Genomic DNA, 45,515 nt, shown 5'->3' on the forward strand with positions numbered 1-45,515 from the left:
GGTCACCGAGGCGACCTGGCAGACCTTCTGAGCGGCCCTACTTGAACGCGGGGATCCCGGTCAGCGCCTTGCCGATGACCAGCGCGTGGATCTCGGAGGTGCCCTCGTAGGTGAGCACCGACTCCAGGTTCACCGAGTGCCTGATCACCGGGTACTCGAGGGTGATGCCGCTGGCGCCGAGCAGCGTGCGGCACTTCCTGGCGATCTCCAGGGCCTCGCGCACGTTGTTCAGCTTGCCGGCGCTCACCTGCTCGGGGGTGAGCGTGCCGGCCTCCTTCAGCCGCCCGAGGTGCACGGCCAGCAACAGGCCCTTGCCCAGCTCCAGCGCCATGTCCGCGAGCTTCTCCTGGGTGAGCTGGTACGACGACAGCGGCCGGGCGAACACCTCCCGGTCGGAGGCGTAGGCGATGGCCGTCTCCAGGCAGTCCAGCGCCGCCCCCATCGCTCCGAACACGATCCCGAACCTGGCCTCGTTCAGGCAGCCGAGCGGCCCGGACAGGCCCCTGGCGCGGGGCAGCATCGCGTCGGCGGGCAGGCGCACGCCGTCGAGCACCAGCTCGCTGGTCACGCTCGCGCGCAGGGAGATCTTGTGCTTGACGTCGTTGACGGTGAAGCCGGGGGTGCCGGCCGGCACCAGGAAGCCCCTGATGCCCTCGTCCGTGCGGGCCCAGACCACGGCGACGTCCGACACCGAGCCGTTGGTGATCCACAGCTTGGTGCCGTTCAGCACCCAGTCGCCGCCCTCGCGCTTGGCGGTGGTGCGCATGCCGCCGGGGTCGGAGCCGAAGTCGGGCTCGGTCAGGCCGAAGCAGCCGATGCGCTCCCCGGCCGCCATCGCGGGCAGCCACTCCTGCTTCTGCTCCTCGCTGCCGTACTTCCAGATCGCGTACATGGCGAGGGAGCCCTGCACCGAGACGAGGCTGCGCAGGCCGGAGTCGGCGGCCTCCAGCTCCAGGCAGGCCAGGCCGTACGCGACGGCGCCCATGCCGGCGCAGCCGTACCCGTCGAGGTGCATGCCGAGGACGCCGACCGAGCCGAGCGTGCGGGCCAGCTCGCGCGCGGGCAGCTCGCCGGCCTCGAACCAGCCGGCGACGTGCGGCCGGATCTCCCGGTCGCACACGCGCCTGACCGTGCTCCTGATCTCGCGTTCCTCGTCGGTCAGCAGCGTGTCCAGGGCGAACAGGGCGGTGGGTGCGATCATCGGCGATCTCCATATTTTGGATCCAATATTGAAAATCCAATATGGCACAGTTAGGGTGCGTTGACCATGGACGTTCTGAATCTCATCGGTGGCCGCTGGGTCGAGGGGGAGGGCGAGGAGTTCGCCGACACCAACCCCGCGCGGCCCTCCGAGGTCGTGGCGCGCGGCCGGTTCGCCTCCGCGCGCGAGGTGGCGCGGGCGATCACCGCCGCCCGCGACGCCGCGCCCGGCTGGGCCGCGACCCCGCACCACGCCCGCGCCGAGATCCTCCTGCGCGCCGCCGCCCTCGTGGACGCCGCCGCCGAGGAGTGGGGCGCCGAGCTGGCCCGCGAGGAGGGCAAGACGCTGCCCGAGGCCGTCGCCGAGGTCCGGGGCTCCGCCCGCGTCCTGCGGTACTACGCGAGCGAGGCGGACCGCGACAGCGGCGAGGTCTTCGCCTCCCCGCGCCCCGGCGAGAGCGTGCTCGTCGTCCGCAAGCCGATCGGCGTCGCCGGGCTCATCACACCCTTCAACTTCCCGATCGCCATCCCCGCCTGGAAGATCGGCCCCGCCCTCACCTACGGCAACACCGTCGTCTGGAAGCCGTCCTCGCTGGTGCCGCTGCTGGCCTACCGGCTGGCGTGGGCGCTGGCCGAGGCCGGCCTGCCGGACGGCGTGCTCAACCTCGTGTACGGCGAGGCCGAGGCCGGCTCGGCCATCGTCGACCACCCCGGCGTGGACGCGGTGTCGTTCACCGGCTCCACCGCCGTCGGCCGGGCCGTCATCGCCCGCTGCGGCGAGCTGGGCAAGCCCGTGCAGACCGAGATGGGCGGCAAGAACGCCTCCGTCGTCCTCGCCGACGCCGACCTCGACCACGCCGCCGAGCAGGTCTGCCTCGGAGCCTTCCGGTCCACCGGGCAGAAGTGCACCGCCACCTCGCGGCTCGTCGTCGCCACCCAGGTCGCCGACGAGCTGCTGGAACGGGTGGCCGACCGCGCCGCCCGGCTCGTCGTCGGCGACCCGCTGGCGCCCGAGGTGGAGATGGGCCCCCTCGTCAGCTCCGCCGCGCGCGACCGCGTCACCGCCGGGGTGCGGCAGGCCGTCGGCGCGGGCGCCAAGCCGCTGGCCGGGGCCGAGCCGCTGGAGCGCGAGGGCTGGTTCGTGCCGCCGACCGTGCTGGACCTGCCGGGCACCGGCGTGGACTTCTGGCGCACCGAGCTGTTCGGGCCCGTCGTGGGCGCCGTGCGGGCGTCGAGCACCGAGGAGGCGCTGGGGCTGGCCGACCTCAGCGAGCACGGCCTGTCCGCCGCCATCTTCACCCGCGACCTCGGCACGGCGCTGGCGGCGATCGACCGGCTGGAGGTCGGCGTGCTGCACGTCAACTCCGAGTCGGCGGGCACGTTCCCGTACGTGCCGTTCGGCGGCGCCAAGCAGAGCGGCTTCGGGCCCAAGGAGCAGGGGCGGGCCGCCAGGGAGTTCTACACCCGCACCGTCACCGTCTACCTGGGGGCGCCGGCGTGAGCGGAGCGCTGTCCGGGCTGCTGGTCGCCGACTTCAGCCGCGTCCTGGCCGGGCCCTACTGCACGATGCTGCTCGCCGACCTCGGCGCCGACGTCGTCAAGGTCGAGCGGCCCGGCACCGGGGACGACACCCGCGCCTGGGGGCCTCCTTACGCGCCCTCCGGCGAGGCGACGTACTTCCTCGGCGTGAACCGCAACAAACGCTCCATCGCGCTCGACCTGCGCGCCGACGCCGAGGTGGCGCGCGCCCTCGCGGCACGGGCGGACGTGCTCGTCGAGAACTTCAAGCCCGGCACGATGGACCGGCTCGGGCTCGGCTACGAGGCGCTGCGCGCGCTCAACCCCGGCCTGGTGTACTGCTCGATCACCGGCTTCGGGTCGGGGGCCGGGGCCGAGCTGCCCGGGTACGACCTGATCGCGCAGGCGGTCGGCGGGCTCATGAGCGTCACCGGCGAGCCCGGCGGGCCCGGCACGAAGGCGGGGGTGGCGCTGGTGGACGTGATCACCGGCCTGCACGCCGCCCTCGGCATCCTGGCCGCCCTGCGCCACCGCGACCACACAGGCCAGGGCGGCCGCTTGGGCGGCGCCGCCTCCGAGCAGGCGCCGGGAGGCGCCGGTCAGCACGTGGAGGTCTCGCTCCTGTCGTCGCTGCTGTCGGCGCTGACCAACCACGCCTCCGCCTACGCCGCCGCCGGCGTCGTCCCGCAGGCCATGGGCAACCGGCATCCGAGCATCGTCCCGTACGAGGTGTTCCAGGCCGCCGACCGCCCGATCGTGATCGCGGCCGGCAACGACCGCCAGTACCGCGCGCTCTGCCTCGCCCTCGGCCGCCAGGACCTCGCCGACGACCCCCGCCACGCCACCAACGCCGCCCGCGTCGCCGCCCGGGACACCCTGGTCCCCGAGCTGAACGCGGCCCTGGCCGGGCGCACGGCCGACGAGTGGTTCGAGCGGCTGACGGCCGCCGGGGTGCCGTGCGGGCCGATCAACGACCTGGCCGCCGCCTTCGCCCTGGCCGGCGAGCTGGGGCTGGAGCCGTCCGTCGAGCTGGGCGGCGCCGGCCAGGTCGCCAACCCCATCCGCCTCAGCGCCACTCCGCCCTCCTACCACCGCCCCCCGCCCGCGCTCGGGCAGGACGACGCCTGGGTTCGTGAGATATTGAGGCAGTGAGTCCGGACGAGGCACGACGCAGGCCGCCCACCGCCCAGCAGTTCGTGCTGGGAGAGCTGCGCCGCGCCATCACCACCGGCCGCCTGCGCCCCGGCACCCCCATCCGGCAAGACGCGCTCGCCGAGGAGCTGCAGGTCAGCCGGGTCCCGCTGCGCGAGGCGCTCAAGACGCTCGAAGGCGAGGGGCTGGTCACCTACAAGCCGCACAAGGGCTACTGCGTGGTCATGCTCTCCCTCGACGACCTGCGCGAGGTCTACCGCATCCGCGAGCTGCTGGAGGAGGAGGCCGTGCGCGCGGCGGTGGCCCGTCTCACCGACGACGACCTCGGCCGCATCGAGGCGGCGCAGGAGGAGGTCGAGCGGGCCGCGGCGGCGGGCGATGTCGCCGCCATGGCGACGGCCAACCGCGCCTTCCACATGACGTTGTTCGACTGCGCGGGCCGGCCGCGCCTGGCCCGCCTGATCCGCACGCTGTGGGACACGACCGACGCCTACCGGTCCATGTACTACGGCGACGCGGGCAACCGGGAGCGGGTGATCGAGGAGCACCGCGCCGCCCTCGACGCGCTGCGCCGCCGCTCCGCCGACGACGCCGTCACCACGCTCAACGTCCACCGCGACCACGCCGTCGCCGAGCTGGAGCCGCTCCTGGATGCCTAAGATCGTCGATCACCAGGCGCGGCGGCTGCTGATCGCCGAGGCCGTGCACCGGATCATCGACGCCAAGGGCCTCGACAGCGTCAGCCTGCGCGAGGTCGCCGCCGAGGCCGGCATCTCCATGGGCGCGGTCCAGCACTACTTCGCCACCAAGGAGGAGATGCTGCGGGTCGCGCTGGAGCAGCTCAACGCGCGCATCGCGCTCCGCGTGACCGCCGCCGACCAGCACGATCCGCTGCGCCTGCTGCGGGCGGCGATCCTGGAGGTCCTGCCGCTCGACGAGACCCGCCGCTTCGAGGCCCGCGTCGGGCTCGCCTTCCTGGCCAGGTCCGTGGTCTCCGACGAGCTGGGCGCGATGGTGCGGGCCGGGCTGCCGCTGGTGCTCGGCTTCTACGCCGGCCAGATCCGGGCCGCGCAGGCCGCCGGGCAGCTCGCCGCCGGGCTCGACCCCGACCAGGAGGCGCGGGCGCTGTTCGCCCTCGCCCAGGGGCTGGGACAGCCCGCGCTGATCGGGCTCTACTCGCCGCACGACGTGATCGCGCTCGTCGACCGGCACCTCGCCCGCCTGGCGAACCCTTCGATCACCTCAGCGTGAGGACCGCAAGGTGCTCGCCGCGGTGGCCGAGCAGGTCCGCCGGCACGCCGTGGCGGCCCGGGCGCCACGCCAGCGCCTGCAGCCCGTGCTCCGGCACCATGACATCCCGCTCCCCGAGCCGCACCACGCCCACCTCGGCCGACAGCCGCACGATCCCGTACCCGACCCACCGGTAGGGGCGGCGCAGCCACGGCACGGGGCTGGCGTTGTAGCGGGTGCTGTCTCCGGCGTCGGCGTGCCCGTCGAGCGCGGCGGCGGCCGGGCGCGGGCGCAGCACGTTCTCGTCGCACGGGTCGGCCGCGACGGTGCCGCCCGTGCGCAGGTTCCAGCGGCCGCCGCGCCTGGGCGACAGCAGCCACACGTCCAGCCAGAACGCGCCCACCCCGTCGAGCCGGGCGAAGGCCGTGGCCGCCAGGCCGTCGCCCACGAACAGGGACAGCGGCGTGAACCGGTGCCGGCCCCCGAGCGTCTCCGGCAGCTCCTTGGGCAGGCCGTTCGCGATCAGCCGGCGGCTCTCGGTGGCGGGTGTGTACCCCAGGTACTCGGCGCGATCCACGGGTCTCATCGGACCTCCTGGCTCGCGGGTCAGTCGGCGCAGGCCCTGCTGCACCCGCCGAACCGCGTGGTGTCGGGTGGGGCGAAGGACGTGGCCCCGGTGCCGTCCAGGGCCGCCTTCATGGAGTCCTTCCAGATGGGGCCGGGGATGGTGGTGCCCTCGACCTCCGCGTAACGCTTGCCCCCGATGGTGACGCCGGTCAGCGGGCGCCGGTAGCCGTCGGGGTGGCCGAGGGCGACGGCCGCCGCCAGGGCGGGCGTGTATCCGGCGTAAGTGGCGCTGACGTTGGAGTCCATCGTGCCGTCCATGCCCGCCGCGTCGCGGCCGAGGCCCTTCAGCGGGCCCTTGGCCAGCGCCCGCTCCAGCACGCCCGTCACCGCGTCGGCGACCGGCGCCTCCACCGCCTGCTCGCAGCGCGGCGGGAACGAGCGCCGGTAACCGCTCCGGTCGCTGACCTCCGTCACCACCCGGGGCGCGCAGTGCAGGCCGCGGGCGGCGAGCGTGGCGTACGTGGTGGCCACCGCGACCGGGTCCACCTCGTTGACGCCGAGCGCGAACGTCTCGAACTCCTGGAGGCGCAGGCCGTCGGCCCGTTCGAGCCCGAGCCGCTGCGCCATCCGCACGCTCTCGCACAGCCCGACCCGCTCGGTCAGCTGCACGAAGAACGTGTTCTGCCTGGCCAGGGTGCCCGACTCCAGCGTGGTGAAGCCACCTCCGCCGCGCTCGAAGTTGAGCACGCTGTGGGTCGGGTCGCCGACGTTCTGGCCCTTGCAGTTCTTGAACGCCGCGTACGTCGGCGCCCGGTAGCTCGCGGCGAACGGGAAACCGTCGCCGATGCGCAGGCCGCCCTCCAGAGCGGCCGCCAGCGTGTACACCATGGCGGTGCTGCCCTGCTGGAAGCCCTTGTAACCGCGCAGCTCGTCGTGACTGGCGGCCAGCGCCCTGATCTCGCCGCTGCCCGGCACGACCATCGCCTCCAGGGCGAGATGTTCGTCCGCGCGGCCGACGTAGCGGTCGACGGCCTGCTGGGCGGCCTCCTGGGCGCGCGGGTCGATCGCCGTCCTGACCGTCAGGCCCGGCTTGCCCGTCAGCAGCTCCGGGGCGTTCGCCTCCAGCTCGGTGCGCACCCGCTCGCACACGTACGCGTACCGGCCGCTCCCGCACTCGCCCGTGAACTCCGCCAGCACCGTGCCCCGGGCGTCCACCAGCACGGTCGGGCCGGGCGTGGTGGCGGCCCGCACCAGGCGCTCGCGCGCCGGCTCGGCGTCACCGTCGCGGCCGAGCACCAGGACCCCGGCCGCGATCAGCACACCCGCCGTCACGACAGCGGGAATGACGACCCGTAAGGAGATCACGCACGGATCCTACGCGGGCCCGGGTCCCTGCCGCGATGCCGCCGGGGACGAGCTTCCGGTTACGGCCGGGCCGGTGCCACGCTCGTCCACAGGCGGGCTTCCGGTTACGGCCGGGCCGGTGCGACGCTCGTCCAGAGGCGGGCTGCCGCTCGCGGCCGGGCCCGCGTGACGTCCGTCCGGGACGGCTGGTTCAGTAGGACATGACCGTGACCCCCGGCCGTCGCAGGAGACCGCATGACCTGGTTCCACGCTCTGGACCCCCGCCCTCACGCCGCCCTGCGGCTGTTCTGCTTCCCGCACGCCGGCGGCGCCGCCGCGGCCTACCGGGACTGGCACCGGGCGGTGCCGCCGAGCGTGGAGGTGCGGGCCGTGCAGTACCCCGGCCGCGCCGACCGGATGGGGGAGGCGCCCGTCAGCGACGCCCACCTGCTCGCCGACCAGATCGCCGAGGCCATGGGGCCGCTGCTCGACCGCCCCGCCGTGCTGTTCGGGCACAGCATGGGCTCGGTGCTCGCGTACGAGACGGCGCTGCGGATCCGGCCCGCCCACCTGATCGTCTCCGGGCGCCGGCCCGCTCACGTGCCCCGCCCCGGCACCGTGCACCGCGCCACCGACGAGGACCTGGTGGCCGAGCTGCGGCGGCTCGGCGGCACCGCGCCCGAGCTGCTGGACGAGCCCGACGTGCGCGCGTACATCCTGCCGATCATGCGCGCCGACTACCGGCTCGCCGAGACCTACCGCAGCCGTCCGGCCGAGCCGCTGGACTGCCCGATCACGGCGATCATCGGCGACGCCGACCCCGAGGTGGACGCGGCCCTCGCCGAGGGGTGGGGCGAGCTGACCCGCGCCGGGTTCAAGCTGCACGTGCTGCCCGGCGGCCACTTCTACCTGGTGCCGCGCCGGGACGAGGTGATCGGCCTGATCCTCGACGCCATCGGCTCCGCACGGGGCTGAGTGATCGGCGCCGTGGCCTCCTCAGGGGGCTGAGTGATCGGCGCCGTGGCCTCCTCAGGGGGCTGAGTGGTCGGCGCCGTGGCCTCCTGGGAGGGCTGAGCGCTGGTCGGGGGCGGCGGGCCGGCGGTGGAGGAGGCCGAACTTGCCCCACATCGCCTCCGCCGCCTCGATCGAGGCCCCCGTACGCGCCGGGTCCACGGCGGCGAGCTGCGTGACCAGCGCCTGGGCCACGGCGATGCCGGCCGTCAGCGAGGGGAAGAACGCCTCGCCCTCCGCCGGCACCATCACGACCTGCTCGGCGGCGCCGGCCAGGGCCGGGCTGGCGGCGTCGGTGACGGCGAACACGCGCACGCCGCGCGATCGGGCCTCGTTGGCGGCCAGCACCGTGCTCTCGTACAGACGCCAGAAGCTGATCGCGATCAGCACGTCGCCTTCGCCGATCGCGGCCATCACGTTCGCCAGCTCCGCGTCACCGCCGGTCACGGCGTGCACCGGGTAGCCGGCCAGGCGGGCGTTGTGGGCCAGCGCGATCCCGACGGCCGCGTAGCTGCCGTCGGCGACGATGACGGTGCGGCGGGCCCCCGCCACGGCCTCGGCGATCGTGAGCAGCGCGCCCTCGTCGAGGCGCCGGTTGAGCAGGGCGAGGCTGTCGAGGTCGCGGCGCAGCGAGCGGGCGCTGGGCGAGCCGGTGCCCCGGTGCTCGGCGGCGACCTGCCCGGCGCTGAGCGAGGACAGGTAGCGGGCGCGCAACTCCTGTTGCAGGGCGGGCCAGCCGGCGAAGCCGAGCGCCTGCGCCGTACGGGTGACGGTGGCGACGTTGACGCCGGCGAGCTGCGCCAGCTCCCCGGCGGAGCCGAACGCGGCCCGGCGCGGCTGCGACAGCAGCACCTCCAGCACGGCGGCCGCCTTGCCGCGCAGCCCGCGCACCGGCAGCCGCTCGCGCAGCCAGTCCTGGTAGCTGTCGGTGGCGGTCTCCGTCACGTGCGCCCTTTCCTCGCGGGGTGGTCGGGTCAGCATGCTACGCGGTCGTGACCACCGAAACCTGCAAAGACCATTGCAATTTTGCTTATTTGCACTATATGTTGCTGCGCAATCGACCTGCAGGGCCATGACCTGGGGAAAGGTGTTGCTCGATGACCTTGTTGGCCCGTCTGGACCGGCTCCCGCTGAGCCGTCCGCACTACGTCCTGCTCCTGATCGGCGGCCTCGGCTACACCTTCGACGGCATGGACTCGGCCGTCGTCGCGTTCCTGTTGCCCAGCGCGAAGGCGGCCTGGGGCCTGTCCGACGTCCAACTCGGCATCATCGGGTCGGCCACGCCGTTCGGGTTCCTGTTCGGCGCGACCGTCGCGGGCCTGCTCGGCGACCGCATCGGCCGCAAGAAGGTGATGATGTACGCGCTCGCCTTCTACGCCGTCTTCTCCGTGGTCGCCGCGTTCGCCCCCAACTACGAGGTGTTCCTCGGCTCGCGCGTGCTGGCCGGTGCCGGGGCCGGGGCGGAAAGCGCGATCATCGCGCCGTTCCTGTCCGAGTTCGTGCCCGCCAAGCGGCGTGGCTGGTTCATCGGGGCGCTGGCCGGGTTCTTCTCGTTCGGGTTCGTGATGGCGGCGCTCATCGGGCGGTTCGTCGTGCCGACGTTCGACGAAGGCTGGCGGATCGCGCAGGTGATCACCGCGCTGCCCATCGTGATGCTGCTGTGGTGGCGCCGCTCGCTGCCCGAGTCGCCGCGCTTCCTGCTCCAGCAGGGCCGGGCGGCCGAGGCCGAGCGGGTGGTCGCCGACCTGGAGCGGCGCGTGGAGAAGGCCACCGGCGAGCCGCTGCCGCCGGTGCCCGAGACCGCCGTCGCCCCCACGGCCGACCCGCCGAAGGTGAACCTGTTCAGCGCCCTGCGCTTCCTGTGGAGCCCGGCCATGGCCAGGCGCACGGCCGTCATCTGGCTGATCTGGTTCGTGATCACGTTCTCGTACTACGGGTTCTTCTCCTGGATCCCCACGCTGCTCATCGGCCGCGGCATCACGGTCACCAAGAGCTTCGAGTTCTCGATCATCATCTACCTCGCGCAGATCCCCGGATACTTCTCCGCCGCCTGGCTGTCGGAGCGCATGGACCGCAAGAACACGATCGCGCTCTACCTCGCGGGCTCGGCGGTCAGCGCGTTCTGGCTGTCGCAGATGGACTCGCCCGTCATGATCACTGTCGCGGGCGCGGTGCTGTCCTTCTTCCTGAACGGCACGTACGCCGGCGTCTACTCCTACACCCCCGAGGTGTTCCCCACCTGGATCCGCGCCACCGGCACCGGCCTGTCCAGCGCGTTCGGCCGGGTCGGCAGCATCCTCGCACCGACGATCATCGGCGCGTCCGCCGCGAGCCTCGGCTTCGCCGGCGTGTTCGGGCTGACCACGGCGGTGCTGGTGGCCGGGGTGGTGTGCGTGATCGTGTTCGGGCTGGCCACGGCAGGGCGATCACTGGAAGAGCTGACCGAGACGACCGAGGAGGCAAGACGATGATCGAGCTTGAGGAAAGAGTGCGCAGGGAGGTGGGCGTGCGCCTGTTCACCGTGCTCGCCTGGATCCCCGAGCGGCGGGCGCTGCGCCGCGTGCACAGCAGCCACCCCGAGCAGTACCCGGTGGGCGGCGAGAAGACCGTCGAGGTCGCCGCCGGCTGGCTGGCCACCTGCATCGAAGGCCGGCGGCCGTACTTCGGCAAGGACCGCGCCGCCGTACGCGAGATCTTCGCCGACCACGAGCTGATCGAGAGCCTCGGCTGCTCCTCCATCATCAACGTGCCCGTCCTCGGCGACGACGGCGACGTGCTCGGCGTCCTCAACATCCTCGACGCCGAAGGCACCTACGACGACGCCTCGCTCGCCGCCGCCCAGGCCATCGCCCAGGACGCCGCCCCCTACCTCAAGGCCGGTGCCGCATGAGCCTGCTCCTGAAGAACGCGCTGCTGCTCGACGTCGCGACCGGCGACTACGCCGAGGCCGACCTGCGCTGCGCCGACGGCCGCATCGCCGAGACCGGCCGCGGGCTCACCGCCCCCGACGACACCCGGGTGATCGACCTGGCCGGCGCCCGCGTCGTACCCGGCCTGATCGACGCGCACGTCCACGTCACCGCCTCCACCGCGAACCTCGGCACCCTCGGCTCCATGTCCCCCTCCTACGTGGCCGCCCACAGCGCCCGCATCATGGGCGACATGCTCAGCCGCGGCTTCACCACCGTCCGCGACGCCTCCGGCGCCGACTTCGGGCTCGCCGACGCCCAGGCGGAAGGGCTCGTCCGCGGGCCCCGCCTGCTGTTCTGCGGCAAGGGGCTCAGCCAGACCGGCGGGCACGCCGACTTCCGCGGCCGCGGCGAGCACCTCAAGGACGACCACCCCTGCTGCGCCGGCGTCGGCCGCGTCGCCGACGGCGTCGACGCGGTCCGCGCCGCCGCCCGCGACGAGCTGCGCAAAGGCGCCCACCACATCAAGATGATGGCCTCCGGCGGCGTCGCCTCCCCGACCGACCGCATCGACTCCACCCAGTACTCCATGGACGAGCTGCGCGCCGCCGTCGAGGAGGCCGAGGCCGCCAACCGGTACGTCGCCGCCCACGCCTACACCGCCCGCGCCGTCAACCGCGCTCTGGAGGCCGGCGTGCGCTCCATCGAGCACGGCAACCTCATCGACGACACCAGCGTGGAGCTCTTCCTCAAGCACGACGCCTTCCTCGTGCCGACCCTCGTCACGTACTGGGCGCTCAAGGAGGAAGGCCGCGAGTTCGGCCTGCCCGAGCGGAGCTGGCGCAAGGTCGACGAAGTCCTCGACGCCGGCCTCGCCGCCCTCGAACGGGCCGCGCGCGGCGGGGTGCGGCTCGCGTACGGGACCGACCTGCTCGGCGGCATGCACCGGCACCAGAACCAGGAGTTCCGGCTCCGGGCCGAGGTGCAGCGGCCCCTCGACGTCCTGCGCGCCGCCACGACGGGGGCGGCGGAGCTGGTCGGGCTCGCGGGCGAGATCGGCACGCTGGCCGTCGGGGCACACGCCGACCTGGTGGTGCTCGACGGCGACCCGCTGGAGGACATCGGCGTCCTGGCCGACCCGAAGCACGTCCGGCACGTCGTCCAGGCAGGCGCGCTCGTGTGACCCGCACGGCCGGGCGGTGGCGCTGGGCGCGCCGGTGCGCGCCTGCGTACCGTTGTCCTCGTGACGACGCTCGCGCGCACCGCCCTGGTCGTCGCCGCGGTGCTGCTCCTGCTGCTCGGGCTGCTGTGGGTGTTCCAGCGGCGGCTCATCTACCTGCCCGACACCGCCCCCGTGCCGCCCGCCGCGACGGTGATCCCGGGCGCGCGCGACATCACCCTCACGACCCGCGACGGCCTGAAACTCGCGGCCTGGTACGTCCCCGCCGCCCCGCCCGGCGACTTGCCCGGCGATCCGCCCGGTGAGGTGCCGGACGGACGGGCGGTGACCGTGCTGGTCACCGGGGGCAACGCCGGAAACAGGCTGCACCGCGCCCCGCTGGCCAGGGCTCTGGCCGCGCGCGGGCTGCCGGTCCTGCTCATGGACTACCGCGGCTACGGCGGCAACCCGGGCACCCCCACCGAGCACGGCCTCTTCCTCGACGCCCTGGCCGCCCGCGACGCGATCCGCACCCCGAAGGTGATCTACTTCGGCGAGAGCCTGGGCGCGGCAGTGGCGACCAGGCTCGCCCTGGAACGCCCGCCCGACGGTCTGGTGCTGCGCTCCCCGTTCACCGACCTGGCCGCCGCCGGCCAGGTCAACTACCCGTTCCTGCCGGTACGCGCCCTCCTGCGCGACCGCTTCCCCGTCGCCGACGCCATCGCCGCCGTCCGGGCCCCGGTCGTGGTCGTGTACGGCACCGGCGACACGACCGTCCCTCCCGACCTGAGCCGCACGGTCGCCAAGGCCGCCGGTGCGACGGCGGTGGAGGTGCCCGGGGCGGGCCACAACGACCTGACCCTGCTCAACGGTCCCGAGCTGGTCGGCGCGGTCGCCGACCTCGCCGACCGCGTCCGGCGGCAGGGCTGACGGCCGTCCGCGTCCGGGGCCTGGGCCGACCGCCGTCCGGCTGAACGGCGCCTACAGCCAGCTCGCCCGCACGCTCGTCGCCGACTCGGCTCCGGCCGGGCCGCCCGGGTCGGCGGTGCGGACGGTGTCGAGCAGGCGGGCGACCGTCTCGACGATCTCCGGGGTACGCTCCCGCAGGCCGGTCACGTCGGCCGGGCTGACCTCGTCCCGCCCGACGCCGGCCTCGTCCAGGACGCCTTCCAGGTCGGCCAGCCGCTCGCCGAGCCACTTCAGCGGCTCCTGCGACAGCCGCTCGTCGAACACCCGCCGCCCCGGCTCCCACCCCTTCACTCCGGGGTGGTGGTGGGTGCGGTCGAAGCTGCCGGGCGTGCCGGTGACCGATTCCAGCAGGTCGACCCGCCAGATCGGCCGGTCCACCGTGATGGGCCGGGAGGAGTAGATGGAGCCCTTCAGCTCGCCGCTCTCCAGCCGGCGCAGCTCCAGCCGCACGCCGCGCTCGGCGCCCTCCTGGCCTTCGAGCGGGTTGGGGTCGACGAAGTAGATGTCGCTCACGGCCACGCCGATCCGATCGAAGCCGAAGAGGTAGAGCACGGTGACCACGTCCTTCGCGCAGGTGTCGGGCACGCTTGACCTTCAACGTAACACCGCGCTCCACGGCACGATCAAGGCCGCGATCGCGGGCGGCGCCTCAGGTTCGGGTCAGGGCTCGACGAGGCCGGCGCGGATGGCGTAGCGGGTCAGCTCCAGCCGGTCGCGCATGCCGAGCTTCTGCAGGATGTTGGCGCGGTGCCGGTCCACGGTCTTCACGCTGATGACGAGGGTTTCCGCGATCTCCTTCGCCGAGTTGCCCTCCGCGATCAGCTTGACGATCTCCTCCTCCCGGGGCGTCAGGATGCTCTCGGGCATCCGCTCGCCCTCCCGGTCGCGCTGCAGGTAGTCGCGGATGAGCGCGGTGACCGCGCCCGGGTAGAGGAACGGCTCGCCGCGCATCGTGGCCCGGCACGCCTCCAGCAGGTCCTGGTCGGCGACGGACTTGAGCACGTAGCCGGACGCCCCGACCTTGAGCGATTCGAAGAAGTACTGCTCGTTGTCGTACATGGACAGGATGAGGATGCGGATGCCGGGCGCCCGCCGGGAGATCTCCCTGGCGGCCTGGAGGCCGGTCATGCGGGGCATCGCGATGTCGAGGATGGCGAGGTCCACGTCGTCCTCGGAGGCGGCGGCCACGGCCTGCGCGCCGTCGGCGGCCTCGGCGACCACCTCCAGGTCGGGCTCGGCGTCGAGGATCAGCCGCAGGCCCCTGCGGACCAGGGCGTGGTCGTCGGCGAGCAGGATCCGGGTCTTGGTCACGGGGTCGTGCTCCGATCGCGAGGCAGGGCGTGGCTGGTCACGGGGTCGTGCTCCGAGCGGTGAAGGACGGCGTGGCTGGTCACGGGGTCGTGCTCCGATCGCAGGGGATGGCGAGGCTGACGCGGGTGCCGGCGCCGGGCGGGGAGTCGATGGTGAGGCGGGCGCCGATGAGCAGGGCGCGCTCGCGCATGCCGCGGATGCCCGCGCCCTCCTGGACGGCGCCGCCCCGGCCGTCGTCGGTGATGCGCAGCACGAGGTGGCCGTCCTCGCGGGCGAGTGACAGCTCCGCGTGCTCGGCGTGGGCGTGCCGGGCGATGTTGGTGAGGCTTTCCTGCGCGATCCGGTAGAGGACGAGCTCGACGTCGGCGCCGAGGGCGGGCAGGTCGGGCCGTACCGAGCGGGTGACGGGGATGCCGCTCATGCGGGACAGGTCCGTGCACAGGGCGCTGAGCGCGCTGTGCAGGCCGAGGTCCTCCAGCACGCCGGGGCGCAGGCGGCGGGCGACCTGGCGGACCTCGTCGAGGCTGGCCCGCACGGTCTCCTGCACGCCGTGCAGGTCCTCCTTCAGGTCGGCGGGGGCGCGGTCCACCACCCGCTTCAGGCCGAGCAGCACCACGGTGAGGCTCTGGCCGATCTCGTCGTGCAGCTCGCGGGCGATGCGCTGCCGCTCGCCCTCCTGCGCGGCCAGCGCGTGGGCGCTGCTGGCGCTGCGCTCGGCCTCCAGCCGGTCCAGCATCGCGTTGAACGTGTCGATGACGTGGGTGAGGTCGCGGTTGCCGCCGCCGGGCAGCCGGTCGCCGGTGCGCAGCAGGTCGACGCGCTGCATGAGCGTGGTGAGCGCGTCCAGCGGGGCGAGGCTGCGGCGCAGCAGCAGCGCGTTGGCGACGAGCATCACCGCCAGCCCGATCACCAGGACCGGCACCTCGGCCCACGCGACGGGGGCGGAGACGGTGGCGGGGGAGACGGCGAGCACGAGCGTCCCGGCGGCGAACACCAGGCCGTTGATCACGACCAGCCGGCGGAACAGGCCCTGAGCCGCCGGCCGGGACGCGCCGCGCGGCGCGCCCGCGCGACGCGTCCCGGCCGGCGGCGCATCCCCGGTGCCGCCCCTTGCGCGATCGTTCATCGCCTCTAGCCTCTTCGTCCTGCGGTGTGGTTGTCCATGCGGTCTGACCCCCATTGAGAAACCCGTCCCTACATGTTCTATCCCTGCCCAGATGGGTGCTCGACCCGATAGCCCCCGCCCGGCACCCGCCTGGAGGATGGACGGGAGCCGGAGGGAGACAGCGACGTGGAAGCCAGCGACATCGCCGTGAACCTGCCGACCGTGACCGCGCACGACCCCGTCACCAAGGCCGTGCGGATCATGGCGATGGGCCGGATGCCCGGCCTGATCGTCGTGGACGGCACGGGCAGGCCGTCGAGCGTGCTCCCGGGGACGCAGGTGCTGCGGCTCGCGGTGCCGGGGGCGTACCAGGAGGATCCGGCGCTCTGCCGGACGATCGACGAGGCGCACGCCGACCTGTTCTGGGGCGAGCTGGGCGAGCTGACGGTGAGCGACTGCCTGCCGCGCCAGCCGGCCACGCCGGCCACCGTGCCGCTGGATGCGACCCTGCTCGAAGTGGCCGCCCTCATGGCCAGGCTGCGCAGCCCGATCGTCGCGGTCGTCGGCCGCGACGGCGTGCTCGCCGGCGCGATCACCCTGGAGCGGCTGCTGACCTGCCTGGCCCTATCCGGCGGAAGCGCCCCAGCACAGGACGGCTGACACCCGCGCCGGCCGGCCCAGTTGCCGGTCGGCGCGACCCGACACCTTTCCCGGCTCACCGGGCGGGCGCCGAAGGCCCGCCCGGGCCGAAGCATGCCCACACCACGGAAGCTTGCCCACACCACGGAGGTCACCATGATCCGCTGTTGTCCCCGCACGCACTCAACCGGCGCCGCGGACCGGTCCGGGCCGCCGGGGCAGGCCGGATGAGCGCCTTCGCCGCACTGGCGATCTTCCTGGTGGCCTTCTACTTCATCGCGACGGAGAAGGCGAACAAGGTCAAGGTGGTGCTGATCGCCGCCGGGCTGATGGCCGTGCTCGGCCTGATCCCCGGCGCCGAGGTGTTCTTCTCCGTGCACGAGGGCATCGACTGGAACGTCATCTTCCTGCTGCTCGGCATGATGATCATCGTCGGTGTCATCAAGCAGACGGGCGTCTTCGACTACCTCGCCATCTGGGCCGCCAAGAAGTCGCGGGGCCGCCCGTACCGGCTGATGGTGATGCTGATGGCGATCACCGCGGTGGCCTCGCCGTTCCTCGACAACGTCACCACGATCATGCTGGTCGCGCCGGTCACGATCGTGGTGTGCAACCGGCTGCGGATCGCCGCGCATCCGTACCTGATCGCGGAGGTCCTCGCCTCGAACATCGGCGGCGCGGCCACCCTCATCGGCGACCCGCCCAACATCATCATCGGCAGCCGCGCGGGCCTGACCTTCAACGACTTCCTGGTGCACATGGCGCCGATCGTGGTGGTCATCTTCGCCGTGTTCGTGCTGTCGGCCCGGTGGTTGTTCGCCGGCTCGTTCCAGTACAACGCCGACCGGGTGGCCGAGGTCATGGCGCTGCAGGAGCGGCGGGCGATCACCGACCCGCGGCTGCTCACGCGCTGCCTGGTGGTGCTGGCCGCGGTCGTGGCCGGGTTCGGGCTGCACGCGGTGGTGCACGTCGACCCGTCGATCGTGGCGCTGGTCGGCGCGGGCGTGATGCTGCTGGTCTCCCGCGCGAACGTCTCCGAGGTGCTGCGCGAGGTCGAGTGGCCCACGCTCGTGTTCTTCATGGGATTGTTCGTCATGGTCGCGGGCCTGGTGCACACCGGCGTGATCGCCGCGATCGGCACGTGGGCGCTGGACACGCTGGGCGACGACTACTTCGTGGCCGCGACGGCGCTGCTGTTCGGCTCGGGCGTGCTGGGCGCGTTCTTCGACAACATCCCGTACGTCGCCACGACCGCCCCCATCGTGGAGGGCGTGGTCGCCGCGGCCCCCGACCCGCAGACCGGCCAGGCGCTGTGGTGGGCCTTCGCCCTGGGCGCCGACTTCGGCGGGAACGGCACCGCGGTCGCGGCCAGCGCGAACGTGGTGGCCATCGGCATCGCCGCGCGCAACGGCCACAAGATCACCTTCTGGCAGTTCACCCGGTACGGCATCGTCGTCACCGCCTTCAGCACGGTGCTGGCCTGGCTGTACGTCTGGATGCGCTACTTCACCTGACACCTGAGGTCGTCCCTGATCCCGGCCCAGGGGGAAATCAGGGACGGTCACGGATGAGCCGGGCATCGTTCAGGCGGCATCGTGGCAGGTATGAACCCCGCGAACCGCTTGGCCCAGCTCTCCTTCACCGCCGGCCCGGCCGCTCTGCTGGCCGGCTGGTTCCTCCTGCGCCCCCTCGGCGGCGGCCTGGAACCGGGCCTCTGGTGGACGGCGGCGCAGGTGGCCTGGCTGGCGGCGTTCGCGATGTTCGGCGTGATGACGCTGGCCGTGCGCGGCCTGGCGGGGCCGGTCACGGGCGGGTGGCGGGTGGCCGTGGACACGGTGACGGGCCTGGCGCTGCTCGGCGTGGCGGCCAACCTCGCCCAGCTCGGCATCGGCCTGTACGCCGGCCTCACCGCCGTGGACGGCGAGGCCATGAGCGGCCTGCTGGAGCACGTCAGGGGCTTCCCCGGGGTCGAGCCGGTCGTGTACGGCGCCGGGGCGCAGCTCTTCTACGCCGCGGTGCTCGCGCAGGCGGTCGTCCTGGCCCTGCTGCGCCGGGTCACGCCCGTCAGCGCCGCCGTCACCGTCGCGGGCGTGGTGCTGCTGGCGGTGGCCACGTGGGAGGAGGGCGAGGGCTCGGCCCTGGTCGCCCTGGGCATGGCGATGTTGTGGCTGGGCACGCTGCTGCTGGGCCGGGGCACCTCCGGCGGCCCCGGCCCCCGGGATCAGGGCTCGGCGATGAGCGCGCGCACGTCCAGGGAGCTCTTGACGTAACCGTGCTGCCGCATGAGGTCGGCCACCCGCTGCAGCCGCCCCGCGTCCACGGCGGTGGGTACGGCGCCCAGCGACACGTTGGGGGCCGCCGCCGCGGTGATTTCCGTGTACGTCGGCAGCACCGCCTCCACCTCCTTGCGGTCGGCCGCGGCCCGCAGGCCCTTGGCGAGCCCGCGCCGGAAGGCCGCCAGCGTCGCCGGATGCTCCGAGCGCCACTTGTCCGTCGTCATCCAGCCGCTGGTCGGCAGGTCGGCGAACCGGCCCGGCACGGTGTCGGGCACCGCGCGCAGCAGCGCCTGCGCCGCGCCGGCGCTGAGGTACGGCTCCGCCAGCCACGCGGCGTCCGCCTTCCCCGCGGCGAGCATGGCGGGCATGTCGGGGAACGGCTTCTCGACGAACGTGACGTCGTCCCGGTCCAGGCCGGCGTCCTTCAGCATGGCGATGACGCTGAGCATGCCGGCGCCCATGAGGTTGTTGACCGCGACGGTCCTGCCCTTGAGCCGCCGCACGGAGTCGATCTTCGAGTCCTTCGCGGCCACGAGGGCGTAACTGGCCGGACCGGCCTGCGCCGACGCGCCGATGATCTTGAGCCGCTTGCCGTGCTCGGCGGCCAGGATGGTGGTGACGTAGTCGGTCTGCCCCAGGTCCAGCACCCCCGCCTCGATCTGCGGGAGCATCGCGCCGGCGCCCGTGGCGGTCACCGGCTGCACCTCCAGGCCCTCCTGCTCGAAGAAGCCCTTCTCGATCGCCACGAACAGCGGCGCGGCGTCGGCCGTGGGCATGACGCCCACCTTGATCGTGCCGCGCTCCGGCCGCGGCGGGGGCGGCTCGTCCGGCGCGGCGGTGCAGCCCACGGTCACGAAGGCCAGCGCGGCGGCGACGGCGAGGCGGATCGAAGCGTTCATGGCGGCTGCTCCTCACGACGATCGGCAGGGGAGCGTACCGGAAGAAGATCACCTCGCGGAAGGGCAGCTCCGCTCGAACGGCCGGTCCGGCAGATAGCGGCGCCACTCCGCGGCCGTCAGGTCGCGGCCCGCCCGCGCGCACGCCGCCTGCGCCAGCCCCTCCACCGTCGTCGGCAGCCTGGTCAGCCGGCCGCCCCGGCCGATCGCCAGCAGCTCGGCCGGGCCCGACGTGAACGCCAGGGAGCGGGCGCTGTCGGCCAGCTCGATCGGCGGGCCGACGCGCCGCCCCCGCTCGACGTCCCACAGGCTGAGCGTCTTGTCCTGCGCGGCGAACGCGAACAGCCGCCCGTCCAGCGAGAACGCCCCGTCCCACGCCGCATTGTCCGTGCGCAGCCAGTCGCCGAGCCGCGCGCCCGTCGCCGGGTCCCAGACGCCGACCTTGCCGGAGAAGTTCACCGCGACCCGCTTCAGGTCCGCGCTGAACCAGACGTCCTGCGCCTGCTCCGGCAGCGACAGCGGGGGGCCGAACGGCCGGCCGCTCTCCAGGTCCACGACCTGCAGCCGCTCCGCGTCCAGCCCGGCCAGCCGCCCGTCCGCGCCGGTGGCCCAGCCGAGCAGGCGCGGCCTCGGCACGTCCTTGAGCCGCCGGCCGCCGGGCAGCGACCAGAGCGTGAACGTCTTCTCGCCCGCCGTCCACAGGCCCCGGGAGGTGGGCAGGGCGACGTTCGGCTCGCTGGTGTTGCCGAAGCCGGGCGTGAGCCGGGCCAGCTCCCGCCACGTGGCCGTGTCGCGGACCGTGACCTCCTCGCCGTTGCGCACGGCCAGCAGGCCGTTGCCGGGGCTGAACGCGAACCCGGCGTCGTACGCCTCGACCGCGCCCGCCGGCCGGCTCTTGCCGTCCACGGTGATGTCGGTGGCGTCCAGCCGGTGCGTGGCCAGGGAGCGGCCGTCGCCGCTCAGCCGCACCGCGTCCATGGGCTCGTCGGACGGCGGGCTCGGCCGCAGCGTCACCACCGTGTCCTCGCTCAGGTAGCGCAGCCCGCCGGGGCCGAACACGGCCTGGCTCGCCCGGCCCTCCAGCTCCCGCCTGATCAGCAGCGGCTCCTCGGCGTCCGGCCGCCACACGGTGACGCTCTCGCCGAAGCCCGCGATCAGGCTGCCGTCCTGGCTGAACACGGGCACCGCCCGGAACTCCCAGCCGTCGAACGACTGCAGCGCCTCGCGGGTACGCGTGTCGTACAACGTCAGGCCCGTGTCGTCGCTGACGGCCAGGCGGCGGCCGTCGGGGCTGAAGACGGGGACGCTGCCGCAGGCGGCGCAGACGCCGGCGAAGCCCGGCCGCATCTTCCCCGACGGCAGCGCGAACAGCTCCCGCCCGGCCACCGCGTAGCCGCCGCCCGGGTGCACGGCCGCCCCCGCCATCGTGGGCAGCGCGGTCGACCTCCCGCTGCGCCAGTCGAGGACGGAGGTGCCCTGCCCGATCGTCACCAGCAACCGCCCGCCGCTGAACCCGGCCCGCACGTCCACCTCCTCGGGCGCGTCCAGGCGCTTGCCGAGCTGCCGCCCCGTGCTCAGCTCCCTGACCGTGATGCCCGTGTCGTCCACGATCGCCAGCAGCCGGCCGTCCTCGCTGACCGAGACCTGGCGGGGCCGCCTGCCGGGCAGGCCGGTGAAGCCGCCCGCGCGCCGGCCGGTCGCCACGTCCCACACCTTGACCTCCCGCGAGCTCACGCTGACCAGCGAGCGGCCGTCGGGGGTGAGCGAGCGCACCACGTCGGGGCCGGTGTCCGGGTCGCGGAAGGCCGCCACGGCCGGGTCGGCCAGCGCGGCCACCAGACTCGACCTTGCCTCGTCCGTCGGCGACAACCGGCCGGCCGCCGCGCTCAGCAGCAGGCCGAGCACCGGGTCCTGGTCACGGGCCGCGTCCGCGGCGGCCGCCAGCCTGGCCGACTCGGCCGCGTCGCGCTGCCGCGTCAGCGTGGCGCCCTGCTCGGCCAGCGTGACGCTCTGCCACACCGCCGTCCCGCCCGCCGCCACGGCCACCACCAGCAGCACCGCCAGCCCCATGGCGGCCAGCCGGGTACGCCTGGAACGCCGCCGCGTCAGCTCCGCGCCCGCCGCCAGGAAGTCCCGCTCCGCCGGGGTCAGCGTGATGTTGCGCCGACCCGCGGCGGCCCAGCTCAGGGCGTCGTCCAGGGTGCTGCCCGAGAACAGGTCGCCGTCCCTGCGCCCGTGCTCCTGCCAGCGGCCCGCCGCCGCGCTGATCCGGCGGTGCACGGCCAGACCGTCCCGGTCCGCCTCCACCCAGGCCCGCAGCCGGGGCCAGGCCAGCGGCAGGGCGGGGCGCAGCAGCCGTACGGGATCGGTCGCCGACACCAGGTACGGGAAGGCCGCCAGCACCCGCTCCACCCCGTCCGGCAGCTCGGACCTGCGTGGCTCGCGCAGCGCCAGCTCGCCCGCGTCGGTCACCGTGACCAGGCGCAGGAACAGCTCGGGCACCAGCTCCCTGTCCTCGGGCGCGAGCGCCGCGTAGGCGTCCTCGGCGAGCACGCCGAGCGCGGGGTCGTGAGCCGGGACGGCCACCCGCCGCCCGTCATCGACCCCCAGGGAGAGCAGCCGCGAGGTGGCCAAGCTGCCGTCGGCACCGATGAGGTGCGGTGTGTCGAGGCTGCCGTCGCCGCTGACCAGGCCCAGCAGCAGCTCGCGGGCCGACGGGCGGCGGGCCGGGTCCTTGGCGAGCGCCGCCCGCACCGGCCCGCGCAGCGAGCCCGGCAGCACCGACAGGTCGGGCTCGGCGGACAGCACGCGGTGCATGACCGCGCCCAGCGCCTCCCCGGCGAACGGGTCGCGTCCCGTGGCGGCGAACCAGACCACCGCCCCCCACGCGAACACGTCGGCCGGCGGCCCCGCCCGCTCCCCGGAGAACACCTCCGGCGCCATGTAACCGGGCGTGCCCGTGACCACGCCCGTCGAGGTGAGCGACATCTCCAGCGTGCGGGCGATGCCGAAGTCGATCACGCGGGGCCCGTCCGGGCCGAGCAACACGTTGTCGGGCTTGAGGTCGCGGTGCACCACGCCGGCGTCGTGGATGGCGGTCAGCGCCGTCGCGATCGCGGTGGCCAGGCGGTGCAGCTCGTCCCCGGCGAAGACCCGCCCGGCGGCCCGCAGGCTGGGGCCCTCGACGTACTCGCTGACGATGTACGGCCGGGGCCCCTCCAGGTCGGCGTCCAGCACCCGGGCCGTGCAGAACGAGGCCACCCGCTGCGCCGAGACCGCCTCCTTCGCCATCCGCTCGCGCAGCCCCGGATGCCCGGCCGGGTCCCCGCTCAGCACCTTGATCGCGACGCGGGCCCCGGCCGGGTCGTACGCCTCGTAGACGACCCCCTGGCCGCCCGCGCCGAGCCGGCCGGCCAGCCAGTAGCCGCCGAGCCGCTGCGGGTCCCCGTCGATCAGTGCACTGCCCATGCGGGGTTGGACGACGGCGGCGGCCCGGTTGTTGCGGCTCTGCGCGCGGCGGCCGTTCACCCACACGTCGCGCCGCTCGAAACCGGTCACCTCTCAAGGCTTGTGAGCCCCGTTCGCTCGCCGAAAAAAATCCAGCGGATCGTGTCGAAATCCGCCCGGCTCGTTCGCCGCCTGGTCAGAGGGCCGGACCCGCCGGCCCCCGCGACCCAAGGTGGATCACCATGACCCAGCTCGCCCGCTCCTCCTCCCGCCCGCGCCTCCTGCTCGCCTGCGGCGTCCTGGCCGGCCCCATGTACGTGACCGTCGCCCTGGCGCAGGCGTTCACCAGGGAGGGCTTCGACCTGGCCCGCCACCCCTGGAGCTACCTGGCGGGCGGCGACCTCGGCTGGATCCAGACGCTCAACTTCGTCCTCACCGCCCTGGCCACCCTCGCCGCCGCCGCCGGCCTGCGCCGCGCGCTGGCCCCGGGGCACGGCGCCCGCTGGGCTCCCGTCCTCGTCGGGGTGTTCGGCGCGAGCATGATCGGCGCCGCGCTCTTCCCCGCCGACCCCGCCAGGGGCTTCCCCGCCGGAACGCCGGAGGGGCCCGGCACGGTCACCCTCTCCGGGATCCTGCACATGGCCGTCGGCGGCGTGGGCTTCCTGTGCGTGAGCGCGGCCTGCTACGTCATCGCCTCCCGGTACGCCCGCGACGGCCGCCAGGGCTGGGCCTGGTACTCGCGGATCACCGGCACCCTGTTCCTCGGCTCGTTCGCCGGCATCGCCGGCGGCGGCGGGATCGCGTGGGCCAACCTCCTGTTCGTCGCCGGCATCGTGGCCCTCTGGTGCTGGATGTCGCTAGTGTCGCTGGACCTGTCCCGCTCCCTCCCGGCCACCACCATCACCGAAGGGCACTGAGACCATGCGTTACCTCGTCACCCTCAAAGTCACCGCCCAGCCCGGCGGCCCGCCCCCGGCCGACCTCATGGACGCCATCATGAAGCTCGGCCAGGAGGCCACCGAGTCCGGCTCCCTGCTCGACACCGGCGGCCTTGCGCCCAGCTCCGAGGGCGCGCGGGTCGAGGTCAGCGGCGGCCGGCTGATCGTCAGCGACGGCCCGTTCGCCGAGGCCAAGGAAATGATCAGCTACGCCCTGTACGAGGTGCGGAGCAAGGAGGAGGCCGTCGAGTGGGCCTCCCGGTTCGTCCGGCTGCACCGCGACCTGTGGCCGGGCTGGGAGGGGGAGGCCGACGTGCTGCGGCTGTTCGGGCCGGCGGACTTCGCGCCGCCCGCCTGATATTCAAGGACGCATGACGGTAGCCGACACCCACCGGGCGGTCGAAGCGGTCTGGCGCATCGAGTCCGCCCGGGTCATCGCCGCGCTGGCCCGCATGGCCGGCGACATCGGGCTGGCCGAGGAGCTGGCCCAGGACGCCCTGGTGGCGGCGCTGGAGGAATGGCCGCGCACCGGCGTACCGGACAATCCGGGCGCCTGGCTGACGCAGACCGCCAAGCACCGCGCGATCGACCAGTTCCGCCGCCGCGACACCTACCAGCGCAAGCTTGAACAGATCGGCCGTGACATGGAGCTGCGCCAGGAGTGGGCGGAAGCCGACCTCGACGACCACATCGGCGACGACCTGCTCCGCCTGATCTTCACCGCCTGCCACCCCCAGCTCCCGGTCGAGGGGCGGCTCGCGCTCACCCTCCGGCTGCTCGGCGGCCTGACCACCGCCGAGATCGCGCGCGCCTTCCTCGCCCCCGAGCCCACTGTCGGCCAGCGCATCTCCCGCGCCAAGCGCACGCTCGCCGACAAGAGGATCCCCATCGAGCTGCCCCCGCCCGCCGAGCTGCCCGCCCGGCTGGCCTCCGTCCTCGAAGTCATCTACCTGATCTTCAACGAGGGGTACGCGGCCGGCGCCGGCCCCGACTGGACCCGCCCCGACCTCTGCCAGGAGGCGATGCGCCTCGGCCGCGTGCTGGCCGGCCTCATGCCCGCCGAGCCCGAGGTGCACGGCCTGCTGGCCCTCATGGAGCTCCAGGCGTCCCGCCTCCCCGCCAGAACGGCCCCCGACGGCACCCCGATCCTCCTCCCCGACCAGGACCGCAGCCGCTGGGACCACCTCCTCGTCCGCCGCGGTCTCGACGGCCTGCGCCGCGCCGAGGAGCTGGGCACGCTCGGCCCGTACGGACTCCAGGCCGCCATCGCCGCCTGCCACGCCCGCGCCCGCACCCCGCAGGCCACCGACTGGCCCAGGATCGCCGCCCTCTACCGGCTCCTGGCCCACCTCACCCCCTCACCCGTCGTGGAGCTGAACCGGGCCGTCGCGGTCGGCATGGCCGACGGCCCCGCCGCGGGGCTGGCACTCGCCGACACCCTCCTGACCGAGCGCACGCTGCGCCACTACGCCCACCTGCCCGCCGTCCGCGGCGACCTGCTGGCCAAGCTCGGCCGGCCGGAAGAGGCCGCCGCCGAGTTCCGCCGCGCGGCCGAGCTGACCCGCAACGACCGCGAGCGCGAGCTGTTCCTGGGCCGCGCCGCCACCCTCGACCCGGCAGCCACGTAGCGGCGGTCAGGACGGCTGGGGAGCCGGTTCCTGATCGGGGAGCCGGGCCTCTGCGGCGGAGGTCGACGGGCGCATGGTGCGGACCAGGACGGCCAGGCCGGTGAAGATGGCCGCCGCCACGGCGCCGTTGACGTGCAGGCCGGTCGTGAACGCCGCCCGGGCGGCGTCCAGCAGGACCGCGGCCTGATCGGCGGGAAGCCGCGCGGCGGCGGCGATCGCGCCCGCCAGGGAGTCGGTGGCGGGCAGGGTGCCGTTCATGTGGCTGCGGTAGACGACGGCGGCCACCACGCCGAGCAGGGCGAAGCCGAGCGAACCGCCGAAGTAGTTGCCGGTCTCCGACAGGGCCGCGGCCGAGCCGGCGCGCTCCGGCGGTACGGAGCCGACGATCAGGCCGGTGCCCAGCGCGAACAGGGGGCCGGTGCCCAGGGCCAGGACGGTGATGCCGGTCATGACCAGGGGAAGGGCGGTGGGCCCGTCCGTGCCGACGAAGATCAGCAGGAGGCTGCCCAGGGCCGACACCACGAGGCCGCCGGCGATCGCGGAGGTGTGGCTCGTCCGGCGGGCCAGCGCGGGTGCGAGCATGGTGCCGGCGGCCGTGCCCAGGCCCATGGGGGCGAACAGGATCGCCGACAGGACCGGCGAGAAGCCCAGCACGCTCTGCAGGTACTGGGTCACCAGCAGGCCGGTGCCGGCCATCGCGATGCCGGCGAAGACCAGCGCGACGATCACCCCCGTGAACGGGCGGTTGCGGAACAGCCGCAGGTCCAGCAGCGGCGACTCCAGCCGCAACTGCCGGCGGACGAACACGAAACCGAGGGCGGCACCGGCGGCCAGCGCCACCGCCGGCCCGGCCGGGACGTCCTCCACGGTGAGCTGCTTGATCCCGTACACCATCAGGAGCACCGCCGCCAGCGACAGCCCGACGCTGGCCGGGTCCAGCCGACCGGCCTGCCCGCCCCGGAACTCCGGCAGCAGGACCGGGCCCGCGAGCAGCAGCACCGCCATCGCGGGCACGGCCACCAGGAACACCGACCCCCACCAGAAGTACTGCAGCAGGAACCCGGCCAGCACCGGGCCGAGCGCGCCGCCGGTGAACTGGCACGTCGCCCAGATGGCGATGGCCCGGCCGCGCCGCCGCCCGTCCGGGAACATGTTGGTGATCAGGGCGAGAGTGGACGGCATCAGCGTCGCCCCCGCCACACCCAGCAGCGCCCGCGCGACGATCAACATCGCCGGGCTGGTCGAGCACGCCGCCACGACCGACAGGACCGCGAACGCCGCCGCCCCGATCATCAGCAGCCGCCGGCGGCCGATCCGGTCGCCGAGCGTGCCCATCGTGATGACGAGGCCGGCCACCATGAACCCGTAGGCGTCACTGATCCACAACTGCTCTACACTGCCGGCGCCCAGGTCGGCGCTCAGCTGCGGCAGCGCGAGGAACAGCGCCGTCATGTCCATCGCGACGAGCAAGGTCGGCAGCAGGAGCACGACCAGCCCCCACCACGCCCGGTTGGTTCCCATGTCCAAGAACTCCCTGGTCTCTTGACGTTTCGCGCCTTGGTCGGAGCGGGCGGGAGCTTTTCGACATGGGGCCGGTCACGGTCGCGGGCAGGGCTCGCCGGGTGTGGCCGTCGTTCGCCACTGTTGATCACTCCTATCGGATACATAGGATGTCTGCCGTGAATCGCATCGATGCCCACCACCACGTCTGGGACCTGTCCGCCCGCCCCCACGCCTGGCTCGACGGCGACAGGATGGCGCCGGTCCGCCGCACGTACACGCTCGACGACCTCGCCGGGCCCGCCTCTGCCGCCGGGGTGACCGGCACCGTGCTGGTGCAGGTGCTGGCCGACCTGGAGGAGACCCGCGAGTTCCTGACCCTGGCCGCCGGGTCCGACCTGGTCGCCGGAGTGGTCGGATGGATCGACCTGACCGCGCCCGACGCCGCCGACACGCTCGCCGCGCTGCCGGCCGGGCTGGTGGGCGTGCGGCACGGCGTGCAGTCCGAGGCGGACCCCGCCTGGCTCAACCGGCCCGACGTGCGCCGCGGGCTGGCCGCCGTGTCCGCCGCCGGGCTCGCCTACGACCTGCTGACGCTGCCGCACCAGCTGCCCGCCGCCGCCGACACGGTGGCCGCGCTGCCCGAGCTGACGTTCGTGCTCGACCACCTGTCCAAGCCGCCGATCGCCTCCGGGGAGCTGGAGCCGTGGCGCAGCCGGATCAGGGAGCTGGCCGCGTACCCGAACGTCTACTGCAAGCTGTCGGGCATGGTCACCGAGGCCGACTGGGAGTCGTGGCGGGTGGCCGACCTGCGGCCGTACGCAGAGGTGGTGCTGGAGGAGTTCGGCCCTTCGCGGGTGATGTTCGGCTCCGACTGGCCGGTCTGCCTGCTCGCGGCCGGGTACGGCCAGGTCGTTTCGGCCGCGGACGAGCTGTGCGCCGGGCTGTCGGAGAGTGAGCGGGAGGAGGTGTTCGCCGGGACGGCGCGGCGGGCGTACAAGCTCTAGGAGGAACGCGAGCCGACCGAGCGGCTTGGCGTCAGCCGTGCCGCGCTGCGCGACCCTCTGCGCCTGTTCGAGGCGCTCGGCGTGCTCCGACGGCTTCTTCCTGCTCGCCGCCGCGGGCATCGAGCGTCCGCTACGACCGGGGGAGTAGCGGGCTCTGTCGGCCGCACCCACCGGGAGTAGGGCTCAGGGGCGTCCGCAGTCCCCGGGGTGCAGGTGGAGGCGCGCCCCGGGCCCGATGCCCGTGCCCCCTCGCGCAGGGCACTGTGGACGGGAGAGGACGGACCCCCACTCCACGAGGGAGCGCAGTCATGAGATTTCCGGATCTGCAGGGCAAGGTGGCGCTGGTGACCGGCGGTTCGGGTGGCATCGGCAGGGAGACCGCCCGGGTGCTGGCCGAGCAGGGCATGAAGGTCGTCGTCAACGGCCGCGACCCCGCCGCCCTCGCCTCCGCCGTGGAGCACGCCGCCCAGCACGCCGCACAGGACGCCGCACAGCACGCCGTTCATGACGCCACCCAGCATGCCGAGCAGGGCGCCGGAGGATCAGGTGAGGTGATCGGGATCGGGGCCGACACCACCGACTTCGCCGCCATCGAGGCCATGCGCGTGGAGACCGAGCGCCGTCTCGGCCCCGTGGACGTGCTGGCGATCTTCGCGGGCGGCGGCACGGGCGGCCGGCCGCGGCCGATCGACGAGCTTCCCGAGGAGGACTGGCAGGCCACCGTGCAGGCCAACCTCACCTCCACCTACCTGGTCATCAAGAGCTTCCTGCCGGGCATGCGGGAGCGCGGCCGTGGCTCGATCATCACGATGTCGTCGCTGGCGGCCCGCACCCCCACCTCGGCTTCCATCGCGTACACGGCGGCGAAGGCGGGCGTGATCGCGCTGACGAGGCAGCTCGCGCACGAGGTGGCCCCGGCGGGCATCCGGGTCAACGCCGTCGCGCCTTCGACGATCATGACGGATCGCTTGGAGGAGCGCATGCCGGCGCCGTTCAAGGAGCGCATGCTGGCCGAGCACCCGCTGGGCCGCCTGGGCACGCCGCTGGACGTGGCGAACGTGACGGCGTTCCTCGCCTCCGACAGCGCGTCCTCGTGGCTCACGGGTCTCACGATCGACGTGGCGGGCGGCAAGTGGATGCCGTAGCCCGATGACGGCGCGCACAACCGGCGAGAGAAGATGAGCCGGACCCGCGTTACAGCGCCCCAAGTCAATATGATATGAGGGCCTTTGTAGATCGTGCAATTTATGTCCGGATTCTGTGACACAGAGGGTTATGGGAGCGGTCTCAGTGGCCCTCTGGTAAGCCGCGTTTCCGCAGGTGGAGCCCGATGTTGGCGAGGTCTCAAGTGACTCGTTGATCTATTGTCGGTGACCTTACCGTTATATACCCCTGTTTCTGACTGTTATATTTTTGCTTATATTCTGCGCCCTGATCGCCGTCCCGACATCGCGTTGTCATTTCACGATGCGAGATGGGTTTTCGTTGCGGGGGGCGCCTCTCCGTACAGGAAGGTTGCGCCTCCGGTCAGCGCGAACGGAGAGTGATGGGCAAGTACCTGCTCCGCAGGTTGGCAATAAATGTGATCCTGGTCGCCATAGCGGCCAGTCTGGCGTACATGCTCGCGGCCACCACGATGAACCCGCGGGCGGCGTACGAGGGGCGTCAGCCCCCGGTGGCCGAGGAGGTCATCGACGCCACACTCAATGCCTACAACCTGAACGACAAGACCCCGGTGCTCCAGCGCTACGCGACCTGGGCCTCGGGAGTCGTCACCGGAGACTTCGGCAAGACGTGGAACGGCGGCTCGGTCAACCAGGAGATGGGCCGCCGCGTCATGGTCAGCCTGCGGCTCCTGCTCATCGGCACGCTGCTGGGCTTCGCCCTGGGCGTGGCGCTGGGCGCCGTCTCGGCGGTGCGGCAGTACAAGCTCAGTGACCGGGTGATCGGTGTCAGCTCCTTTGTGATCATGGCGATCCCTGTGTTCGTGCTGGCCACATTGCTCGCGATCGGTACCTACAACGTGAACAGAGGGCTCGGGTTCACGCTGATCGAGTACACCGGCGAGTACAACCCGCGGTTGTCAGGGTGGGACCAGTTCCTCAACCGGCTGAACCATCTCATCCTGCCGACGATCTCGCTCAGCCTCGGCTCGATCGCCTTCTACAGCCGGATCCAGCGCAACATGATGCTCGACGTCCTCAACCAGGACTTCGTCCGCACGGCGATGGCCAAGGGCCTGCGGCGCAGAACGGCGCTGATCAAGCACGCGCTGCGCACTGCGCTGATCCCGTCGGCGACGTACTTCGCCTTCGCGTTCGGGACGATGTTCACGGGCGCGACCTTCACGGAGAAGATCTTCTCCTGGCACGGCATGGGTGCCTGGCTGGTCGACTCGATCAACCAGAACGACGTGAACTCCGTGGCCGCGGTGACCTTCTTCGCCGCCGTCTGCATTCTGGCCGCATCCTTTCTGTCGGACCTGCTGGTGGCGGCCCTCGACCCCCGGGTGCGGGTGAGCTGAGATGCGATCGAAAGTCGTCTTCAAGCGCCTCGTGCGCAACCGGCAGGCTCGTTACGGCTTCGTCGCGTTGCTCCTGCTGGTGGCGCTGGCGTACGTGGGGCCGGTCTTCGGCTCGTACGACTGGACGGACAAGGACTTCATGGCCTTCTTGTCGGCGCCCGACGCCGACCACTGGTGGGGCACGACCGCTATCGGCCAGGACATGTTCGCGGTGACACTGCGCGGCATGCAGAAGTCGATCATCATCGGCCTGCTGGTGGCGCTGATCTCCACCGGCCTGGCCGCGATTGTCGGCGCTTTCGCCGGATACTTCGGCGGCTGGGTGGACCGCGCGCTCATGTGGGGCGTGGACCTGCTGCTCGTCCTGCCCAGTTTCCTGATCATCGCGATCATCTCGCCGAGGCTCCGGGACGGCGCGTCGTGGTTGTGGTTCGTCGCGTTGCTGGCGGCCTTCTCCTGGATGATCACTTCGCGAGTCGTCCGCAGCATGACGCTGTCGCTGCGTGAGCGCGAGTATGTCCTGGCCGCCGTCTACATGGGCATCCCGCGATGGAAGATCATCATGCGGCACATCGTGCCCAACCTGTCCTCCCTGCTGATCATCGACGCCACCCTGAACGTCAGCGGCGCCATCATCGGTGAGGCCGCGCTGTCCTTCTTCGGCTTCGGCATCCAGCCGCCGGACGTCTCGCTCGGCACGCTGATCGCGGAGGGCTCCCGCAACGCCACCGGCTACCCGTGGCTGTTCGCCTTCCCCGCCGGCCTGCTGGTCGCGCTGGTGCTCAGCGTCAACCTGATCGGCGACGGCCTGCGTGACGCACTCGACCCGGGGAGCAACTCGTGAGCATCTTGGAGGTCAGGGACCTCACCGTCACCTTCCCCGGCGGCATCGAGGCCGTGCGCGGCGTCAGCTACGAGGTCGAGCGCGGCGAGGTGCTCGGCATCGTCGGCGAGTCCGGCTCCGGCAAGTCCGTGACCTCGCTCGCCGTCATGGGCCTGCTGCCGCAGAACGCCGTGGTCAGCGGCTCGGTCAAGCTGCACGGCCGCGAGCTGCTCGGCATGAAGGAAGACGAGCTGGTCAAGGTGCGCGGCAAGGCCATCAGCATGATCTTCCAGGATCCGCTGTCGGCCTTCACGCCCGTCTACACGATCGGTGACCAGATCGCCGAGGCCGTCCGCGTCCACCAGAAGATGGGCAAGGACAAGGCGGCCAAGCGCGCCGTCGAGCTGCTCGACCTCGTCGGCATCCCCAACCCGAACCTGCGGGCCAAGGCGTTCCCGCACGAGTTCTCCGGCGGCATGCGGCAGCGCGCGATGATCGCCATGGCCATCGCCAACGACCCCGACCTGCTCATCTGCGACGAGCCGACCACCGCGCTCGACGTCACCATCCAGGCGCAGGTCCTGGAGGTGCTCAAGACCGCGCAGCAGGAGACCGGCGCCGGCATCGTGATGATCACCCACGACCTGGGCGTCATCGCCGGCATGGCCGACCGGGTGCTCGTCATGTACGCGGGCCGGCCCGTCGAGCAGGGGCCCGTGGACGACCTCTACTACCGGCCGCGCATGCCGTACACGATGGGGCTGCTCGCCTCGATCCCCCGGGTGGATGGCGAGGAGGGGCCGCTCGTGCCCATCGAGGGCAACCCGCCCTCGCCCGCCTCGCTGCCGCCCGGCTGCCCGTTCGCGCCGCGCTGCCCCATGAAGGTGGACATGTGCGACGACGAGGAGCCGCCGCTGACGCCGTTCGGCGGCGGGCGCCACGTCGCCTGCATCCGCGCGCACGAGATCGAGCACAAGGGGCTCACGGGCGCCGACGTGTTCCCGGTGCCGGTCATCCCGCCGAGCGACGTCGTCCGCGTGCCGCGCACCGAGCGCGCCACCGTGCTGGAGCTCGACGGCATGAAGAAGCACTACCCGCTGATGAAGGGCGCGATCTTCAAGCGCCGCGTCGGCACCGTGTTCGCGGTGGACGGCATCAGCTTCGACATCGCCGAGGGCGAGACGCTGGCCCTGGTCGGCGAGTCGGGCTGCGGCAAGACCACCACGCTGCAGCAGATCATGCAGCTCGAACCGCCGCAGGACGGCCGGGTCGTCGTGCTCGGCAAGGACAGCGCCAAGCTGGACAAGGCCGCGCGCAAGGCGCTGCGCGGGGACCTGCAGATCGTCTTCCAGGACCCGATGGCCGCGCTCGACCCGCGCATGCCGGTCGGCGACATCATCGCCGAGCCGCTGCGCGCGCACGGCAGGAAGGACGTGGCCGCCAAGGTCGCCGAGCTGCTGCAGCTCGTCGGCCTGGCGCCGGAGCACGCCGAGCGTTACCCGCAGCAGTTCTCCGGCGGCCAGCGTCAGCGCATCGGCATCGCCCGCGCGCTGGCCCTGGAGCCGAAGCTGCTGGTGCTGGACGAGCCCGTGTCGGCGCTCGACGTCTCCATCCAGGCAGGCGTGATCAACCTGCTGGAGGAGCTGAAGAACAGGCTGGGCCTGTCCTACCTGTTCGTGGCGCACGACCTGGCCGTGGTCCGGCACCTGGCCGATCGTGTGGCCGTCATGTACCTGGGCAGGATCGCCGAGATCGGGGCGGTCGCGAACGTCTACGACCGTCCCGCGCACCCCTACACGCAGGCGCTGCTGTCGGCGATCCCGCTGCCCGACCCCGAGATGGAACGCACCCGCAAGCGGATCCTGCTCGAAGGCGACCTGCCCAGCCCGGCCGACCCGCCGTCTGGATGCAGGTTCCGCACCCGCTGCCCCAAGTTCGCCCGGCTCAGCGAGGCCGAGCGCCGGCGGTGTGTGGACGAGGAGCCCTCGGTTGCCCGGCTGGCGAACGTCGTCGATCACGGCGCCGCCTGCCACTACGCGGAGGAGATCGAGGTCATCACGGCCTCGGATAATCAGGAGGAAGAGTGAAGGTTCGTTACCGTGCGGCCGCTGGGCTGGCGGTCCTGGCCCTGGCCGTGGCCGCCTGCGGCGGAGGCGGCGGTTCGCAGAGCAAGCAGCCGAACGCCGAGCAGTCGAAGCAGGCTCAGCAGCAGATGACGGAGACCCCCGCCATCAGCATCAACCCGGTGCCCTATGAGCAGGTCAAGGACGGCGGCACGCTCACTCTCGCCATCGGGCAGTGGCCGACCCAGTGGAACCCCAACCACGTGGACGGCAACCAGGCCGACACCGCGACCATGCTCGACCCGATCCTGCCGCAGTTCATGATGGCGGACGAGAACGCGCAGTTCACGCCGAACCCCGACTACCTCGCCGACGTGAAGAACGAGACGGTCGACGGCAAGCAGACGGTCACCTACACCCTCAACGAGAAGGCCACCTGGTCCGACGGCACGCCGATGACCTGGAAGGACCTTGAGGCGGCGTGGAAGGCCAACAACGGCGAGAACAAGAAGTACAAGCCGGCCTCCACCGACGGCTGGGACAAGATCGAGTCGGTGAAGAAGGGCGACTCCGACAAGGTCGCGATCATCACCTTCTCCAAGCCGTACTCGGAGTGGCAGGGCCTGTTCAACCGCGGCACCGCGCACGTCATCCCGGGCGCGCACATCGACACGCCCGAGAAGTTCGACAACGACTACAACCAGAAGATCCCCGCCACCGCGGGGCCCTTCAAGGTCGAGAAGATCGACGAGGGCACCAAGACGCTGACCCTCGTGCGTGACGACAAGTGGTGGGGCAGGAAGCCCAAGCTCGACAAGATCATCTTCCGGACCATCGCCGACTCCTCGGCCGAGGTGAACGCCTTCGCCAATGGCGAGATCGACGCCGCGTACATCGAGGCGGGCAACCCCGCCAACCTGCAGCGGGCCAAGGCGGTGCCGAACGCGGAGATCCGCAAGGCGCTCAGCCCGAACTGGCGGCACATCACGGTCAACAACCAGAGCGAGTTCCTGAAGGACAAGTCGGTCCGCCAGGCCGTCCAGTACGCGATCAACCGCGACGTGATCACCCAGTCCGACCTGAAGGACATGGAGTGGCCGCTGCAGACGCTCGGCAACCACGTCTACATGAACAACCACAAGGGCTACGTCGACAACTCCGGCGAGCTCGGCAAGTACAACCTGGAGAAGGCCAAGCAGCTCCTCGACGCCGCGGGCTGGAAGCAGGAGGGCGAGTACCGCAAGAAGGACGGCAAGGAGTTCGCGCTCGACTTCGTGATCCCGGCCAGCGTCGCGACCTCGAAGACCGAGGGTGAGCTGACCCAGGCCATGCTCAAGGAGGCCGGGATCAAGGTCACGATCCGCCCGGTCCCCGATGACAAGTTCTTCACCGACTTCATCATCAAGGGCGACTTCGACCTGGTGCCGTTCTCGTGGATCGGCACGCCGCTGCCGCTCGGGAGCCTGCCCCAGATCTACAAGACCGGCTCCGAGAGCAACTTCCCCAAGGGCAGCGACCCGGCGGTCGACGCCGCCATCCAGGCGGCCGTGGACGAGACCGACCCGGCCAAGGCCATCGAGCTGGCCAACGCCGCCGACAAGCTCATCTGGGACATGGTGCACACCATCCCGCTGTACCAGCGTCCCGACATCTGGGCCGTGAAGAAGACGCTCGCCAACTGGGGCGCGCGCGGCTACAAGTACTACGACTACACGGAGGTCGGCTTCACCGCCTGATCCTCTCGGGTGAAGAACCCCCGGCCTCTTGCTTCCGAGGCCGGGGGTTCCCCTATTGGTCAGCCGTGCGAGTCGGACACCGAGCCCTTGAACGTGGCGAAGCAGGACGGCCCGTTCGCGCCGTCGAAGCGGACGGAGTTGAAGAAGTCGCGGAAGCTGACGAAGAAGTTGCCCTTGTCGCGCGGCTGGGTCACCGCGGAGCAGCCGCCGTAGCCGGCTTCGGAGTAGAGGTGGATCCAGGAGTCGGTACGGTTCCAGTCGGACTTGGCGCGGTCGGCCATGCCGAGCGCGGCCAGGTCGGGGGTGTCGGTCTTGATCTGGATGATGTCGCCGGTGCCGTCGAGGCCCGAGAACATGCAGTAGTAGCCGTCCTGGCACCGGTCGTACCCCTCGGCGGCGTGTGCCGGGGCGCCGAGGGCGGTCACGGCGGCGGCGGCCAGGGGGAGCGCCAGCAGGTGAAGCTTCTTGCCCACTCTTCCTCCATGGGTGAAACTTTCTTTCCTTGACCATACATGGCGCGATCTTGTCGGAAAAGGGGTCGGCTATCCGGCCGCGAACTCCCGCAGCGTCAGGGGAGCCCGGCCGCCGTACCGCTCGATGGTCTCCGTGACGCGGTAGAGCGGGTGGTCGCCGGTGCCGATGAAGCGGAAGAGCGCCCACAGGTGGGTCAGGTGCTCGACCGCGTACGCGTCCTCGTACACGTCCATCGCCCCCGCCTCCCACTCGTCGGGCGGCACGTCCACGTACTCGACGCCGAGCGCCCGCGCCGCCTCCCCGGCGGTGGACATCTGGCCCGTCACCGGGCACACCGGGTCGGCCGGCGCCGGATCGAGCAGCAGCCCGGCCCCCACGCGGGCCACGTCCTCGGCGGCGACCAGCGGGATCCGCGTGGTGGGCGGGCCCAGCGGCAGCGCCAGCCGGCCCGCGGCGGCCACGACGACGGCCAGGTTCTCGAAGAACACCGCCGCCCGCAGGTGCACCGCGCCCACCCCGGCCCAGTCGAAGACCTGCTCCGACAGCCAGTGCCGGCGCATCCGCGGCGTGCCCGCCTCGGGCTGGGCGTCGAGCTGCGACACCTCGACGACGCGCGTCACCCCCTCCTCTTTGGCGGCGGCGGCGAACGCGGCGGTCGCGTCCATCAGGCCCGCCGTGACCGGATAGGTGAAGAACGCCCGGCTGATCCCGCGCATGGCGCGGCGGACGTCGGAGATCTCGCGCAGGTCGCCCACCACCACCTCCGCGCCCAGCTCGCGCAGCGCGGCGGCCCGGTGGTCGTCGGCGCGCACGAAGGCGCGTACCTTCTCGCCGCGCTCCAGCAGCAGCTCCACGACGTGCCGCCCGGTCGAGCCCTGCCGCCCGCCGGCCGCCCCCGTGACCAGGATCATCGCTCCTCCTCCAAAGTGGGCATGATCATCTCTCCTCCTCCAAGGCGGCCGGGATCATCTCGCCTCCTGCAAGGTGAGCCTGAACAGGCCGAGCCGCTCCAGGTCCCGCAGGAACGGCTCGGCGGGGAACGCCTCGGCCGGGCCGAAGACGCCCGCCCCCGGGCCTCGCCCGCCGGCCAGCCGGACGGCCGCCTCGACCGAGGCCAGCGCGCTCATGCGCCACAGGTCCTGCCCGCGCGCCTGGCCGGCCCGGCCGCCGCCGCCCTCCGTGATCACCTGCGTGGCGACCGTGAACTGCGAGCCCGCCCTGGTGGCGGCGTCCACGTGCTCGCTGGTGAACGCCTGCTCCTCCTCGAACGTGTGCGCCGTGAGCTGCGCCTCGACCTGCCGCGCCGCCACGTGCCTGGGCACCGTGACGACCTCGGGGAACGGCACCGGCGCGATCATCGTGCGCGGACCGAGCGGCGGCGGGAACGGGAAGACGGCGTTGCGCGGCTCGACGTAGCCGACGTGCTGGGCGCCGTCGGTGTACGTGATCCGCCGGGTGTCGGCGAACAGCAGCTCGGCGGTCTTCCTGGCCCCCGTGGTCAGCCGCCAGCCGGACACCGCGTACGCGGTGATCACCCGGTCGATCCCGGTCAGGCCGGTGGCGGCGGCGCCGGCGAGCAGGTCGCCCAGCCCGCCGTAGAAGCTCATGGCCGTGACCATGGTGATGCCGGCCGCGCGGGCCGGGCCTTGCATCGCCTCGAACATCCACTTCGTGTGGTGCTGCTCCAGCGCGTGGTCCACGTAGTGGCAGCCGGCCTCGGCGGCGGCCGTGGCCAGCGCCGCGCCGGTGTCCGTGAACGGGCCCGCGCAGTGGATCAGCACGTCCGCCGAGCCGGCGAGGTCCCGTAACGCGGCGGGCTCGTCGATCGCGGCCTGGTGCACGCGGGCGCCGCCCAGCTCCTCGGACAGGGTCTTGAGCCTGTTGCCGTCGCGCCCGGCCAGGACGACCTGCATGCCCCGGTCGTGCAGGTCGGCCGCCACCAGGCGGCCGGTGTGGCCGGTGGCGCCGTAGACGGCGATGTGCGGTGGTGACATGAGCGCTCCACTGAGATACTCCGAGTACGTAACTATGTTCGAAGTTACGTACCGCGAGTATGTAAGTCAACGGGAGCACGATGATCCGCCGGACCCAGGCAGAGCGTTCCGACGAGACCACGGGGCGGCTGGTGCGGGCCGCGCGGGAGCGGTTCGGCGCCGCCGGATACGCGCCCACCTCGATCGACGCGGTCGCCGCCGCCGCCGGAGTGACCAAGGGGGCCGCCTACCACCACTTCGGCGGCAAGGCGGAGCTGTTCCGGGCGGCGTTCGTGGCCGAGCTGGAGGCGGTGGACGCCAAGCTGCTCGCCGTCGCCGCCGAGGAGGGCGACGTGTGGACGGCGCTGCGGCGCGGCTGCCGCACCTTCCTGGAGCACTGCCTCGACCCCGGGTTCCGGCAGATCGTGCTGCTCGACGCGCCCGCCGTCCTCGGGTGGGAGACCGTGCGGGCGATCGAGCACGATCACATGCTGCGCATCCTGCGCGACGGCCTGAGCCTCGCCGTCGCGGCCGGGCTGGCACCGGACGGCGACCTCGACGCCCGCGCGCGGCTCGTCTTCGGCGCGTTGTGCGAGGGCGGCATGCTGCTGGCCCGCTCCGAGGAGCCGGCGGCCGACCTGCCGCGCATCGCCGCCGAGGCCGACCGCCTGCTGTCCGCCGTGGTCAGGCCGGGAGAGCGCGATCCCAAGGCCCTGCGGTAGAACGCAGGCGGGCGTCAGCCCCGGGCGATGGCGGGCTCGCGGGTGTCACGCCAGGGAGACCGTGATCTTTTGGGTGGCGCCCGCCGTGCCGCGCAGGTCGCCGAAGGTCAGGCGCAGCGAGTCGCCCGTGCCGGCCGCCCGGACCGACGGTGGGGCCGACAGCACCTCGCGTACCGGGCGGTCCCAGGCGAGGGCGAGCGCGGCGGCGCCGCGCGGCGGGTCCGAGACGCAGAGCTGGGCGGTGCCGTCGGCGCGCTCGCGGATCAGCACGGACGCCGGAGCGCTGGCCGCGATCGGGCCCACGCGGGCCGGCGCCCACAGGTTCGCCGCCGTCAGGCCCAGCTCCGGCACCCTGATCGCCTGCGCGTCCCGGTCGTTGGCCAGGATCCGCAGCCGGCCCCGCGCCGCCGCCCTGGCGCGGGTCGCCTGCGCGGTGGCGCCGGGCATGAGCACGTACGCGTAGGCCGCGCCGGCCGGGTCGCGGCCGTGGTCCAGCCACATCGTCAGGTAGCGGCGGGTGATCGGGTCGGGGGAGCCGCCGGCGTTCACGTCCCGCCAGGAGCCGGTCCGCGCCTCCAGCAGGAGGTGCACGTCCGTGGGGGAGGGGAAGACATAGCCGGCGTGGCCGGGGACGTGCATCCAGGTGACCCCGGCCCGCCGTCCCCGCGCGGCGCCCGCCCACCCGTGGCCGCCGGCCTTCGCCCCACCGGTGTTCCAGCGCTCGCCGTTCACCCGGACGGCGGCCTCGCCGCGCGCCCCCAGGTTGCGGTTGTCCACCACGGTCTCCACCGGCGCCCCGTCCGCGCACGTGATGCCGGCCCCGAGGCACACCACGCAGTCGTCCAGGAAGAACCACGCCTTCCTGGCCGTCAGCGTGCCGCCCAGCCCCCGCAGATCCTGCCCCACCGCGGCGAACTCCCCGTCCGTCGTCCCGCCCACCCAGGCGGCGTCCGGACGGGGCAGCCCCCACGCGCCGCCCTCGCCGTCGGCCAGCCGCCGCGCCGACACGGTGATCCCCGGCAGCCGGTACGGGTCCGCCGTCGCCCAGAACGCGTCCGCGTACTGGTCGGCCCCGAACCCGTCGCCCCACCACGACAGCCAGCCGGCGCCCGTGTGCCAGCCCCGCGCGTTCTCGCCGTTGCCGTACTCGTAGTGCGCCACCCGCCGCGACGCCATGCTCACCGAGGCCGCCCAGCCGGGCCGCCGGTGCACCGCGCGATCCATGCTGGGGAACAGCCGGTGCCCCACCGGCTCGGCCGCCGCCCGCCCCTTCCCGCCGGACACGGCCAGGAGCCTCGCCGTACGGGCGACGCCCAGCGACCGGTTCGCGGCCACCGGCCGGCCGCGCTCCAGCCAGCCCTTCACCATGGCCCGCCAGCGCTCACCGCGCTCGCCGCCGGCCACCTCCGCCAGCAGCGCGATCGAGGCGAGCATGCCCTGCGCCCGCGTGTGGTCGCTCTGGCCGGCCCGGCTGATGCCGCGCCCGGCCACGTTGTCCATGAGCAGCCCGTTGTAGACGAACGGCGCGACCGCCTCGTCCACCGTCCCCAGGAACGCCCTCAGCTCGGGGCCGTCCAGGTCCCAGGGGGTGCCGCGCAGCAGCGCGCCCAGCATCGCGACGCCGCTGAACAGCGCCGTGCCGTAACCGCCGATGTAGGGGACGTAGCGGTGCTGGATGAAGGAGCCGTCGGCGTAGAAGCCGTCGCCCTCGGTGACCGGGACGAACACGGGGGTCAGCGCGTCCCTGGCGAGCTGGATCCGCGCGCCGTCGCCGCCGAGCACGCCGCGCAGCGCCAGCACCCGGCACAGGTCCACCCGGTTGGCGCCCGTGCTGCTGCCCGTGTAGCTGCCCACGGCCGAGCCCGGCACGAACGCGTCCACCGCCGCGCAGCATGCCGCCGCCCTGCGGCCGCTGGTCTGGCTCGACATGAGCAGGGCGGTGTCCAGCAGGGCCTGCGGGCCGCCGATCTGCCAGTGCCACCAGTTGCCGTACGGGGTGGTGCCGGGGCGGTAGACGTCGGCCAGCAGGTGGTCCAGGCCCGCCAGCACGGCCCGGCCCAGCGCGGCGTCGCCGGTCACGCCGGTGCCGGGCTGCGCGTACGCCTCGGCCATCACCCTCAGCCGGGTGAAGCTCTCGTGCAGGTTCCCCGACAGCGCACCCGGGTCGCTGATCGCGGGGCCTCGTGTCTTGGCCGTGGTCGCGCCGGCCTGGACGAGTGTGTGCTGCTGGGTGATCCCGATCCCCGCCGGGCCCGCGTAGGCGAGCCCGTGCCGCTGGGCGATCCCGATCGCGGGCGGGCCCGCGTAGGGCAGGCCGCGCCAGAGCGCGCCCGGTCGCGGGCGCATCGACTCCCCGTGCCGGGACGCCGCCCGGCCGAGCTCCGCCAGCCCGCTCCGATACGGCTCCGCGCCGCGGTCGAAGCCCTCGCCGAGCAGCAGGGCCCGCCATCGGGCCCGCAGGTCCGCGGGCCGCGCGGCCGCCTCGGCCGGGCCGGGAAGCATCCCGGTGGCGAGCCCGGTGCCCAGTGCCGCCCCGCCGGCCGCGCGCAGGAGGGCGCGCCGTGTCCATCCACCCGACATGAGCTCCCCCGAGGCCGGTCGTGATGCCGCTGCTTGCGGACATCGGGCACGTTATCGGGCGCACCTGCGGCGGACCGGGACGACTTCAGCGGTGTTGATCAACTGATGACGGTCTCATGCCCCTATCAGCGCCGTCGGCGTGTTCCTCCCGTAGCCGGGGCCCGCTCGGCGTTGCCGGCGGCGAAGGCTGGAAAGCGCTTTCCTCCTTGCATGGCCGGCAGGTCCTCGCGGGCGGTAAAGCGGCGCTGAAACTTTCACCCGTTCGGGGCCCGTTTTCCCTGGTGCTCGGGGGATGCCGGGGTGGCGGCGCCCGCGTCCCCGGGAAACTCAGCAGTTGTCACCTAGAGTGCGTTTGGGAGCGCTCCCAAATCACCCTTCGAGCCGAGCGCGGAGCAGCGTGCCAATGAGCAACCCGAGCAGAAGATGGACGAGCAGGGCCGCCGCGCTGATGCTCGCCGCCGCGGCCCTCACCGCGGCACCCGGCACCACCGTGGCGGCCCAGGCCGCCGCCTTCCCCTACCAGGACCCGACCCTCCCCGTCGCCACGCGCGTCTCCGATCTCCTGTCCCGGATGTCGCTGGATGAGAAGCTCGGCCAGATGACGCAGGCCGAGCGCGGGTCGGTCAGCGAGTCCGACGTCACCACGTACCGGCTCGGCTCGGTGCTGTCGGGCGGCGGGTCGGCGCCGTCGCAGAACACGGCGACAGGCTGGGCCGACATGTACGACAGGTACCAGAACGCGGCCCTGGCCACGCCCCTCGGCATCCCCGTGATCTACGGCGTCGACGCCGTCCACGGGCACAACAACGTCTACGGCGCCACGATCTTCCCGCACAACATCGGCCTCGGCGCCACCCGCGACCCCGACCTCGCCCAGCGGATCGGCCGGGCCGTGGCCGAGGAGGTGTCCGGCACCGGCATCGACTGGAACTTCGCGCCCTGCCTGTGCGTGGCCCGCAACGACCGGTGGGGTCGCACGTACGAGTCGTTCGGCGAGACCCCCGACCTGCCGTCGTCGATGGCCTCGATCATCACCGGCATGCAGGGCAGCGCGCTGAACGGCCCCGCCTCCGTCCTGGCCACCGCCAAGCACTACGTCGGCGACGGCGGCACCACCGGCGGCACCGACCAGGGCAACACCGAGCTGTCCGAGGCCGAGCTGCGGGCGATCCACCTGCCGCCGTTCAAGGAGGCCGTCGAGCGCGGGGTCGGCTCCGTGATGATCAGCTTCAGCAGCTGGAACGGCGCCAAGCTGCACGGCCACCAGTACCTGATCAGCACGGTGCTCAAGGGCGAGCTGGGCTTCGACGGGTTCGTGGTCTCCGACTGGAACGGCATCGACCAGATCGACGGCTCGCCCGGCACCTCCGCCCAGGACGTGCGCACCGCCGTGAACGCCGGCATCGACATGGTCATGGTGCCCGTCGAGTGGCGGCGCTTCATCGACCTGCTGCGGACCGAGGTGCAGGCCGGGCGGGTCACGACGGCGCGCGTGGACGACGCGGTGCGCCGCGTCCTGACCAAGAAGTTCGAGCTCGGGCTGTTCGAGAAGCCGCGCACGGACCGGTCGTACACCTCCACCGTCGGCAGTGCGGCGCACCGGGCGCTGGCCCGCGAGGCGGTCGCGAAGTCGCAGGTCGTGCTGAAGAACGCGGGCAACCTGCTGCCGCTCGCCAAGAGCGGCGGCAAGCTGTTCGTGGCCGGCAAGAGCGCCGACGACATCGGCAACCAGAGCGGCGGCTGGACGATCTCCTGGCAGGGCTCCTCCGGCACCATCACGACCGGCACCACCATCCTCCAGGGCATCAGGAACATGGTGGGCTCCGGCACCACCGTCACCTACAGCCGCGACGGCAGCGGCATCGACGGCTCCTACCGGGCCGCCATCGCCGTCGTCGGCGAGACCCCGTACGCCGAGACCCAGGGCGACCGCCCCGGCGGCCTCGGCCTGGACAGCACCGACCTGAACACCATCAACACCCTGCGCGCCTCCGGCGTCCCGGTCGTCGTGGTGCTCGTCTCCGGCCGCCCCCTCGACATCGCCGCCCAGCTGCCCGGCTGGAACGCGCTGGTGGCCGCCTGGCTGCCGGGCACCGAGGGGCAGGGCGTGGCCGACGTCCTGTTCGGGGCCGCGCAGCCGACCGGCAAGCTGCCCATGACCTGGATGAGCAGCGCCTCCCAGCAGCCGATCAACGCGGGTGACGGCAAGACGCCGCTGTTCCCGCAGGGGTTCGGCCTGACGTACGAGCCGGGTGGCCAGGACGACACCAGCCCGCCCAGCACGCCCGGCACCCCCGTCGCCTCCGCCGTCACCTCCTCCTCGGCCACCCTCACCTGGACGGCCTCCACCGACGACGTGGGCGTGACCGGCTACGACGTGGTCCGCTTACAGGGCTCGGCCGAGACGGCGGCGGCCACCTCCGCCACCGCCTCGGCCGCACTGACCGGCCTGACGGCGAACACGTCCTACACCTTCGCCGTCTACGCGCGCGACGCGGCCGGCAACCGCTCCGCCCGCTCCGGCACCGTCACCCTGACGACCACGGGCGGCGGCACGGGCGGCGGCTGCACGGCGACGCCGGCCACGCAGAGCCAGTGGGGCAACGGGTACGTCATCCAGGTGACCGTCACCAACACCGGGACGGCGGCCCGCACCGGCTGGACCGTCACCTTCACGCTCCCGCCGGGGCGCGCGGTCAGCGGCGGCTGGAACGGCACGTTCGCCACCTCCGGCCAGACCGTCACCGTGCGGAACGCCGCGCACAACGGGGCGCTGGGGGCGGGGGCGAGCACGTCGTTCGGCTTCCAGGGCACCCGCCCGAACGGTGACACGTCCCTGCCGTCCGGCTACACGTGCGCCTGAGCCCAGGGCGCGCCTCGGGGGGACGGTGGCGCGGCGCCCGCGCCACCGTCCTTCACCGCAGGCCGGCGGCACGGCACTCGCGCCACCGTCCTTCACCGCAGGCCGGCAGCGCGGCACTCGCGCCACCGGCCCTCCACCTTGGGACTCACCACCTCAGGGCTCACCGCTCCTCGTGCAGCCGCCCGAACTCGACCAGCGGCGTCGCACCGGCGAAGTTCCGGTCCACCTCGGCCCGCTCGGCGGCGCTGGGCGTCGCGTTCGTGCAGCTCGTGGGCGCGCTCGACCCCGACATCAGGTCGGAGCACCGGCCGGTGCGCCGATCCGGCAGCCCCAGGATGTGGCCGATCTCGTGGGTGGCGATGCGCAGCGGGTAGTAGCCCTGGTTCACGGCCTGCCGGCCCATCCAGACGGTGCCGCGGCCCAGGCTGGTGGGCAGGGCGCGGGGCCAGCCGTTGTCGGCGTACACGACGAAGTGGGCGGGCGTGCCGCGCATGAGCCGCACGTTGGCGACGTTGGCGTTCCAGACCTGGGCCGCCTGGTCGACGGTGGCGCTGAACTCGGCGGCGCGGCCGGCGTCGTACCTGAGCACCGTGACCAGGGCGGTGGCCTGAGCGGGCGCGGTGACCAGCAGGAACGCCAGGCTCAGGACGGCGGAGAGCGTGATGCGGAGCGGTCTTGACACGGAGCCTCCTCCGGGAGTTGGGGGTGTTGTGACGGTATGCGCACCACCTCCTCGGGGAGACGTAGCAAGTTGCCCCTATCACGGTGATATGGCCGCTGTGCCGGAGTGCCGGAAACTGTCGGTGGTCACGTGCACACTCAGTGCATGCAGAATGAGCCGCTCGAACTCGGCGAGATCTCCTTCTCCACCTGGTACGCCCACACCGACAAGATGGCGGAGGTCGGCTTCCTCACCATCGCCAGGAGGCTGCCCTCCCTCGTCGGCCAGGCCATGCGCATGGCCTGGCAGGCGAGCCCCCGCGACACCCTGGCCACCGTCGTCCTCAACCTCCTGGGAGGGGTGTTCACCGCGTTCGGCCTGCTGGCCACCACCGGCGTCCTGACCGCGCTGTTCAGCGAGGGCCCCACCCCCGGCCGCGTCATGGCCGCCCTGCCCGCCCTCACCCTCGTCGGCGCCGCCGCCGTGCTGCGCACGGCGACCCAGTCCGGCGCGGGCTGGGCGCAGGCCCGCCTCACCCCGCAGATCGCCCGCCTCACCGAGGAGCGCCTCTACGGCCTGACCAGCCAGGTGGAGCTCGTCGCCTACGACGACCCCGACTTCCACGACGCCATGGAACGTGCCAGCAGCCGCGGCGTCGCCATGGCCGACTCGGTCGTCGCCTCGGCCATCGACGTCGTCACCGCCGCCATCGGCATCGTGGCCGCCGCGGGCGTGCTCGGCGTCCTGCATCCCGTCCTGCTGCCGCTCCTCCTCCTGGCCGTCCTGCCCGACGCCTGGGCGGCGGTCCGCAGCGCCCGCATGCGTTACTCCACCATGTACGCGCTCATCCCGGCCCGCCGCCGCAAGTGGATCATCGGCCAGCTCCTGGCCGAGCGCGGCCCCGCCGCCGAGGTGCGGGCGTTCACGATGCGCGGCTTCCTCCTCCGCATGTACGACGCGGTCGCCCGGGCCGAGCAGGACGTCATGCTCGGCCTCGCCCGACGCCAGACGGTGGCCAAGCTCGTGGGCGAGGCCCTGGGCGGCCTCGGCACGGCGCTGGTCTACGTCGCGCTCGGCATCCTGCTGGCCGTGGCCGCGATCCCGCTCGCCGTCGCGGGCACCGCCGTGCTCGCCATCCGCTCCGGCCAGACCTCGCTCGGCAACCTCATGTACGCCACCAACCACCTCTACGAGGAGGGCCTCTACTTCACCGACTTCCTCGACTTCTGCGCCGAGGCCGAGCGCCGCCTGTCCGTCCCGCGCCCGGCCCCCGTCCCCGAGGGCTTCGAA

At 72.9% G+C, this 45,515-nt stretch carries 40 protein-coding genes (1 of these 40 cut by a window edge); 25 read left to right on the plus strand and 15 right to left on the minus strand.

The annotated features are described in order from the left end of the window. Positions 1-31, plus strand: the 3' portion of a protein-coding gene (locus tag HCN51_RS41430; protein ID WP_168017505.1) for a C45 family autoproteolytic acyltransferase/hydrolase. It extends 1,034 nt beyond the left edge of the window; only the last 31 of its 1,065 coding nucleotides appear in the window; its start codon lies off the left edge, out of view; it ends in the stop codon at positions 29-31. A gap of 6 nt (positions 32-37) precedes the next feature. Here HCN51_RS41430 and HCN51_RS41435 read toward each other — a convergent pair whose 3' ends face one another. Continuing rightward, positions 38-1,201, minus strand: coding sequence for an acyl-CoA dehydrogenase family protein (locus HCN51_RS41435; protein WP_168017506.1), 1,164 nt, complete (start codon positions 1,199-1,201; stop codon positions 38-40). 66 nt (positions 1,202-1,267) lie between these two features. Between HCN51_RS41435 and HCN51_RS41440 the strand changes: the two genes are divergently transcribed. The 4 genes from HCN51_RS41440 to HCN51_RS41455 are packed head-to-tail and all read left to right on the plus strand — an operon-like array spanning position 1,268 to position 5,121. Next, positions 1,268-2,701, plus strand: coding sequence for an aldehyde dehydrogenase family protein (locus HCN51_RS41440; RefSeq protein WP_206068487.1), 1,434 nt, complete (start codon positions 1,268-1,270; stop codon positions 2,699-2,701). After that, positions 2,698-3,870 (plus strand): CoA transferase, encoded by a 1,173-nt coding sequence (locus HCN51_RS41445; protein ID WP_168017508.1) that lies wholly within the window; start codon positions 2,698-2,700, stop codon positions 3,868-3,870. The genes HCN51_RS41440 and HCN51_RS41445 overlap by 4 nt, the downstream gene beginning before the upstream one ends. After that, positions 3,867-4,529 (plus strand): GntR family transcriptional regulator, encoded by a 663-nt coding sequence (locus HCN51_RS41450; RefSeq protein ID WP_080041608.1) that lies wholly within the window; start codon positions 3,867-3,869, stop codon positions 4,527-4,529. Before HCN51_RS41445 ends, HCN51_RS41450 begins: the two co-directional genes overlap by 4 nt. After that, positions 4,522-5,121 carry a TetR/AcrR family transcriptional regulator gene (locus HCN51_RS41455; RefSeq protein WP_168017509.1) on the plus strand — a complete coding sequence of 200 codons (600 nt, stop codon included), beginning with the start codon at positions 4,522-4,524 and terminating at the stop codon, positions 5,119-5,121. Before HCN51_RS41450 ends, HCN51_RS41455 begins: the two co-directional genes overlap by 8 nt. On the opposite strand, the gene HCN51_RS41460 is transcribed toward HCN51_RS41455, so the two are convergent. Next, complete coding sequence (locus tag HCN51_RS41460; protein ID WP_168017510.1) at positions 5,108-5,686, minus strand: hypothetical protein; 579 nt, start codon at positions 5,684-5,686, stop codon at positions 5,108-5,110. The genes HCN51_RS41455 and HCN51_RS41460 overlap by 14 nt on opposite strands. Positions 5,687-5,706: 20 nt before the next feature. After that, a complete protein-coding gene (locus tag HCN51_RS41465) occupies positions 5,707-7,032 on the minus strand; it encodes a PBP1A family penicillin-binding protein (protein ID WP_168017511.1) in 1,326 nt (441 codons plus the stop codon). 234 nt (positions 7,033-7,266) lie between these two features. On the opposite strand from HCN51_RS41465, the gene HCN51_RS41470 reads away from it, so the two are divergent. Continuing rightward, positions 7,267-7,986, plus strand: a complete 720-nt coding sequence (locus HCN51_RS41470) for a thioesterase II family protein (protein ID WP_168017512.1) — start codon at positions 7,267-7,269, stop codon at positions 7,984-7,986. Positions 7,987-8,040: 54 nt separating this feature from the next. Here the strand turns inward: HCN51_RS41470 and HCN51_RS41475 are convergent, their stop codons facing one another. After that, complete coding sequence (locus HCN51_RS41475) at positions 8,041-8,967, minus strand: SIS domain-containing protein (protein WP_168017513.1); 927 nt, start codon at positions 8,965-8,967, stop codon at positions 8,041-8,043. Positions 8,968-9,119: 152 nt separating this feature from the next. On the opposite strand from HCN51_RS41475, the gene HCN51_RS41480 reads away from it, so the two are divergent. From HCN51_RS41480 to HCN51_RS41495, 4 genes are read left to right on the plus strand one after another with little or no spacing between them, the layout of a single operon-like run. Further along, positions 9,120-10,493 (plus strand): MFS transporter, encoded by a 1,374-nt coding sequence (locus tag HCN51_RS41480; protein ID WP_080041602.1) that lies wholly within the window; start codon positions 9,120-9,122, stop codon positions 10,491-10,493. After that, positions 10,490-10,912, plus strand: coding sequence for a GAF domain-containing protein (locus HCN51_RS41485; protein WP_080041601.1), 423 nt, complete (start codon positions 10,490-10,492; stop codon positions 10,910-10,912). The genes HCN51_RS41480 and HCN51_RS41485 overlap by 4 nt, the downstream gene beginning before the upstream one ends. Further along, positions 10,909-12,114: a metal-dependent hydrolase family protein gene (locus tag HCN51_RS41490; protein WP_168017514.1), complete on the plus strand. Its 1,206-nt coding sequence runs from the start codon at positions 10,909-10,911 to the stop codon at positions 12,112-12,114. The genes HCN51_RS41485 and HCN51_RS41490 overlap by 4 nt, the downstream gene beginning before the upstream one ends. A gap of 60 nt (positions 12,115-12,174) precedes the next feature. Next, positions 12,175-13,020, plus strand: a complete 846-nt coding sequence (locus HCN51_RS41495) for an alpha/beta fold hydrolase (protein ID WP_168017515.1) — start codon at positions 12,175-12,177, stop codon at positions 13,018-13,020. Positions 13,021-13,071: 51 nt separating this feature from the next. Here HCN51_RS41495 and HCN51_RS41500 read toward each other — a convergent pair whose 3' ends face one another. From HCN51_RS41500 to HCN51_RS41510, 3 genes are all read right to left on the minus strand, one after another. Beyond that, complete coding sequence (locus HCN51_RS41500; RefSeq protein WP_206068489.1) at positions 13,072-13,644, minus strand: hypothetical protein; 573 nt, start codon at positions 13,642-13,644, stop codon at positions 13,072-13,074. 75 nt (positions 13,645-13,719) lie between these two features. After that, complete coding sequence (locus HCN51_RS41505) at positions 13,720-14,370, minus strand: response regulator (protein WP_168017516.1); 651 nt, start codon at positions 14,368-14,370, stop codon at positions 13,720-13,722. Between the two features lie 79 nt (positions 14,371-14,449). After that, positions 14,450-15,496, minus strand: coding sequence for a HAMP domain-containing sensor histidine kinase (locus HCN51_RS41510; RefSeq protein WP_168017517.1), 1,047 nt, complete (start codon positions 15,494-15,496; stop codon positions 14,450-14,452). A gap of 165 nt (positions 15,497-15,661) precedes the next feature. On the opposite strand from HCN51_RS41510, the gene HCN51_RS41515 reads away from it, so the two are divergent. From HCN51_RS41515 to HCN51_RS41525, 3 genes are all read left to right on the plus strand, one after another. Continuing rightward, on the plus strand, positions 15,662-16,135 hold the full coding sequence (locus tag HCN51_RS41515) for a CBS domain-containing protein (protein ID WP_346433983.1): 474 nt from the start codon (positions 15,662-15,664) through the stop codon (positions 16,133-16,135). A gap of 206 nt (positions 16,136-16,341) precedes the next feature. Next, positions 16,342-17,628 (plus strand): ArsB/NhaD family transporter, encoded by a 1,287-nt coding sequence (locus tag HCN51_RS41520; RefSeq protein ID WP_168017518.1) that lies wholly within the window; start codon positions 16,342-16,344, stop codon positions 17,626-17,628. 90 nt (positions 17,629-17,718) lie between these two features. Beyond that, positions 17,719-18,384, plus strand: a complete 666-nt coding sequence (locus tag HCN51_RS41525) for a hypothetical protein (protein WP_168017519.1) — start codon at positions 17,719-17,721, stop codon at positions 18,382-18,384. On the opposite strand, the gene HCN51_RS41530 is transcribed toward HCN51_RS41525, so the two are convergent. Together HCN51_RS41530 and HCN51_RS58445 are read right to left on the minus strand one after the other, a co-directional pair. Next, on the minus strand, positions 18,336-19,289 hold the full coding sequence (locus HCN51_RS41530) for an ABC transporter substrate-binding protein (protein WP_168017520.1): 954 nt from the start codon (positions 19,287-19,289) through the stop codon (positions 18,336-18,338). The two genes, HCN51_RS41525 and HCN51_RS41530, sit on opposite strands and share 49 nt — an antisense overlap. A 48-nt stretch (positions 19,290-19,337) precedes the next feature. Continuing rightward, positions 19,338-22,844 (minus strand): WD40 repeat domain-containing serine/threonine protein kinase, encoded by a 3,507-nt coding sequence (locus tag HCN51_RS58445; protein WP_206068490.1) that lies wholly within the window; start codon positions 22,842-22,844, stop codon positions 19,338-19,340. A gap of 131 nt (positions 22,845-22,975) precedes the next feature. On the opposite strand from HCN51_RS58445, the gene HCN51_RS41540 reads away from it, so the two are divergent. Genes HCN51_RS41540 through HCN51_RS41550 form a run of 3 tightly spaced genes read left to right on the plus strand, consistent with a single transcriptional unit; the run spans position 22,976 to position 25,299 of the window. Further along, positions 22,976-23,650 carry a DUF998 domain-containing protein gene (locus HCN51_RS41540; protein WP_168017521.1) on the plus strand — a complete coding sequence of 225 codons (675 nt, stop codon included), beginning with the start codon at positions 22,976-22,978 and terminating at the stop codon, positions 23,648-23,650. A 4-nt stretch (positions 23,651-23,654) separates the two neighbouring features. Next, complete coding sequence (locus tag HCN51_RS41545) at positions 23,655-24,029, plus strand: YciI family protein (protein ID WP_168017522.1); 375 nt, start codon at positions 23,655-23,657, stop codon at positions 24,027-24,029. 13 nt (positions 24,030-24,042) lie between these two features. Further along, positions 24,043-25,299, plus strand: coding sequence for an RNA polymerase sigma factor (locus HCN51_RS41550; protein ID WP_168017523.1), 1,257 nt, complete (start codon positions 24,043-24,045; stop codon positions 25,297-25,299). 6 nt (positions 25,300-25,305) lie between these two features. On the opposite strand, the gene HCN51_RS41555 is transcribed toward HCN51_RS41550, so the two are convergent. Next, entirely contained in the window at positions 25,306-26,820 is a 1,515-nt protein-coding gene (locus HCN51_RS41555) for an MFS transporter (protein ID WP_168017524.1), read from the minus strand. A gap of 158 nt (positions 26,821-26,978) precedes the next feature. On the opposite strand from HCN51_RS41555, the gene HCN51_RS41560 reads away from it, so the two are divergent. The 6 genes from HCN51_RS41560 (at position 26,979) to HCN51_RS41585 (ending at position 34,952) form a co-directional block, all read left to right on the plus strand. Further along, positions 26,979-27,806 (plus strand): amidohydrolase family protein, encoded by an 828-nt coding sequence (locus HCN51_RS41560; RefSeq protein ID WP_346433984.1) that lies wholly within the window; start codon positions 26,979-26,981, stop codon positions 27,804-27,806. A gap of 308 nt (positions 27,807-28,114) precedes the next feature. Beyond that, on the plus strand, positions 28,115-28,951 hold the full coding sequence (locus HCN51_RS41565; protein ID WP_168017526.1) for an SDR family NAD(P)-dependent oxidoreductase: 837 nt from the start codon (positions 28,115-28,117) through the stop codon (positions 28,949-28,951). Between the two features lie 401 nt (positions 28,952-29,352). Continuing rightward, on the plus strand, positions 29,353-30,330 hold the full coding sequence (locus tag HCN51_RS41570) for an ABC transporter permease (protein ID WP_168017527.1): 978 nt from the start codon (positions 29,353-29,355) through the stop codon (positions 30,328-30,330). Position 30,331: 1 nt separating this feature from the next. Continuing rightward, positions 30,332-31,174 carry an ABC transporter permease gene (locus HCN51_RS41575; RefSeq protein WP_168017528.1) on the plus strand — a complete coding sequence of 281 codons (843 nt, stop codon included), beginning with the start codon at positions 30,332-30,334 and terminating at the stop codon, positions 31,172-31,174. Continuing rightward, a complete protein-coding gene (locus HCN51_RS41580; RefSeq protein ID WP_168017529.1) occupies positions 31,171-33,240 on the plus strand; it encodes a dipeptide ABC transporter ATP-binding protein in 2,070 nt (689 codons plus the stop codon). Before HCN51_RS41575 ends, HCN51_RS41580 begins: the two co-directional genes overlap by 4 nt. Further along, a complete protein-coding gene (locus HCN51_RS41585; protein WP_168017530.1) occupies positions 33,237-34,952 on the plus strand; it encodes an ABC transporter substrate-binding protein in 1,716 nt (571 codons plus the stop codon). Before HCN51_RS41580 ends, HCN51_RS41585 begins: the two co-directional genes overlap by 4 nt. A gap of 59 nt (positions 34,953-35,011) precedes the next feature. Here the strand turns inward: HCN51_RS41585 and HCN51_RS41590 are convergent, their stop codons facing one another. From HCN51_RS41590 to HCN51_RS41600, 3 genes are all read right to left on the minus strand, one after another. Continuing rightward, positions 35,012-35,425, minus strand: a complete 414-nt coding sequence (locus HCN51_RS41590; protein ID WP_168017531.1) for a peptidase inhibitor family I36 protein — start codon at positions 35,423-35,425, stop codon at positions 35,012-35,014. A gap of 69 nt (positions 35,426-35,494) precedes the next feature. Further along, positions 35,495-36,337 carry an NAD(P)H-binding protein gene (locus tag HCN51_RS41595; RefSeq protein WP_168017532.1) on the minus strand — a complete coding sequence of 281 codons (843 nt, stop codon included), beginning with the start codon at positions 36,335-36,337 and terminating at the stop codon, positions 35,495-35,497. 54 nt (positions 36,338-36,391) lie between these two features. Continuing rightward, on the minus strand, positions 36,392-37,420 hold the full coding sequence (locus tag HCN51_RS41600; protein ID WP_168017533.1) for a saccharopine dehydrogenase NADP-binding domain-containing protein: 1,029 nt from the start codon (positions 37,418-37,420) through the stop codon (positions 36,392-36,394). An 80-nt stretch (positions 37,421-37,500) separates the two neighbouring features. On the opposite strand from HCN51_RS41600, the gene HCN51_RS41605 reads away from it, so the two are divergent. After that, complete coding sequence (locus HCN51_RS41605; protein WP_168017534.1) at positions 37,501-38,121, plus strand: TetR/AcrR family transcriptional regulator; 621 nt, start codon at positions 37,501-37,503, stop codon at positions 38,119-38,121. 45 nt (positions 38,122-38,166) lie between these two features. Here the strand turns inward: HCN51_RS41605 and HCN51_RS41610 are convergent, their stop codons facing one another. Beyond that, positions 38,167-40,701, minus strand: coding sequence for a polysaccharide lyase 8 family protein (locus HCN51_RS41610; protein ID WP_206068491.1), 2,535 nt, complete (start codon positions 40,699-40,701; stop codon positions 38,167-38,169). 403 nt (positions 40,702-41,104) lie between these two features. Here HCN51_RS41610 and HCN51_RS41615 point away from each other — a divergent pair, with 403 nt between their 5' ends. Beyond that, positions 41,105-43,564 (plus strand): glycoside hydrolase family 3 N-terminal domain-containing protein, encoded by a 2,460-nt coding sequence (locus HCN51_RS41615; RefSeq protein ID WP_240973789.1) that lies wholly within the window; start codon positions 41,105-41,107, stop codon positions 43,562-43,564. A 160-nt stretch (positions 43,565-43,724) separates the two neighbouring features. Here HCN51_RS41615 and HCN51_RS41620 read toward each other — a convergent pair whose 3' ends face one another. After that, positions 43,725-44,246 (minus strand): snapalysin family zinc-dependent metalloprotease, encoded by a 522-nt coding sequence (locus HCN51_RS41620; RefSeq protein WP_168017535.1) that lies wholly within the window; start codon positions 44,244-44,246, stop codon positions 43,725-43,727. A gap of 144 nt (positions 44,247-44,390) precedes the next feature. Here HCN51_RS41620 and HCN51_RS41625 point away from each other — a divergent pair. After that, positions 44,391-45,515 (plus strand): ABC transporter ATP-binding protein (locus tag HCN51_RS41625; protein ID WP_487353034.1); only part of this gene is annotated, 1,125 nt, incomplete at its 3' end.

It is taken from the genome of Nonomuraea composti (assembly GCF_012034275.1).
Taxonomy (GTDB): Bacteria; Actinomycetota; Actinomycetes; order Streptosporangiales; family Streptosporangiaceae; genus Nonomuraea; species Nonomuraea composti.

Bases quoted from the DNA above. Each gene is read 5' to 3' on its own strand.
- HCN51_RS41490 (WP_168017514.1), top strand. From the start codon at position 10,909: ATGAGCCTGCTCCTGAAGAACGCGCTGCTGCTCGACGTCGCGACCGGC.
- HCN51_RS41555 (WP_168017524.1), bottom strand. From the start codon at position 26,820: ATGGGAACCAACCGGGCGTGGTGGGGGCTGGTCGTGCTCCTGCTGCCG.
- HCN51_RS41600 (WP_168017533.1), bottom strand. From the start codon at position 37,420: ATGTCACCACCGCACATCGCCGTCTACGGCGCCACCGGCCACACCGGC.
- HCN51_RS41595 (WP_168017532.1), bottom strand. From the start codon at position 36,337: ATGATCCTGGTCACGGGGGCGGCCGGCGGGCGGCAGGGCTCGACCGGG.
- HCN51_RS41530 (WP_168017520.1), bottom strand. From the start codon at position 19,289: ATGAACGCTTCGATCCGCCTCGCCGTCGCCGCCGCGCTGGCCTTCGTG.
- HCN51_RS41570 (WP_168017527.1), top strand. From the start codon at position 29,353: ATGGGCAAGTACCTGCTCCGCAGGTTGGCAATAAATGTGATCCTGGTC.
- HCN51_RS41455 (WP_168017509.1), top strand. From the start codon at position 4,522: ATGCCTAAGATCGTCGATCACCAGGCGCGGCGGCTGCTGATCGCCGAG.
- HCN51_RS41545 (WP_168017522.1), top strand. From the start codon at position 23,655: ATGCGTTACCTCGTCACCCTCAAAGTCACCGCCCAGCCCGGCGGCCCG.
- HCN51_RS41605 (WP_168017534.1), top strand. From the start codon at position 37,501: ATGATCCGCCGGACCCAGGCAGAGCGTTCCGACGAGACCACGGGGCGG.
- HCN51_RS41470 (WP_168017512.1), top strand. From the start codon at position 7,267: ATGACCTGGTTCCACGCTCTGGACCCCCGCCCTCACGCCGCCCTGCGG.
- HCN51_RS41575 (WP_168017528.1), top strand. From the start codon at position 30,332: ATGCGATCGAAAGTCGTCTTCAAGCGCCTCGTGCGCAACCGGCAGGCT.
- HCN51_RS41610 (WP_206068491.1), bottom strand. From the start codon at position 40,701: ATGTCGGGTGGATGGACACGGCGCGCCCTCCTGCGCGCGGCCGGCGGG.
- HCN51_RS41435 (WP_168017506.1), bottom strand. From the start codon at position 1,201: ATGATCGCACCCACCGCCCTGTTCGCCCTGGACACGCTGCTGACCGAC.
- HCN51_RS41615 (WP_240973789.1), top strand. From the start codon at position 41,105: ATGAGCAACCCGAGCAGAAGATGGACGAGCAGGGCCGCCGCGCTGATG.
- HCN51_RS41540 (WP_168017521.1), top strand. From the start codon at position 22,976: ATGACCCAGCTCGCCCGCTCCTCCTCCCGCCCGCGCCTCCTGCTCGCC.
- HCN51_RS41520 (WP_168017518.1), top strand. From the start codon at position 16,342: ATGAGCGCCTTCGCCGCACTGGCGATCTTCCTGGTGGCCTTCTACTTC.
- HCN51_RS41480 (WP_080041602.1), top strand. From the start codon at position 9,120: ATGACCTTGTTGGCCCGTCTGGACCGGCTCCCGCTGAGCCGTCCGCAC.
- HCN51_RS41510 (WP_168017517.1), bottom strand. From the start codon at position 15,496: ATGAACGATCGCGCAAGGGGCGGCACCGGGGATGCGCCGCCGGCCGGG.
- HCN51_RS41550 (WP_168017523.1), top strand. From the start codon at position 24,043: ATGACGGTAGCCGACACCCACCGGGCGGTCGAAGCGGTCTGGCGCATC.
- HCN51_RS41485 (WP_080041601.1), top strand. From the start codon at position 10,490: ATGATCGAGCTTGAGGAAAGAGTGCGCAGGGAGGTGGGCGTGCGCCTG.
- HCN51_RS41525 (WP_168017519.1), top strand. From the start codon at position 17,719: ATGAACCCCGCGAACCGCTTGGCCCAGCTCTCCTTCACCGCCGGCCCG.
- HCN51_RS41440 (WP_206068487.1), top strand. From the start codon at position 1,268: ATGGACGTTCTGAATCTCATCGGTGGCCGCTGGGTCGAGGGGGAGGGC.
- HCN51_RS41565 (WP_168017526.1), top strand. From the start codon at position 28,115: ATGAGATTTCCGGATCTGCAGGGCAAGGTGGCGCTGGTGACCGGCGGT.
- HCN51_RS41460 (WP_168017510.1), bottom strand. From the start codon at position 5,686: ATGAGACCCGTGGATCGCGCCGAGTACCTGGGGTACACACCCGCCACC.